Source organism: Corallococcus sp. AB032C (genome assembly GCF_003668935.1).
Classification (GTDB): Bacteria; Myxococcota; Myxococcia; order Myxococcales; family Myxococcaceae; genus Corallococcus; species Corallococcus exiguus.
This window is the reverse complement of record NZ_RAWP01000083.1, coordinates 1-46,750: the sequence shown is the minus strand read 5'-3', so window position 1 is coordinate 46,750 and position 46,750 is coordinate 1. Positions and strand designations below refer to the sequence as shown.

General features: G+C 70.3%; 16 protein-coding genes and 1 pseudogene. 1 reads left to right on the top strand and 16 read right to left on the bottom strand.

All coding sequences use genetic code 11. The features are described from left to right. A partial coding sequence (locus tag D7X99_RS29765) for a non-ribosomal peptide synthase/polyketide synthase (RefSeq protein WP_121780731.1) occupies positions 1 to 31,575 on the top strand: 31,575 nt, incomplete at its 5' end. A gap of 87 nt (positions 31,576 to 31,662) precedes the next feature. Here the strand turns inward: D7X99_RS29765 and D7X99_RS29760 are convergent. The 16 genes and pseudogenes from D7X99_RS29760 to D7X99_RS29685 all read right to left on the bottom strand — a co-directional run. Continuing rightward, positions 31,663 to 32,457, bottom strand: a complete 795-nt coding sequence (locus D7X99_RS29760; protein WP_121780730.1) for a DedA family protein — start codon at positions 32,455 to 32,457, stop codon at positions 31,663 to 31,665. A gap of 306 nt (positions 32,458 to 32,763) precedes the next feature. Beyond that, a complete protein-coding gene (locus D7X99_RS29755) occupies positions 32,764 to 33,234 on the bottom strand; it encodes a cyclic nucleotide-binding domain-containing protein (protein ID WP_120577619.1) in 471 nt (156 codons plus the stop codon). A gap of 32 nt (positions 33,235 to 33,266) precedes the next feature. Further along, the gene (locus tag D7X99_RS29750; protein WP_120563250.1) at positions 33,267 to 33,782 is read right to left on the bottom strand and encodes a gamma carbonic anhydrase family protein; all 516 of its coding nucleotides are present in this window, start codon (positions 33,780 to 33,782) and stop codon (positions 33,267 to 33,269) included. Between the two features lie 36 nt (positions 33,783 to 33,818). Beyond that, positions 33,819 to 35,204, bottom strand: a complete 1,386-nt coding sequence (miaB, locus tag D7X99_RS29745) for a tRNA (N6-isopentenyl adenosine(37)-C2)-methylthiotransferase MiaB (RefSeq protein WP_121780729.1) — start codon at positions 35,202 to 35,204, stop codon at positions 33,819 to 33,821. Between the two features lie 73 nt (positions 35,205 to 35,277). After that, a complete protein-coding gene (locus D7X99_RS29740) occupies positions 35,278 to 35,793 on the bottom strand; it encodes a hypothetical protein (RefSeq protein ID WP_121780728.1) in 516 nt (171 codons plus the stop codon). A gap of 29 nt (positions 35,794 to 35,822) precedes the next feature. Then, positions 35,823 to 37,220 carry a VWA domain-containing protein gene (locus D7X99_RS29735; protein ID WP_120577616.1) on the bottom strand — a complete coding sequence of 466 codons (1,398 nt, stop codon included), beginning with the start codon at positions 37,218 to 37,220 and terminating at the stop codon, positions 35,823 to 35,825. A gap of 6 nt (positions 37,221 to 37,226) precedes the next feature. After that, complete coding sequence (locus tag D7X99_RS29730; RefSeq protein ID WP_121780727.1) at positions 37,227 to 38,522, bottom strand: class I SAM-dependent RNA methyltransferase; 1,296 nt, start codon at positions 38,520 to 38,522, stop codon at positions 37,227 to 37,229. A 39-nt stretch (positions 38,523 to 38,561) separates the two neighbouring features. After that, positions 38,562 to 38,954 (bottom strand): TIGR02266 family protein, encoded by a 393-nt coding sequence (locus D7X99_RS29725; protein WP_121780726.1) that lies wholly within the window; start codon positions 38,952 to 38,954, stop codon positions 38,562 to 38,564. A 75-nt stretch (positions 38,955 to 39,029) separates the two neighbouring features. After that, positions 39,030 to 39,692, bottom strand: a complete 663-nt coding sequence (locus D7X99_RS29720; protein ID WP_120577613.1) for a CoA transferase subunit B — start codon at positions 39,690 to 39,692, stop codon at positions 39,030 to 39,032. A 3-nt stretch (positions 39,693 to 39,695) separates the two neighbouring features. After that, positions 39,696 to 40,397, bottom strand: a complete 702-nt coding sequence (locus D7X99_RS29715; protein ID WP_120563244.1) for a CoA transferase subunit A — start codon at positions 40,395 to 40,397, stop codon at positions 39,696 to 39,698. A 13-nt stretch (positions 40,398 to 40,410) separates the two neighbouring features. Next, positions 40,411 to 41,592: a thiolase family protein gene (locus tag D7X99_RS29710; protein WP_121753108.1), complete on the bottom strand. Its 1,182-nt coding sequence runs from the start codon at positions 41,590 to 41,592 to the stop codon at positions 40,411 to 40,413. A 148-nt stretch (positions 41,593 to 41,740) separates the two neighbouring features. Then, positions 41,741 to 43,447, bottom strand: a complete 1,707-nt coding sequence (locus D7X99_RS29705; RefSeq protein WP_120563302.1) for a 30S ribosomal protein S1 — start codon at positions 43,445 to 43,447, stop codon at positions 41,741 to 41,743. Between the two features lie 271 nt (positions 43,448 to 43,718). Beyond that, positions 43,719 to 44,864: an acyl-CoA dehydrogenase family protein gene (locus D7X99_RS29700; RefSeq protein ID WP_121753109.1), complete on the bottom strand. Its 1,146-nt coding sequence runs from the start codon at positions 44,862 to 44,864 to the stop codon at positions 43,719 to 43,721. A gap of 32 nt (positions 44,865 to 44,896) precedes the next feature. Continuing rightward, complete coding sequence (locus D7X99_RS29695; protein ID WP_121780725.1) at positions 44,897 to 45,358, bottom strand: AgmX/PglI C-terminal domain-containing protein; 462 nt, start codon at positions 45,356 to 45,358, stop codon at positions 44,897 to 44,899. Positions 45,359 to 45,368: 10 nt separating this feature from the next. Further along, entirely contained in the window at positions 45,369 to 46,511 is a 1,143-nt protein-coding gene (locus D7X99_RS29690) for an acyl-CoA dehydrogenase (protein WP_121753111.1), read from the bottom strand. A gap of 35 nt (positions 46,512 to 46,546) precedes the next feature. Further along, a pseudogene (locus tag D7X99_RS29685) lies at positions 46,547 to 46,750 on the bottom strand (hypothetical protein); the annotation flags it as partial.

The following is a 46,750-nucleotide window of genomic DNA, read 5'->3' as shown; positions in this document are numbered from 1 at the left end:
CTGCCCGCCCCCGCGGCCCCCGTCGCCACCGAGGACTCGGGCCCGCTGACGCCGCTCCAGGAGAAGCTGGCCGCGCTGTTCCAGGATCTGCTGCACGTGGAGCGCGTGGGCGCGCACGATGACTTCTTCGCGCTCGGTGGGCATTCGCTGCTGGCCACCCAGCTCGTCACCCGAGTGAGCGCCCGGTTCGGCGTGGACCTGCCCGTGCGCGCGCTGTTCGACGCACCCACCGTGGCAAGGCTCGCGGAGCGCATCGAAGCGCTCCCCTCCCGATACCCCGCCGCCCCCATCCCCACGGTGTCCCGGGATGAAGCGCTGCCGCTGTCGTTCGCGCAGCAGCGCATGTGGTTCCTGGATCGGATGGAGCCCGGCCAGGCCCTCTACAACATCCCCCTGGCCCTGCGGCTCTCCGGCCCCCTGGACGTGGAGGTGCTGCGCCGCACGTTCGCGGAGATCGTCCGCCGACACGAACCGCTGCGCACCACGTTCGAGGAACGTGAAGGCCAGCCGCTCCAGCGCATCCACGCGCCGCCTTCGGACGGGTCCCTGCCGGTGGAGTCCCTCCCCGAAGGCGCCGAGCGCGACGCCACCCTGCGACAGCGCATGCAGGAGGACGCGACCCGGCCGTTCGATCTGGGCACCGGCCCGTTGCTGCGCACGAGGCTGTTCCGGCTGTCCCCGGACGAACACGTGCTGCTCTTGTGCATGCACCACATCGTCACGGATGGCTGGTCCATGGGCGTGCTCGTGCACGAGGTGGCCAGTCTCTACCCGGCGCTCGCGGCGGGACGTCCGTCGCCACTTCCGGCGCTGGAGGTGCAGGCCGCGGACTTCGCCGCATGGCAGCGCCAGCAGGACGATTCCGAGACGGCACAGGCCCGGCTGGACACGCTCAAGGAGTCCTTGAAGGACGTGCCCGTACTCACCCTGCCCGCCGAGCAGGGACAGCCCGGGACCCGGTCGACGCGTGGGGACAGCCATGTCTTCACGCTGCCCGCGTCCCTGGTGCATTCGCTGGAACAGGTGGGCCGCGACCGCGACGCCACACTGTTCATGGTGCTGATGGCCGGGTACCAGGCCGTGCTGTCGCGCTACTCCGGCCAGGACGACTTCGCCGTGGGCACGCCGGTGGCCCACCGCACCCGGCCGGAACTGGAGCCCCTCATCGGCGTGTTCCTCAACACGCTGGTGCTGCGCGCCCAACTGGACGGAGCGCCGCGCTTCTCTGAACTCCTGGGCCGCGTGCGCGAGTCCTCCCTGGCCGCGTACGCGCACCAGGACGTGCCCTACGAACGGCTCGTGGAGGCCGTGGCCCAGGCGCGCGGCGGAGACCGCACCTCGCTGTTCCAGGTGATGTTCGTGCTGCAGAACGCGCCGCTGGCCACGCCGGCCCTGCCCGGCGTCCGCGTGGAGCGGCTGCACACCTCGACTGAGACAGCGCGCTTCGATCTCCTGCTGTCGCTCACCGCGAGCGACGGCGGCCTGGAGGGAACGCTCGAATACAGCCGGGACCTCTTCTCCGAGGACGCGGCGGCGCGCTTCGCCACCCACTTCCAGGTGCTGTTGGAGGCCGTGGCCCGCGATGCGGCGACACCCGTGCACCTGCTGCCGCTGATGGACGACGCGGAGCAGCGGCGGCTGCTGGTGGATTGGAATGCCACCGCGCGCGACTACCCGCTGGAGGGCACGCTGCACGGGCTGGTGGAAGCGCAGGTGACGCGCACGCCGGAAGCCGTCGCGGTGGACTTCAAGGGCGCGCGGCTGACGTACCGCGAGCTGGACGGCCGGGCCAATCAGCTCGCGCGTGCACTGCGGGCGCGCGGCGTGGGACCGGAAGTACGCGTGGGCATCTGCGCGGAGCGGTCGCTGGAGTTGGTGATCGCGCTGCTGGGTGTGCTCAAGGCGGGCGGCGCGTACGTGCCCATCGATCCGTCCTCGCCGGCGGACCGGCGGACGTACCAGGTGGAGGACTCGGCGGTCGCGGTGTTGCTGACGCAGCAGCACCTGCGGCCGGTGCTGTCGGTAGGCAGCACGCCGGTGCTCTGCCTGGACTCGGACTGGCCCCAGGTGGCGACCCTGTCGCCGGAGCCCGTGGAGTCGGGCGTGGGCGCCGAGCACCTGGCGTACGTCATCTACACGTCGGGCAGCACGGGGCGTCCGAAGGGCGCGATGAACACCCACGCGGGCATCCGCAACCGGCTGCTCTGGGGGCAGGACGCCTACGGGTTGGAGCCCCGCGACGTCGTGTTGCAGAAGACGCCCTTCAGCTTCGACGTCTCGGTCTGGGAGTTCTTCTGGCCGCTGATGACGGGCGCGCGGCTGGTGGTGGCGAAGCCGGGTGGGCACCAGGACGCCGCATACCTGGTGGACCTGATGGCTCGCGAAGGCATCACGACGGCGCACTTCGTGCCGTCCATGCTCCAGGTGTTCCTGGAGGAGCCGGGGCTGGAGCGCTGCACGGCGCTTCGCCGGGTCGTGTGCAGCGGAGAAGCGCTGCCGCTGGAGTTGAAGGACCGCTGCTTGGAGCGGCTGGGCGTCCCCCTCCACAACCTCTACGGCCCCACGGAGGCCGCGGTGGAAGTGACGGCCTGGACCTGCGAGCGCCATGACGGACGGCGCTCCGTGCCCATTGGCAGGCCGGTGGCGAACACGCGGATCCACGTCCTGGATGCATCGTCGCAGCCGGTGCCGGTGGGCATCGCGGGAGAGCTCCACATCGGCGGCGTGCAGGTGGGCCGGGGATACCTGGGCCGTCCCGCGCTGACGGCGGAGCGGTTCATCCCGGATCCGTTTGGCCCTCCGGGAGCGAGGCTCTATCGGACGGGAGACCGGGCCCGCGTCCTCGCCGACGGCACCATCGAGTACCTGGGCCGCCTGGACTTCCAGGTGAAGCTGCGCGGGTTCCGAATCGAGCCAGGCGAAGTGGAATCGGCGCTGCGCCAATGCGAAGGCGTGCGCGAAGCAGTGGTGGTGGTGCGCGAGGACGCGCCCGGCGACAAGCGTCTGGTGGCCTACGTGGTGGGCCAGGGCGTGAAGGCGGAAGCCCTGCGCGAGGCGCTGAAGGTGAAGCTGCCGGAGTACATGGTGCCCACGGCCTTCGTGGCACTGAACGCGCTGCCGCTGTCCCCCAACGGCAAGGTGGACCGCAAGGCCCTGCCTGTTCCGGACGCGCGTCCAGCAGCCCTGGCGCCGTCGAAGCCCCAGCGGATGACACCCTTCCAGCAGCGGATCGCGGACCTGTTCCGAGACGTGCTGCGGGTGCCGAAGGTGGGCGTGCACGATGACTTCTTCGCCCTGGGCGGACACTCGCTGCTGGCCACGAGGCTGCTGTCCCGCGTGCGCTCCACGTTCCAGGTGGAGCTGCCCCTGCGAGGCCTCTTCGACGGAGCCACCGTCGCCGAGGTCACCGAACAGGTGGAGGCCCAGCTCCTCTCGCGCACCGGCCTCCCGCGCGTGCCCGCGATCCGCAAGGTGCCTCGCGACGGCGAACGGGTCCTGTCCTTCGCGCAGCAGCGGCTGTGGGTGATGGAACAGCTCCAACCCGGTGCCACGCCCTACGTCCTGCTGGGCGCCGTGCGGCTGGACGGCGTACTGGACGTGGAGGCCCTGCGCCTCGCGCTGGAGCTCCTCGTCGATCGCCACGAAGCACTGCGCACCACGCTCGCGCTGAAGGGCCGCGGCCCCGTCCAGACCCTCCAGCCGACACCGGTCTGGGCGCTGCCCGTGACGGACCTGGGCGACCTGCCGGACCGCGAATCGGTGGTCCAGCAAGTGGCGCGCGAGGAGGCGGGCCGGGCCTTCGACCTGGGCACAGGGCCGCTGCTGCGCACGCGTCTGCTGCGGCTGACGTCCACGCAGCACGTGCTGCTCCTGGGCATGCACCACGTCGTCGCCGACGGCTGGTCCCTGGGCGTGATGGTGCGAGAGGTGGCCACGGCCTACGCGGCCTTCGCTTCCGGTTCGGCCCCGGCCCTGCCGGAGCTGCCCGTGCAGTACGCCGACTTCGCCGCATGGCAGCGCGGCTGGCTCCAGGGCGACGTGCTCGCGGACGAAGTGGCGTGGTGGAAGGAGCAGCTCGCCGGTGCGCCTCGCGTCCTGGAGTTGCCCACCGACAAGCCTCGGCCCACGACGCGTTCACCGCACGGCGCGCTGATGCCCGTGCATGTGCCTCGCGACCTGACGGACCGGATCGCGGGGCTCGCCCGGCGCGAAGGCTCGACGCCGTTCATGGCGCTGCTGGCCGCGTGGCAGGTGCTGCTGTCCCGCTACAGCCGGCAGGAGGATCTGCTCGTCGGCGCTCCCATCGCGGGCCGCACCCACGGTGACGTGGAGGGGCTGGTCGGCTTCTTCGTCAACACGCTGGTGCTGCGTGCACGCGTCCGTCCGGAGACGTCCTTCCGCGCGCTGCTGGGACAGGTGCGGGACACGACGCTCGCGGCCTACGAGCACCAGGACCTTCCGTTCGAGAAGCTGGTGGAGGAGCTCCAGGTGCCTCGCGACCTGGGCCGCACGCCGCTGGTGCAGGCGGTCTTCGCGCTCCAGAACGCTCCGGCCGAGGCGTTCAATGCGCCAGGGCTGAGGATGGAGCCCCTGGAGGTGGACGCGGGCACGGCGCACTTCGACCTGAGCCTGCTGCTCACGGAGACGCCGGACGGACTGCGCGGCTCCATCGAGTACAGCACCGACCTCTTCGAACGCGACACCGTGGCCCGGATCGCCGGCCATCTGCTCGTGCTGCTGGAGGCCGCGGTCGCAGGGCCGGACGTGCCCCTCTCACGGCTGCCGTGGCTCACGCTGGAGGAGCGCCAGCAGGTGCTCGTCGCGTGGAACGACACCGCCCTGCCCTATCCCTCCGACAGCACGCTCGCGGAGCGCTTCGCGCTGCAGGCCTCGCTGCGCCCGGACGCCGTCGCGGTGGAGGACGGGGATGAACGGCTGACGTACGCGCAGCTGGATGCCCGGGCCAATCAGCTCGCGCATGTCCTGCGGGCTCGGGGCGTGGGACCGGATGTGCTGGTGGCGCTGTGCCTGGAGCGCTCCGTGGGCTTCGTCGTCACGGTGCTCGGCATCGTGAAGGCCGGCGGCGCGTATGTGCCGATGGATGCGTCGTATCCCGCGCAGCGGCTGAGCTTCATGCTGGAGGATGCCCGGCCGCACCTGCTCGTCACCACGCGCGAGCTGCGCGGCCGACTGCACCTGCCCGACGCATCCCTGCCGTGCCTGTTCCTGGAGGAACTGGCGCTGGCCGACCAGCCCGTCACCGCGCCGGAGACCGGCGTGGGGCCGCGCAACCTGGCCTACGTCATCTTCACCTCCGGCAGCGGCGGACGGCCCAAGGGCGTGGGCGTCGAGCATCGCGGCCTGCTGCGAGTGCTGCACGCGGCGCCGTACCTGCACTACGGGATGCGCGACACGGTGCTGCTCTTCGCGCCCGTGTCCTTCGACGGCTCCGTGCTGGAGCTGTGGATGCCGCTGGTGCATGGAAACCGGCTCGTCGTCTTCCCGGGCCACGTGCCCGCGGGCGACATGGACACGCTGGCACGACTGGTGGAACGCCACGGCGTCACCTTCATCCACATGCCCGCCGGTCTCTTCTCGCAGTTGATGGAGCACCGGCCGGACATCCTCGGGCGGCTGCGCGAGCTGCACACGGGCGGCGACATCGTCTCCGCGCCGCACGTGCGCCGCGCGGTGGAGTCGCTGGGCATCCCCTTCACCAACGGCTACGGCCCCTCCGAGGGCTCCATTGTCGCCACCGCCTTCACGGTGGAGCGGCCGGAGCAGGTCGGCACGACGGTGTCCATTGGCGCACCGCTCGCCAACACGTCCGTGTACGTGCTGGACGCGAAGCTGGACCCGGTGCCCGTGGGCGTGCCGGGCGAACTGTTCCTCGGCGGTGACGGCGTGGGCCGGGGCTACGTGTCGCGGCCGGACCTCACGGCGGAGCGCTTCGTGCCGGATGCCTACGGGGCAACGCCGGGCGCACGGCTGTACCGCACGGGGGACATGGGCCGCTGGCGTCCGGACGGCACGCTGGAGTTCCTGGGCCGCATCGACACGCAGGTGAAGGTGCGCGGCTTCCGCATCGAACTGGCGGAGGTGGAGGCCGCCCTGCGCGACCTGACCGCGGTGCAGGACGCCGCGGTGGTGGTGCGCGAGGACGTGCCCGGGGACAAGCGGCTCGTGGCCTACGCGATGCCTGGCCCGGGGCAGGTGCTGGACGCGTCCGCGCTGCGAGCGGCGCTGCGGCAGCGGCTGCCGGAGTACATGGTGCCGTCGGTGTTCGTGATGCTGGACACCCTGCCCCTGAACCCCAGCGGCAAGGTGGACCGCAAGGCGCTGCCCGTGCCGGACGCCGCGTCCACCGGACGTCAGGGCCGCTTCGTGGAGCCCACGCACCCGCTGGAGCAGCGCCTGGCGCCCGTCTTCGCCCGCGAGCTGAGCACGGACCGCGTGAGCGCGCAGGACCACTTCTTCGAGGACCTGGGCGCCACGTCGCTGACCGTGGTGCGGCTGGCCGCGCGCCTGCGCGAGGAGCTCCAGCGCGAGGTGCCCGTGGTGTGGCTGTTCGAACACCCCACGCTCGAAGGGTTCGTCCAGCGGCTGGAGCGTGAGTCCCAGCAGGGCCCGGGCACCGTTCAGCCCGTGTCTCAAGCCCCCGGTCACCGTCCGCGCGAGGCCCCGAAGGCCGGCGAGTCCGGCTCCATCGCCATCATCGGCATGGCGGGCCGCTTCCCCGGCGCGATGACGGTGGCGGAGTTCTGGAGCAACCTGCGCGGAGGCGTGGAGTCCATCACGCGCTTCGCGCCGGAGGAACTGGAGCACCTGTCCGTCCTGCCGGAGGGCCTGGAGCTGTGGCACCAGCCGGCCTTCGTCCCAGCCGCGGGCGTCATCGACGGCGCGGACCGGTTCGACCACGCGTTCTTCGACATGTCGATGCGCGAGGCACAGTTCACGGATCCGCAGCAGCGGCTCTTCCTCCAGACGGCATGGGCCGCGCTGGAGGACGCTGGCATCGACCCGGAGCGCTTCCCCGGCGCCATCTCGCTGTACGCGGGGGCCACGGGCTCCGGATACACGGACGCCGTGCGCCAGGCGATGCCGCTGGACGCCGCGTCGTTCATGGAGCTGCACGGCACCGCCACGCACGAGAGCCTGGCGACGAAGGCGTCCTTCAAGCTGGGGCTCACGGGCGAAAGCGTGCTGCTGTACACCGCGTGCTCCACGGGACTGGTGGCGGTGCACCTGGCCTCCCAGAGCCTGCGGACGGGCCAGTCCGACGTGGCGCTCGCGGGCGCGATGCGGCTGTCGCTGCCGCAGCGCACGGGCTACGTGCACGAGGAGGGGCTCATCTTCTCCCCGGACGGCCACTGCCGCGCATTCGACGCGAAGGCGGGGGGCACGCTGTCCGGCAACGGCGTGGGCACGGTGGTGCTCAAGCGCCTGGAGGACGCGCTGCGGGATGGGGACTCCATCTACGCCGTCATCCGGGGCTCGGCGCTGAACAACGACGGCCGCAACAAGTCCGGCTTCACCGCGCCCAGTGTGAAGGGACAGGCAGCGGTCGTGTCCCAGGCGCTGGCCAACGCGGGAGTGGCGCCGGAGGCCGTGGGCTACGTGGAGACCCACGGCACCGCGACGCCCCTGGGTGACCCGATTGAAGTGGCGGCGCTGACCCGCGCGTACGGCCTGGGCGCGGAGCACCGGGGGAGCATCGCGCTGGCGTCGCTGAAGACGAACGTGGGCCACCTGGACACGGTCGCGGGCCTTGCTGGCCTGATGAAGGCCGCGCTGTCGCTGCACCACGGGGAGATTCCCCCCAGCCTCCACTTCGAGAAGGCCAATCCGCAGATCGACTTCGACGCGGGACCGTTCTTCGTCAACACCACCCTGCGGCCGTGGCCTCGCGGTGAGACACCCCGCTTCGCCGCGGTCAGCTCCTTCGGCATTGGCGGCACCAACGCGCACGCGGTCCTCGAGGAAGCCCCACTGCGGCGGAGCGGTCCCACCTCGCGGTCCCACCAACTCGTCCTGCTGTCCGCGCGATCGCTGGAGGCGTTGCAGGCCGCGGTACGGCAGCTGGATGCGCACGTGGCGGAGGGCGTGGATGCGCAGGCGTTGGCGGACCTGGCGTTCACGCACGCCGTGGGCCGCAAGGCGTTCGAATACCGTCACGTGCTGGTGGTGAAGGACACGGCGGACCTGGTGCGCCAGCTGCGCAAGCCGGTGGTCGCGGTGAAGACCGAGAAGCGCGCGCCTCGCGTGGCGTTCGTGTTCTCCGGCCAGGGAGCGCAGCGGGTCGCGATGGGGCGCGAGCTGGCGGAGGCGTCGCCCCGGTTCCGCGAGCACCTGGACGCGTGCCTCGCGTTGTTGGAGGCGCCGCTGCGGGAGCGCGTGTCGCGGCTGCTGTCGCCCGAGGCCGGTGCGGAGGCGGAGTCCACGGAGGCCCTGGCGGATACGCGTGTGGCGCTGCCCGCGCTGTTCAGCGTGCAGGTGTCGCTGGCGCGGCTGTGGCAGGACCTGGGCGTGAAGCCGTACGCGGTGCTGGGGCACAGCTTCGGCGAGTACGCGGCGGCGTGCGTCGCGGGCGTGCTGTCCCTGGAGGACGCGATGCGCCTCACGGTGGCGCGCGGTGAGCTGATGCACCGCATGCCGCCGGGCGCGATGCTGGCGGTGGCGCTGCCCGCGGCTCGGGTCCAGCCGCTGCTGTCGGGCCGGCTGGAGTTGGCGGCGGTGAACACGCCGGACCGCTGCGTGGTGTCCGGACCGGTGGAGGAAGTGGATCGCCTGGAGGCCGCGCTCAAGGCCCAGAAGGTCGGAGCGGTGCGCATGCCGGCGCCGCACGCGTTCCACTCGGTGGACGTGGAGCCGTTGATGCCGGAGCTGGCGTGCGTGGTGGGCACGCTGCGCTGGACAGAGCCGACGGTGCGGTACGTGTCCAGCCTCACGGGGACGGTGGCACAGCCCGGGCAACTGGCGGATCCGCGCTACTGGACCGAGCAGATGCGCAAGCCCGTGCACTTCACCCGCGCGGTGGAGACGCTGCAGGAGGAAGGCTGCGCGGTGATGTTGGAGGTGGGCCCCGGTCAGGACGTGACGCCGCTGGTGCGCGCGAACCTGATGGCGGTGGAGAACGGCGCGCCTCGCGTCCGAGGCCTGCCGTCGCTGCGTCTGAGCAGGACGACGACGGAGCAGATGAGCTGGCTCCAGGCCGTGGGCGAGCTGTGGACCGCGGGCGTGCCCGTGGCCTGGAGCGCGTTCTACTCGCACGAGCAGCGCCTGCGGCTGCACCTGCCCACATACGTCTTCCAGGAGAAGACCGTCTGGGTGGAGCAGAAGGCGCAAGGCCGCATCACGGTGACGGCGCCGTCTCTGGTGGAGGTGTCCACACAGGCCGTGGAGGCCGTTGCCATCCCCGCTTCGAGCGCGAGTCCGGCCCCTGTCGAGGCTGCCCCCCTGCCCTCGCAGCCCGCGCACGACGATGCCCCTCGTGGCGATGTGGAGGAACGCGTGGCCGCGCTGTGGCGCGCGCGACTGGGCCTGGAGTTCGTCGGCCGCCACGACGACTTTCTGGAGATTGGCGGCAACTCGCTGACGGCCGCGCAGCTGCTCAACCAGGTGCGTGATGCATTCGGCGTGAACCTGCCGCTCGCCGCCCTCTTCGAAGCCCCCACGGTCGCGGGCATCGCGGAGCGTCTGGTGCCTCTGCTGCGTCAGTCGCCGCAGGCCCCCGTCTCCGTGGAGCTTCCGCTCGTGCCGCTCGCGCGCACCGGCGAGCTGCCGCTGTCCTTCGTGCAGGAGCGCGTCTGGCGCCTGGAGCAGCACCTGCCCGGTCAGTCCGCGTACAACATCCCGTTCGTCCTGCGGCTCGAAGGCGACCTGAACGCGGACGTGATGGAGCGCGGCATCCAGGAGATCGTCCAGCGCCACGAAGCGCTGCGCACGACCTACGACGCCGTGGACGGCCGCCCCGTGCAGCGCTTCCACGCGAACATGCGAGTCCCGCTCACCCGCGTGGAACTGCGCGGCCCCGCGGAGACCCGTGAACCCGAGGCCCTCCGGCTCGCCCGCGAGGACGCCGCGAAGCCGTACGACCTGGTCCACGGCCCCGTGCTGCGCACCACGCTCGTGCGCGTGGACACGCGGCTGCACCTGCTCCTGTGCGGCATCCACCACATCGTCAGCGACACCCTGTCCATCGCGCTCTTCGTCCAGGAGCTGGGCCAGCTCTACGACGCCTTCCTCCAGGGGCGTCCGTCTCCCCTGCCCCCGCTGCCCGTGCAGTACGCGGACTTCGGCGCATGGCAGCGCGACAGCATCGCGGGCGGCCGGCTGCCCGAACAGGACCAGGGCTGGCGGCAGCGGCTGGCTGGCATGCCGCGCAAGCTGGACCTGCCCACCGACCGACCGCGCCCCACCGAGAGCCCGCTCACCTCCGAGCGCATGACGGTCGAGTTCCCGCCCGCGCTCGCCCGCGAGCTGGTGGCCTTCGCACGCCGAGAGGGTTTCACCGGCTACATGACGGTGCTCGCCGCGTGGCAGACGCTGCTGCACCGGTACAGTGGCCAGACGGACGTCATCGTCGGAACGCCCATCGCCAACCGCACGAGGCCGGAGCTGCTGCCGCTCATCGGCTACGTGGCGCACTCGGCGGCGTTCCGGACGCGCTTCACCGACGGCCTCACGTTCCGCGAGCTGCTGACCCAGGTGCGTGACGAGGTCGCCGACGCACAGACGCGTCCGGACGTGCCCTTCGAGTACCTGGTGGAAGCCCTCATCCCGGGCCACGACATCGGTCGAGGAAGGCTGACGGACTCCGTGTTCGTCTACCACACGGGTGCGGCCGCGGGCGCCGGGACGCTGAACCTGACGGGTCTGCGCGGCTCGCTGGTGGAGGTGTCGGGCACGCCCGTGCAATGGGGCGCCACCCTGGCGGACCTCACGCTCCTGCTCTCCGAAGCTCCCGGTCGCGTCCACGGCGTCCTGGAGTACGCAACGGAGCTGTTCGACGCCGCCACCGTGGAGCGGCTGATGGAGCACTTCCAGGTGTTGCTCGGAGCGGCGCTTGCCCGGCCTGAGACGCCTGTCGCTCAGTTGCCCCTGACCACGGAGGCCGAGCGCCGCGCCTGGCCCGCGCCCCGTGCCTCACCGGGCGTCACCTCCGTGCCGGCCCTCCTGGCGGAGCGGCGCGCACGCCACGCGGATGCCACCGTCGTCTCGCGCGGGGATGCGCATTGGACCTGGGCTGAACTGGGCGCCCGGGCGGATGCCCTGGCCGAGCGGCTGAAGGCCCTGGGCGTGACGGCAGGGACGCCGGTGGCCGTGTGCCTGCGCTCATCGCCGGAGAAGCTGGCAGCGCTGTGGGGCGTGCTGGCCGCGGGTGGCGCGGGCATCGCGCTGGGCCCGGCGGACCTGACGCAGTTGCCCGTCTACGCGCCAGAAGGCACCCGCGTGCCGGTGCTCGTCACCACGCGAGCGCTGGTGGCCTCCGTGCGAGTGGAGGCATCGCGCGTCGTCTACGTGGAGGACGTGGACGCATCGGGTGCTCCCCTCCGCGCAGGAGAGGACGCGCACGCGCTGGCGTGGCTGTTGCCCACGGGCGCCGGACAGCCCGCCTGGGCGCTGGGCCACCGCGAGCTGTCGGAGTTCTTCACCGGCCTGGACGCGCGGCTGTCTCCACCGGACGGCGGCGCGTGGCTGTCCGCGAGCGAGGCGTCCGCGGACCGTCCAGAGCTGGAGGCCCTGTGGGCGCTCACGCGAGGCCTGCGCGTGGTGTACCCGCCGGAGCGCATCACCGCGCGTCTGGTGGGTCTGGGAGGCGGCGGGCCGCGCGCGAAGGCGATGGACCTGAGCCTCATCTACTTCGCCAACGACGAGGACGCGCTCCAGGGCCCCAAGTACGAACTCCTGATGGAGGGAGCGAAGTTCGCGGACGCGAACGGCTTCTCCGCGGTGTGGACGCCGGAGCGGCACTTCCATTCGTTCGGAGGCTTGTACCCGCAGCCCGCGGTGATCTCCGCCGCGGTCGCGGCCGTCACGAAGCACCTGCACGTGCGCTCCGGCAGCGTGGTGCTGCCGCTGCATGATCCGCTCATCATCGCGGAGCAGTGGTCCGTGGTGGACAACGTGTCGCAGGGCCGAGTGGGCCTCTCCGTGGCCACGGGCTGGCACACGCAGGACTTCACCTTCGCGCCAGCCAACTTCGAGAAGCGCCGCGACATCCTGCTGGAGAAGCTGTCCACGTTGCGCTCGCTGTGGCGCGGCGAGCGCTTCAAGCGCCCCGGCGGCGCGGGCACCCTGGTGGAGGGAGCGCTGCGGCCGAAGCCCGTGCAGAAGGAGCTGCCGGTGTGGCTCACCGCCACGTCCAACCCGGAGACCTTCCGGATGGCGGGCGAGCTGGGCGCGGGCGTGCTCACGGGCCTGCTGTCGCACTCGCTGGAGGAGTTGAAGCCGAAGGTGGCGTTGTACCGCGAGGCCTGGCGCCGCAACGGCCACCCCGGCCGAGGACACATCACCTGCATGCTGCACACGTACCTGGGCGACGACGACCAGGAGGTGTTGCGCCTCGTGCGCAAGCCGCTGCTCGCGTACTTCCGCAGCTCGGTGGACATCGTCACGTCGCTGCTGCTCACCCAGGGCTACCAGGGCGACATCCAGAAGCTGTCCCCGGAGGACATCGACGCGCTGCTGGAGCACACCTTCGAGAACCACGCCAAGACGACGGGCCTCGTGGGAACGGTGGACGGCGCCGTGAAGCGTCTGCGCGACGTGCGCGCGGCGGACGTGGATGAAGTGGCGGCGCTCATCGACTTCGGCCTCGACACCCCGGTGGTGCTGGAAGGCCTGCGCCGGCTGGCCGTGGTGCGCGAGCGAATGGCAGCGGAGGCCACCGCCCGTCAGGAGCAGGTCCTGGTGGAGGCCGAGGCGGGCGTGGAAGGACTGCTGGAGCTGGCGCGGCAGTCCGGCGCGGTGCTGGTGCATACGTCGGCCCGGCTCGCGCGTTCACTCAGCGAACTGCCCGGAGCGCGAGAGTCCCTGGCTCATGTTGGCGCGCTGGTGTTGGAAGGCGCGTCGGCGGAGTTGGGCGCGGCGCTGCACAGGGCCGCGGGCGTGGAGGTGTGGCTATCGGGTGACGCCCAGGAAGGCGCGCTGTTGCCGCGCACGCTGGGCGAACGCATCCCCGCGAACCTCCAGGCGTGGGTGTTGGACGCGGCCGGTCAGCCCGTGCCCGCGGGCGTGGTGGGCGAACTGGCCCTCGCGGGCGCGGGGCTTCCCACGGCGCTGTGGCGCGCGGGCGACGAGGACCGCCGCCTGGTGCCGCACCCCCGAGAGGCCGCGGCGAGGCTGTACCGCACCGGCCGCCATGTCCGGTTGCGCGCGGATGGCCGCATGGAGCCCGTGGCGTCACCGTCCCCCCTCCCCCCTCCGCCCGTGGCGCGTCCCGCGGTCGTGGAAGCGCCGCGTCCTGCGGTGGCGCCCGTCTCCGCGCGCCCCGCAACTCCAGTCGTGAACGAGGGCCCGCCGCCCATTCCGCGCGTGGGCCGCGACCGGCCGTTGCCGCTGTCCTTCGCCCAGCATCGCCTCTGGTACCTCCAGCAGATGGCGCCCGGCAGCGGCGCCTACAACAACCCGTCGCTCTTCCGCCTCGTCGGGGAGCTGGACGTGGACGCGCTCCAGGCCACGCTGGACGCGCTGGTGGCGCGGCATGAAGTGCTGCGCACCACGTACGCGCTGGAGGGCGACCGCGCGGTGCAGAACATCCACCCGCCGCGCGGCCTGACGCTCCCGCGCCGCGACGTGGAGGGTGACACGCCCGAAGCCCGCGAAGCGGAGATGCGGCGCTTCTGCAGGGCCTACGCACTGTTGCCCTTCGACCTGGATCAGGCCGTGCTGCGCGCGACGCTGCTGCGCCTGGAGCCCCAGGTGCACGTGCTGGCGATCGTCTTCCACCACGCCGTGTCCGACGCGTGGTGCAACATGGTCGTCGCGCACGAGCTGACGGCGAACTACGCCGCGTTCCACTCGGGCCAGCCGTCGCCCCTGACGGAGCTGCCGGTGCAGTACGCGGACTACGCCGTGTGGCAGCGCGCCTGGCTGGACGGCGGCGTGATGGAGGCGCAGCTCGCCTGGTGGAAGCAGCAACTGGCCGGGGCGCCCACGCTGGAGCTGCCCACGGACCGGCCGCGTCCCGCGGTCCAGTCCTTCGAGGGCGCGCGGTACCGCTTCGCGTTCCCGGCCGACGTGTCCGCGCCGCTGCTGGCGCTGGGCCGCAAGCACGGCGCCACGTCGTTCATGGTGCTGATGGCGCTCTTCCAGACGGTGCTGTCGCGCTACTCCGGCCAGGACGACTTCGTGGTGGGCACGCCCATCGCGGGCCGCATGCGCCCGGAGGTCGAGTGGCTGATGGGGTGCTTCATCAACACCCTGCCCTTCCGCTCGAAGCTGTCCGGCCAGCCGTCCTTCGTGGAGTTGCTGGGCCGCGTGCGCACCCAGGCCCTGGAGGCCTACGCACGCCAGGACGCTCCGTTCGAGCGCGTCCTGGAGACACTCGAGCTTCCTCGCGACCTGAGCCGCACGCCGGTCTTCCAGGCCGTCCTCAACGTGATCAACACGCCGGAGGCCCGGGGCCAGCTGCCGTCGCTGGCACTGAGCCAGGTGGAAGTCCCCAACGACACGGCCAAGTTCGACCTGTCCCTGGAGGTGCTGGAGAGCCGCACGGGCATCGCCTGCCACCTGGAGTACGCCACCGCCCTCTTCGACGCAGCCACCATCGAGCGCATGGCGGAGCACCTGGTGGTACTCGCGAGGGAGATCATCGCGACTCCGGAAGCATCGCTCGCGACGCTGTCGTTGCTCACGCCGGCCGCCCGCGAACAGGTGCTGCGCGGCTGGAACGACACGCGCGTGGACTTCCCCGCTGGGGCCACGCTGCACCACCTCTTCGAGTCCCAGGCCGAACGCACGCCGGAGACCATCGCGCTCCAGTTCGAGGACCAGCGCCTCACGTACGCGCAGCTCGACGCCCGGGCCAACCAACTCGCGCACCACCTGCGTGCGCGCGGCGTCGGCCCGGAGACCCTGGTGGGCGTCTGCATGGAGCGCTCGCTGGAGATGGTCGTCGCCCTCCTGGGCATCCTGAAGGCCGGAGCCGCCTACGTGCCGCTGGATCCGGCCACGCCCGCCGAACGGCTCGCCGGGATGTTCGAGGACACCGCCGCGCCCGTGCTCCTCGTGCAAGAGCGCTTCCGCACCTCGCTGACTCCGCATGCCGCGCACGTCGTCGCGTTGGATGCGCAGGCGGACCTGCTCGCGAATGAGTCCACGGCGCGTCCCGTGCCGTTGGCTGGGGATGACTCCCTGGCGTACGTCATCTTCACGTCTGGCAGCACGGGCCGTCCCAAGGGAGCGATGAACGCGCACGCGGGCATCGTCAATCGCCTGCGCTGGATGCAGGGGCGCTACGGCCTGACGCCGTCGGACACGGTGCTGCAGAAGACGCCGTTCAGCTTCGACGTGTCCGTCTGGGAGTGCTTCTGGCCCCTGATGACGGGCGCGCGTCTGGTGCTCGCACGGCCCGGCGGTCACCAGGAGCCTGACTACCTCGTGGCACTGATGGCGCGCGAGGGCGTGACGACCACGCACTTCGTACCCTCCATGCTGCGAGCCTTCGTGGAGGAGCCCGGCCTGGAGTCCCTGCCGCGTCTGCGCCAGTTGATGTGCAGCGGCGAAGCCTTACCCTCGGACCTGGTGCTCCGTGCCCAGGCGCGACTGCCGCACACCACGCTGCACAACCTCTACGGCCCCACCGAGGCCGCCGTGGACGTGACGTCCTGGGAGTGCCCGCGCGACGAAGCCCTGCGAATCGTGCCCATCGGCCGGCCCGTGGCCAACACGCGCATGCACGTGCTGGATGCCCGCGGCGAGCCGGTGCCCGTGGGCATCCCGGGCGAGCTGTTCATCGGAGGCATGCAGGTGGGCCGAGGCTACTGGCGCCGCCCTTCCCTCACCGCCGAGCGCTTCATCCCCGACGTCTTCAGTGACACGCCGGGCGCGCGCCTGTACCGCACGGGCGACATCGCCCGGTGGCGCACCGACGGCACGCTGGAGTACCTGGGCCGCGCGGACTTCCAGGTGAAGCTGCGAGGCTTCCGCATCGAGCTGGGCGAAATCGAAGCCGCGTTGCTCACCCACCCGGAGGTCCGGGAGGCCGTGGCCGTGGTGCTCGGGGACGCGCCCGGTGCGCGGCGCCTGGTCGCCTATGTCGTCTCGGGCGCGGACCTGGATCTCGCCTCGCTGCGGACCCTCCTGTCGCGGCGGCTGCCCGAGTACATGGTGCCCGCGATCTTCATCCCGTTGCCGGCGCTGCCGTTGACGTCCAGCGGCAAGGTGGATCGCAAGGCCCTGCCCACACCGGAGGTCCTGCGCGCCGCGACGCGCGAGTACATCGCACCCCGCACGGAGATGGAACGGACGCTCGCGGAGGTCCTGGCGCAGGTGCTGCGCGTCGAACGCGTGGGGCTCGATGACAACTTCTTCGAGCTGGGCGGCGACTCCATCATCAGCCTCCAGGCCGTCGCGAGGGCCCGGCAGGCCGGCATCCAGCTGTTCGTCCGCGACCTGTTCCAACACCCGACGCTGGCGGCCCTGGCCTCCGTGGCTCGCGCCAGCGGGATCCGCCTCGCGGAACAGGGACCGGTGGTGGGCGAGGTGCCGCTCACGCCCATCCAGCGCCAGCTGCTGGAGCGCGAACCCACGCATGCCCAGCAGGTGCTGCTGCTTCAGGCGCGCCAGCCGTTGAAGGCGGCGTGGGTGGAAGAAGCGCTCCAGGCATTGGTGGTCCACCACGACGCCCTGCGCATGCGCTTCATGCGTGAGGACGGCGGCGCCTGGCGCCAGCAGGACGCCGCGCCCGCTGAGGCCCAGGTTTCCCTGCTCCAGTTCGACCTGTCCGAACTGCCCGCGGAGATGCGCGCTGCGCGGCTGGAGGAGGAGGCCGAGCGCCTCCAGGCTTCGTTCGACCTGTCCCGTCCGCCCCTGCTGCGCGCCGCCCTCTTCCACTTCGGTGCCGGACAAGAGCAGCGCCTGCTGCTGATCTTCCACCACCTGGTGGTGGACGCCGTGTCCCTGCGGGTGCTCGTCGAGGACCTGGAGACCACCTACCTGCGGCTGCGCGCGGGCCAGTCTCCCGCGCTTCCCACGAAGACGACCTCGTTCCTGGCCTGGGCCCGCAGGATGGAAGTCCACGCCCTGTCCGACGCACTGCATGCGCAGACGCCCCTCTGGCTCGACGAGGCCCGGCGGGACGTAGCGCTGTTGCCCACCGACGGCTCCGGGCCCGGCACCGCGGACTCGCACCGCACTGTGTCCGTGCGGCTGGACGCGGAGGAGACCCGGCTGTTGCTCCAGGAGACGCCGGCGGCCTGGCGGGTGCGGATCAACGAGATCCTGTTGACGGCCCTGGCGCTGGCCCTGCGCGAGTGGACGGGCCAGTCGCGCCTGCTCATCGACCTGGAGGGCCACGGTCGTGAGGAACTCTTCGCGGATGCGGACGTGTCCCGCACCGTGGGGTGTTTCACGTCACTGACGCCGGCCCTGCTCCAGTTGCCGGAGGGAGGCTCGGCCGGGGACTGCCTGCGCGCGGTGCGCGATTCGCTGTCCACAGGGTCCGACCGAGGCATCGGCCAGGGCCTGCTGCGGTTCATGGGGCCCGAGGAGCTCCGCCAGCGGCTCGCGGCCCTGCCGTCCGCGCAGGTGGTCTTCAACGAGTTGAGGCAACTGGACGGTTCCACCAGCACCCTCTTCGCGCCGGGCACGGATCCCACCGGCCTGACCCATCGCGCGCACGCGCTGTCCATCAACGGCTTCGTCGCGGACGGACAGTTGCGGATGGACTTCGGCTTCAGCCATGAGTGGCATCACGCCGCCACCATCGAAGCCCTGGCCCAAGGCTTCACGCGCGCGCTGCGCGAGCTCATCGCCCGACGCCACTCGGAGGACGCGAGCAGGAGGACGCCGATCGACTTCCCCCTTGCGCGCCTGGCCCAGGCCTCACTGGACGCGGTGCTCGCGGCGCAGGGTCCCACGGTAGAGGACCTGTTCCCGCTCTCCGCGCTCCAGGAGGGCATGCTCTTCCACGCGCTGAATGATCCGGAGTCGGGCTTCTACTTCGAGCAGGCCGCGTGGTCGGTCCACTCGGACGTGGACCTCGCGCTGTTCCAGCGGACGTGGCAGACGGCGGTGGACCGCAACCCCATCTTGCGCACGGCCTTCGTGTGGAAGGACCTGGAGACGCCGCTGCAGGCGGTGCATTCGCGTGCGGCGATGCCGTTCGAAGCGCATGACTGGCGCCACCTGCCGGAGCCGGAGCAGCAGGCGGGGCTGGAGCGGCTGCTCGCGGAGGATCGCGCGCGCGGCTTCGACGTGTCGCGCGCGCCCCTGTCGCGCATGGCGGCGGTGCGGCTGGGAGACGCGCGGTGGCGCTTCGTCTGGAGCCACCACCACCTGCTCTTCGACGGATGGAGTCTGGGCCTGTTCTTCCAGGAGGTCTTCGCCATCTACGACGCGCTGACCGCCGAGACGCCACTGCCCGCCGCCGGGCGTCCGCCGTTCCGGGACTACATCGCGTGGCTGGGCCAGCGCGACGTTGCCGAGGACGAACGCTTCTGGCGCAGCCAGTTGAGAGGCCTGTCGTCGCCCACGCCCCTGCCGGCCGCGCGCCCTCCGTCCGCGATCCCGTCCGGCACGGTGAATCAGCCCAACCGGGTGCTGACCCTGCCGGAGGCACGCACCGCGGCGCTGGAAGCCTTCGCGCGGCAACACCGACTCACGGTCAACACGTTGACGCAGGCGGCGTGGTCCCTGGTGCTGGCGCGCCACGCGGACACGCGCGATGTCCTCTTCGGCACCACGTTCGCGGGTCGGCCGCCGGAACTCGCGGGCTCGGAGGCCATGCTCGGCCTGCTCATCAGCACGCTGCCAGTCCGCGTCGCGCTCCCCGACGAGGACGCGCCCGTGCTGCCCTGGCTCCAGTCCCTCCAGGCGAAGCTGCTGGACATCCAGCAGCACCAGCACACGCCGCTGGTCGCCGCGCACGGTTGGAGCGACATCCCCCGGGGCCTGCCACTCTTCCAGTCGCTGCTCGTCTTCGAGAACGCCCCCCTCGACGAATCGGTGCTGCGCCGCTCCACCGCGCTGGATCTGCGCGACCTGGAGCTCGGCGAGAGCACGAACTACCCGCTGTCGGCCACGGTGCACCCGGGCCGCGAGCTCCAACTGCACCTGGCCTACGACGAGAACCGCTTCGACGCGGCCACCGTGCAGCGAGTGCTGGGCCAGTGGAGTCAGGCGCTCGAAACGCTCATCCAGCCCGGAGCCCGGCTGACGGACGTGTCCCTCCTCCCGGCCGAGGACCGTGCCTGGCTGCTACGCACCGGCACCGGCGACGTCGTGGACTTCGAGCGCGACACCACCGTGCACGCGCGCTTCGAACGGCAGGCCGCCGAGACGCCGGATGCGGACGCCGTGGTGTTCGAGGAAACGAAGCTGTCCTTCCGGCAGCTCAACGCGCGGGCCAACCAACTCGCCTGGCACCTGCGGTCGCTGGGAGTGGGCCCGGAGGTGACGGTGGGCCTGTGCCTGGAGCGGTCGGCGGAGGCCATCGTGGCACTGCTGGCCGTGCTCAAGGCCGGCGGAGCCTTCGTGCCGCTGGACCCCAAGGCTCCGGCCGCGCGCAAGTCGTTCGTCCTCAAGGATTGTGGTGCGTCCGTCCTGGTGACGACGCAGGCACTGCAAGAAGCGTGGCACCCAGAGGTGCCCCACCTGGTGCGGCTGGACGCAAAACCTGTCGGACAGTCGGACAGGTTTGGGAAGGTCGCGTCGGGAGAGGCTGAACCTGTCGGACAGTCGGACAGGTTTTCGGAGAACCCGCCGCCGGTGGTGGGCGCCGGGAACCTCGCATACGTCATCTACACGTCCGGCTCCACGGGCACGCCGAAGGGCGTGATGGTGCAGCACCGCTCGGTGATCCACCTGCACCTGGCGATGACGCGGAGCATCTACGAGGAGCTGCCGCCCGCTCAGCGCATCACCGTGAACGCGCCGTTGTACTTCGACGCGTCCATCGAACAGGTGATCCAGCTGCTGGACGGCCACTGCCTGGTCATCGTCCCGGAGGACGTGCGTCTGGATCCAGAGACCCTGCTCGGGTGGGTGGATGGTCAGCGCATCGACGTATTCGACTGCACGCCGTCGCAGCTCAAGCTCCTGCTGTCCGCGGGAATGCTGGAGCGTGCCCACCTCCCCGGGCGCTTCACCATCGGCGGCGAGGCGATGGACGAGGTGACGTGGCGGCAGCTCGCCGAGACGAAGCGCACGCGTGCCTACAACGGCTATGGCCCCACGGAGGTCACCGTGGACGCGACGACCATCGCCATCCAGGGCGCGCCCCAGCCGTTGCCCGTCATCGGCCGGCCGATAACCAACCTGCGCGCCTACGTGCTCGACGCGAACCAGCGTCTGGCGCCCATCGGGACGCCGGGCGAGCTGTGCCTCTCCGGTGAAGGCGTCACGCGAGGCTACCTGGGCCAGCCCGCGCTCACGGCCGAGCGCTTCCTGCCGGACCCTTTCAGCACGGAGCCCGGCGCGCGCCTGTACCGCACGGGCGACAAGGCCCGCTGGCGCGAGGACGGCACGCTCGACTTCATGGGCCGCCTGGACTTCCAGGTGAAGCTGCGCGGCAACCGCATCGAACTGGGAGAGATTGAATCCACGCTGCGCGCGCACCCGAGCATCCGGGACGCGGTGGTGCAGGTGCACGACGACCGGCTCGTGGCGTACGTCGCGCCGCAGGTGGACACATCGCCCCTGCGCGAGCACCTGCTCCGTCACCTGCCGGAGTACATGGTGCCCGCGGTGTTCATCACGCTGGACACCCTGCCGCTGACGTCCAACGGCAAGGTGGATCGCAAGGCGCTGCCGGCACCGGAAGCCGCGCCCGCCACGGAGCGCGTCATCGAACCGCCCGCGACGCCCACCGAGGCGGCGCTGATCCCACTGTGGAGCGAGGTGCTGCGCGTCCCCGCCGTGGGACGCAACGATGGCTTCTTCGAACTGGGCGGTCACTCGCTGCTGGCCACGCAGCTGGTGTCGCGCGTGCGCAAGCACTTCGGCGTGGAGCTGCCCCTGCGCGCCCTGCTGGAAGGGCCCACGGTCGCGGCGCTGGCCGAGCGCATCGACGCCCTCCGGCAACCCGCCTCCGAGGCCCTGGAAGTCCCCGAGTCCGCCCTGCCCGCGCTGGTCCGCGCGGAGCGGCCGGACGTGCTGCCTCTGTCATTCGCGCAGCATCGGCTCTGGTTCATCGAGCAACTCGGCACGGCGGGCAACGCCTACAGCCTCCCGAGCATGCTGGAGCTGGACGGCACGCTGGACATCATCGTGATGCTGGCCGCATTCGACGAACTGGTGCGCCGCCACGAAGCGCTGCGCACGACCTTCAGTTCGTACGAGGGCACGCCGTCGCAGGTCATCCATCCGCCCTTCCCCATGCCCCTGCGGCACGAGGATCTGTCCGCGCTGCCGACGGCCGAGGCGCGCGAGGCGGAGGCATCGCGGCTGGCGCTGGAAGAGGCCCGCGCCCCGTTCGACCTGGAGGAGGGCCCGCTGTTCCGAGGGCTCCTGATGAAGCTGGGGCCCACGAAGCACCGGCTGCTGCTCAACACGCACCACATCATCTCCGACGGCTGGTCCACGGGAGTGCTGGTGCGGGAGATGGGCGCGCTCTACGCGGCGTTCGCCGAGGAGCAGCCGTCGCCGTTGCCGGAGCTGCCGGTGCAGGCCGCCGACCACGCCCTCTGGCAGCGCGGCTGGCTCCAGGGCGACGTGCTGGAGTCGCAGGTGGCGTACTGGCGCGGGCAGCTGGATGGCGCCGCGCCCTACCTGGAGTTGCCCTCGGACCACCCGCGTCCTACGCGGCAGTCCTTCCGGGCCGGCGTGCAGCCCATGACCCTGCCGCGCGAGCTGAGCGAGGCGCTGGAGTCGCTGGCGAAGCAGACCTCCACCACGCCCTTCATGGTGCTGCTCGCGGCCTTCCAGCTGCTGCTGCACCGGTACGCGGGCCAGGATGACGTGCTCGTGGGGTCGCCCATCGCGGGCCGCCGTCACGCGGAGTCCGAGGACCTCATCGGCTACTTCGCGAACACGGTGGTGCTGCGCACGCGGGTCCGCGACACGCTCCGCTTCCGTGAACTGCTGGAGCAGGTGCGCGCCACCACGCTGGGCGCGTACGAGCACCAGGACCTGCCGTTCGAGAAGCTGGTGGAGGTGCTCCACCCGGAGCGCGACCTGGGCCGCACGCCACTGTTCCAGGTGACCTTCACGCTCCAGAACGCGCCCCTGCCGGAGCTGTCCCTGCCGGGGCTGACGCTGCGCCCACTGGAGTCCACCCCGGAGGTCATCCTCTTCGACCTTCAGTGGCTGATGATGCGCACGCCGGATGGCTTCGACGGCGGGCTCGTCTTCAACCAGGACCTCTTCGAACCGGCCACCGCGGCCGGGATGGCGGATCACCTCCGCGTGCTGCTGGAGGCCGTTGTCCGAGCGCCGGACACGCAGCTGGGGCAGCTGCCATGGCTCACGAACGCGGAGCGCCAGCGGTTGCTCATCGAGTGGAACGACACCGCCCGGGACTACTCGCGCGACGCGTCAGTGGGCGCCCTCTTCGCGGAACAGGCCGCGCGCACGCCGGACGCCATCGCGCTGAAGTCCGGCGGGGAGACGATCACGTACGCGGCGCTGGAGCGGGCGTCGAACCAGCTCGCGCACCACCTGCGGCGCCAGGGCGTGCGGCCCGGTCACCGGGTGGGCCTGTGCCTGGAGCGGTCGTTCGACCTCGTCACCGGTCTGCTGGGCATCCTCAAGGCCGGCGCGGCCTACGTGCCGGTGGACGCGAAGGCCCCCGCGGAGCGCATCACCTGGATGCTCCAGGCGGCCAGCGTGAGCGTGCTCGTCACGCAGGAGGCCCTGGCGGATGAGCTGCCCCAGGTGACGGACCTCCAGGTCCTTCTGGACGCGGATGAAGCCCAGATCGCGCGGCAGCCGGAGACGCCACTCGACCTGAATGTCTCCGCCGACGCGCTGGCCTACGTGATGTTCACGTCGGGAAGCACCGGCCGGCCCAAGGGCGTCAGCGTCCCGCACCGGGGCATCACGCGCCTGGTGCGCGGCGCGGACTTCATCCACTTCGGACCCGAGGAGGTCTTCCTCCAACTGGCGCCCATCGCGTTCGACGCGTCCACGCTGGAGATCTGGGGTGCGCTGCTGAATGGCGCGACGCTGGTGCTCGCACCGCCCAAGGCCTTGTCACTGGAGGAGACGGGAGCGCTGCTGCGGCGCGAGGGCATCACCACGCTGTGGCTCACCGCGGCCCTCTTCGAGCAGATGGTGCTGCACCAGGGCGACGCGCTGGCCCGAGTGAAGCAGGTGCTGGCGGGCGGCGACGTGCTGTCCGTGGAGCGAGTGCGTGAACACCTGAAGCGGCTGCCCCCGGGCGCCGTGCTGGTCAACGGCTACGGCCCTACGGAAAACACCACGTTCTCCGCCACGCACACGCTGCGCGCCGGTGACACCGTGGGCCGATCGGTGCCCATTGGCCGGCCGCTGTCGAACTCCACGGTGTGGGTGCTGGACGGTGCACTCCAGCCCGTACCGCCGGGCGTGCCGGGCACGCTGTACGTGGGCGGAGACGGTCTGGCCTGGGGCTACCTCCAGCGCCCAGACCTCACCGCCGAACGCTTCATCCCCCACCCCTTCGCCACCGAACCCGGAGCGCGCCTCTACGACACGGGCGACCGCGTGCGCTGGCAGCGCGACGGGACGTTGGAGTTCCTGGGCCGCGCCGACTTCCAGGTGAAGCTGAGAGGCTTCCGCGTGGAGCCGGGCGAAATCGAAGCCGTGCTGCGCCAGTCGCCGGAGGTCGAGGAGGCGGTGGTCGTGGTGCGCGAGGACGTGCCCGGCGACAAGCGCCTCGTGGCTTATGTGGTGTGCGGTGAAGACGAAGGCCTGGACACGGGCGCGCTGCGAGCGTCCGTGCAGAAGCAGCTGCCGGACTACATGGTGCCGACCGCCATCGTGGTGCTGCAGAAGCTGCCCCTGAGCCCCAACGGCAAGGTGGACCGCAAGGCCCTGCCCGCGCCCCAGACCCGTGTCACGGACGGCGCCATCGCCGCGCCCCGGAACGAGCTGGAGAAGGCGCTCGCGGGCATCTGGGCGGAGGTGCTGCATCTGGACACCGTGGACATCCACGGCGACTTCTTCGATCTGGGTGGGCATTCGCTGCTGGCCACGCAGGTGGTGTCGCGCATCCGTTCGACGCTGGGCGTGGAGCTGCCGCTGGGCGAGCTGTTCCGTGCGCCCACGGTGGCGTCGCTGGCGGAGCGGCTGGTGAGCGCGCGCCGCACCCAGGCGCCGCCGCTGGTCCGTGCCGAGAGGACGTCCGCTCCGCCGTTGTCGTTCGCGCAGCAGCGGCTGTGGTTCGTCGATCAGCTGGAGCCGGGCAGCCCGCTCTACAACATGCCGCTGCCCCTGAGCCTCACCGGCGACCTGGACGTGGACGCGCTGCGCGCCAGCCTGGACGCGCTGATGGCGCGGCATGAATCCCTGCGGACCACCTTCCGCATGGAGATGGGCAAGCCCGTGCAGGAAATCCACCCGGAGGGTCACGTCCCTCTGGAGCTGGTGGACCTGACGGGCCTGGGCAGCCGCGCCGCGAAGCAGGCCGAAGCCCAGCGCCTGGGCCACGCGGAGACGCTCCGCCCGTTCGACCTGACACGCGGGCCGGTGATCCGTGCCCTGCTCATGAAGCTGGATGAACGGGAGCACGTGCTGGTGCTGCACCTGCACCACATCGTGTCCGACGGCTGGTCCCTGGGCATCCTCGTGCAGGAGCTCACGGCCCTCTACGAGGCCCGGCGCGCGGGCCGTTTCGCCGCCCTGCCGGAGCTGCCGGTGCAGTACGCGGACTTCGCGGTCTGGCAGCGCGGCTGGCTCCAGGGCGGCGTGCTGCAAGCGCAGGTCGAGTGGTGGAAGAACCAGTTGTCCGGAGCACCCTTCGTGCTGGACGTGCCCACGGACCGGCCAAGGACCGCCACCTCCACGCAACGGGGCGGCTTGGTCCGGGTGACGCTGCCGCGCGTCCTGAGCGAGCGCGTGGATGCGCTGGCACAGGCCGAAGGCGCCACGCCCTTCATGGCGCTGCTGGCGGCGTTCCAGGCCGTGCTGTCGCGCATGTCCGGACAGGACGACGTGCTGGTGGGCTCGCCCATCGCGAACCGCAGGCACGCGGAGACGGAGGGCCTCATCGGCTTCTTCGTGAACATGCTGGTGCTGCGCGGCCGCTTCGGTGCGAAGACGACCTTCCGCGAGCTGCTGTCGCAGGTGCGCGCCACCACGCTGGGCGCGTACGAGCACCAGGACATCCCGTTCGAGCACCTGGTGGAGGCGCTCCAGCCCGAGCGAGACCTGGGCCGCACGCCGCTGTTCCAGGCGATGTTCGCGCTCCAGAACGCGCCCGTGCCGGAGCTCGCGGTGCCCGGCCTCACCGTGGGGCCGGCCTCCTTCGACGGCGGCACACCTACGCAGTTCGAGCTGGCGCTGGACCTGAACCGGACCCGCGACGGCTACGAGGGCCGCTTCCACTACGCCGCGGAGTGGTACGACGCGGGCACCATCGAGCGGTTCGCCGCGCACCTGCGCCGCCTGCTGGAGGCCGTGTGCGACGCGCCGGACCTGCCGCTGGCGGACGTGTCGCTCGTGTCGCCGGAGGAGCTGGTGCGGCTGGTGCGCATGGGCGGCGGTGAGCTGCTCGACTTCGAGCGCGACGCCACGCTGCACGGCCTCATCGAGCGGCAGGTGGCGCGCACCCCGGATGTCCCAGCCGTGGTGTTCGGGGAGACGGCGTTGACGTACCGGCAGCTCGAAACGCGGGCGAACCAGCTCGCGTGGCGGCTGCGCTCGCTGGGGGTGGGCCCGGAGGTGCGGGTGGCGCTGTGCCTGGAGCGCTCGGTGGAGTCCATCGTCGCGCTCCTCGCGGTGCTCAAGGCGGGCGGGGCCTTCGTCCCGCTGGACCCCGGAGCCCCACCAGCGCGCAGGGACTTCGTGCTGAAGGACAGCGCCGCGGCCGTGCTCGTCACGACGGAGACCGCGTGCGGGGACTGGAGCCCCTACGGCGTCCAGGAGGTCTGGCTGGACGTGGAGCAACCCGGATTGGGTGCCCTCTCCCACGACCCCCTGCCCGCCCTGACAGGCCCGGAGCACCTGGCGTACGTGCTGTACACGTCCGGATCCACGGGCACGCCCAAGGGCGTGATGGTGCAGCACCGCTCCGTGCTCAACATGCACCGGGCCATGGGCCGCGCGTTCTACGCGGGCCAGCCGCGTGGACAGCGCATCAGCGTCAACGCGCCGCTGTACTTCGACGCGGTGATTGAGCGCGTGGTCCACCTCATCGACGGGCACTGCCTCCACGTCGTTCCGGACGCGCTGCGCCTGGACCCGCAGGCGATGCTCACCTGGCTGGAGCAGCACCGCGTCGACGCGCTGGACTGCACGCCCGCGCAGCTCAAGCCGCTCCTCGCTGCCGGACTGCTGGAGCGGGCCTGGGTGCCGCCGGTCATCGTGACGGGCGGCGACGCGCTGGACGTGGAGACATGGCGGCGGCTCGCGGCGACAGACCGCACGCGCGCCTTCAACGGCTACGGCCCCACGGAGTGCACGGTCGGCACGACGGGAGCCTCCATCCAGGGCAGTCCCCGGACGGAGCCCGTCATCGGGCGGCCGCTGGCGAACCTGAACGCGTACGTGCTCGACGCACGGCAGCGCCTGGTGCCCTTCGGCATGCCGGGCGAGCTGTGCTTCTCCGGCGAAAGCGTCACGCGCGGCTACCTGGGCCGTCCGGACCTGACGGCCGAGCGCTTCGTCCCGGATCCCTTCAGCGCGGAGCCCGGAGCCCGCCTCTACCGCACGGGAGACAAGGGCCGCTGGCGGCCGGACGGGACGTTGGAGTTCATGGGCCGCCTGGACTTCCAGGTGAAGCTGCGCGGCTACCGCATCGAGCTGGGCGAAATCGAAGCCACGCTGCGCACGCATGCCGGAGTGAGGGACGCGTTGGCCCTGGTCCGGGAAGACACGCCGGGCGATGCGCGGCTCGTGGCCTACGTGGTGACGGACGGCGACACAGAGGTGCTGCGAGAGCACCTGCGCAAGCACCTGCCGGAGTACATGGTGCCGTCGGCCTTCGTCACCCTGCCCGCCCTGCCGCTGACTCCCAACGGCAAGGTGGACCGCAAGGCCCTGCCGTCACCGGAGGCGCAGTGGCGCGCCGCGCGCTCGTACGAGGCTCCGGCGACGCCCGCGGAGGTGGCCCTGGCCTCGCTGTGGGAGGAGCTGTTGAACGTGCCCGTCGTGGGCCGCAACGACCACTTCTTTGAGCTGGGCGGCCACTCGCTGTTGGCCACACAGCTGGTCTCCCGCATCCGCGCCCGCTTCGGCGTGGACGTGGGCGTCCGCGCGTTGTTCGAGTCCCCCACCGTGGCGGCGCTCGCCCAGCGGCTGCCGGATGCACCGGAGGCCAACGCCCTGCCACCGCTGCGTCCCGCCGCGACGCCCGGTCCGCACCCGCTGTCGTTCGCGCAGCAGCGGCTGTGGTTCATCGATCAGCTCGACCCGGGCAGCGCGCTCTACAACATGCCCACCGCGCTGCGCCTCTCCGGCGCGGTGGACGTGCCCGCGCTACAGCAGGCCTTCGACGCCCTGGTGCAGCGTCACGAAGCGCTGCGCACGACGTTCGAGGCCCACGACGGCGAACCCCGCCAGCACGTGCACCCCGCCCCCACCGGAGTCCTGTCGGTGGTGGACCTGACGGGCCTGCCCGACGATGAGAGAGAAGCGGAGGCCGTGCGGCTCGCGAGCGAGGACGCGCTGCGGCCCTTCGACCTCGCCATGGGTCCGCTCACGCGGCTCACGCTGTTGAAGCTGGGCGAGCAGGAACATGTGCTGCTGTTGTGCCTGCACCACGCCATCGGCGACGGCTGGTCCATGGGCATCCTGGTGCGCGAAGTCACCGCGCTCTACGAGGCCTTCCGGCAGGGTCAGCCCTCGCCGCTGGCCCCATTGCCGGTGCAGTACCCGGACTTCGCCGTGTGGCAGCGAGGCTGGCTCCAGGGCGAAGTGCTGGACGCGCAGCTCGCGTGGTGGACGCAGCAGTTGGCCGGAGCTCCGCAGGCCCTGGCCCTGCCCACCGACAAGCCGCGTCCGCCCCAGCGTTCCGCCCGGGGCGCTACGTTCCCTGTGCGCCTGCCGCTGTCGTTGAGTGAGGCGGTGGAAGCGCTGGCCCAGGCGGAAGGCGCCACGCCCTTCATGGTGCTGCTCGCGGCCTTCCAGACGCTGCTGCACCGGTACTCCGGCCAGGAGGATCTGCTGGTGGGCACGTCCATCGCGGGCCGCCGTCACGCGGAGACGGAGGGCCTCATCGGCTTCTTCGTCAACACGCTGGTGCTGCGCGCCAGGTTCGACGGCCGCCCGTCGTTCCGGAAGCTGCTCTCGCAGGTGCGCACCACCACGCTGGGCGCGTACGAGCACCAGGACATCCCCTTCGAGCGCCTGGTGGAAGCCGTGCAGCCCACGCGCGACCTGTCGCGCACGCCGCTCATCCAGGCCCTCTTCGCGCTCCAGAACATGCCGGAAGCGGAGGTGCGTCTGCCGGAGCTGACGCTGCGCCCGGTGGAGGTGGACCTGCCCACGACGAAGTTCGACCTGGACCTGACGCTGAGCCGCACGGAGCGAGGCTTCGAGGGCGACCTCTCCTACGCCACGGACCTCTTCGAGTCCGCCACGGCCCGCAGGCTGTCCGAGCACCTGGTCCAACTGCTGGAAGGCGCGGTCGCGAAGCCCGATGCCGCGCTGGACACCCTGCCCCTGCTGACGGCGGAGGAGCGCCAGTGGGTGCTGGAGGAGTGGAGCGGCGAGACGATCCGCTTCGAGTCCGACCTGCCCTTCCACGCACGCTTCGAACAGCAGGTGACGCGCACGCCCAAGGCGCCCGCCGTGGTGATGGGCGACACGACGGTGTCGTTCCACCAGCTCAACGTGCGCGCGAACCAACTGGCGCACTACCTGCGCTCACTGGGCGTGGGCCCCGATGTGCCGGTGGCCTTCTGCCTGGAGCGCTCGCCGGAGGCCATCGTCGCGCTCCTGGGCATCCTCAAGGCGGGCGGCGCGTACGTGCCGCTAGACCCCGCGGCACCTGAAGCGCGAAGGGCCTTCATCCTGGAGAACAGCGGCGCGGCCGTGCTGCTGACCACGCAGTCCCTGGTGGAGTCGTGGCAGCCGGCGGTGCGGCACGTGGTGCGGCTGGACGTGGACGCGAGGCGCATCGAAGCGTCCTCGCCGGGAAACCCGCGCACGGCCACACGGCCAGAGCACCTGGCCTACGTCATCTACACGTCGGGCTCCACGGGCATGCCCAAGGGCGTGATGATCCAGCACCGCTCGCTGGCGCACCTGCATCGCTCGCTGACGGAGGCCTGCTACACGCAGGCGCCCAAGGTGATGCGGGTGAGCCTCAACGGGCCGCTCTACTTCGACGCGTCCGTGACGCAGCTGCTGTTGATGGCGGACGGCCACTGCCTGTGCATCGTCCCGGAGGCCGTGCGGCAGGATCCGGAGGCGATGCTCACGTGGTTGGAGCAGCGGCGCATCGACGCGCTGGACTGCACGCCGTCGCTGTTCAAGCTGCTGCTGGAGGCAGGCGTCCTGGATCAGTCCCACGTGCCGGGCATCTGCTTCATCGGCGGTGAGGCGATGGACGAGGTGACGTGGCGCACGCTCGCGGCCACGAATCACACGAAGGCCTACAACGCCTACGGCCCCACCGAGGGCACCGTGGCGTCCACCATCGAGTGCATCCAGGGCACGGCGCAGCCCACGCCCGTCATCGGCCGGCCCATGCTCAACGTGGGCGTGTACGTGCTGGACGCGAACCTGAACCCCGTGTCCGTGGGAGTGCCGGGCGAGCTGTTCATCTCGGGCGAAGGACTGGCGCGCGGCTACCGCAACAGGCCGGACCTCACGGCGGAGCGCTTCCTCCCCCACCCGTTCAGCACGGAGCGCGGAGCCCGCCTGTACCGCACGGGCGACCGGGTCCGCTGGAAGCAGGACGGCACGCTGGACTTCATGGGTCGCGTGGACTTCCAGGTGAAGCTGCGCGGCTACCGCATCGAGCCGGGCGAAATCGAAGCCGCGCTGCGCACGCATCCGGGCATCCGTGACGCGATGGTGCTGGTGCGCGAGGACGTGCCGGGCATGCAGCGACTGGTGGCGTACGTGGCGCCGGAGGTGGACACCGCTCCGCTCCGAAGCCACCTCCAGCGCTCGCTGCCGGACTACATGGTCCCGGCGGCCTACGTCGCCCTGCCCGTCCTGCCTCTGACGCCCAACGGCAAGGTGGACCGAGCGGCATTGCCGGCACCGGTGGACCAGGCCACGAACCCCGAAGCGACGGTCGGCCCCAGGGACGAGCATGAAGCGATGCTCGAGCGTCTCTGGGCCGAAGCCCTGGGCGTGGCCGCGGTGGACGTGCGCTCCAGCTTCTTCGAACTGGGCGGACACTCGCTGCTCGCGGTGCGGCTGATGGCGGCGGTGCACCGGGAGACGGGCCGGAAGCTCCCGCTGTCGACGCTCTTCCAGGCCCCCAGCGTGGAGCGGTTCGCGGTCCTGCTGGCAGAGGCCGAGCCGGAGGCGCCGAAGCCCTTCACGCCGTTGGTGCCCTTCACGAAGGAAGGCCCGGGCACCGCACCGCCGTTCTTCTGCGTGCACCCGGTGGGAGGCAACGTGCTGGCCTACGCGGAGCTGGCGCGGGGGCTGGGACCGGATCAGCCCTTCTACGGCATCCAGGCTCGAGGCCTCGACGGCACGGATCAGCCGCTGGACACCGTGGAGGCCCTGGCCGCCAGCTACGTGCGCGTGGTGCGAGGCGTCCAACCCCACGGCCCGTACCACCTGGGTGGCTGGTCCCTGGGTGGCGTCATCGCCTACGAGATGGCGTACCAGCTCCGCGAGGCAGGTGAAGCGGTGGAGTTGGTGGCGATGATCGACTCGTACGTGCCGGAGACGGTGCCGGACTCGGAGCCGGACCTGGACCGCACGCTGGCGGTGGGCCTGTTCGCGCAGGACCTGATGGGCGTGTCGCTGACGGACCTGGATGTGGACACGGTGCTGGAGTCCGCGGCCCTGGCCGGAGCCCTGCCGCCCGGAATGGACGCCACGGCCCTCTTCCAGGTCTTCGCGGCGAACCTCGAAGCGGCCCGGCGCTACCACCCGCCCGCGATGTCTCAGCGCGTGCTGCGCATCCACGCGGAGGAGCGGGACGAGACCCGCACGCCCGACGGCGGCTGGGCGGCGCTGGTGGGCGAACAGCTCGAATCGCACGAGCTGCCGGGCACCCACCACACGCTGCTGCGCGAGCCCACCGTGCAATCCGTGGCGGAGCTGCTGACGAAGGCACTCCACGACGCGGGCCAGGAGTGAGGTAACCCCCGCGGGCCCGCAACGAAGAACCCCGCTCCCTCCTGCGAGGGGGCGGGGTCCGTGAACCACGTCACCGCTGCACGGTGACTACTTGTGCGCGTTCAGGTCCGGCTCGGACGCGGGCGCCTTGTCGGCGGGCACGTCGAAGAAGGCGTTGGGGCTGGCCGCGCGCGTCGGCGACATGCTGTTCTCCAGCGTCTCCGGCACGGGCGGCAGGGCCACCGGCGTCAGCTGCTCCTTGGCGGCGGCCTCGGCCTTGAGCTTCGCGTTCTTGCGGCGGCGGTAGACGAAGTAGCCCACCGCCAGCACCGCCAGCGACCCCATCACCACGACCTGGCCGTCCTTCAGCTTGCGGATGACCATGTCCAGCTCGCCACCGAAGTGGAACCCGAGCCACACGAACACCGGCGCGGACAGCAGCGCCGCCAGCCCGTCCCAGAAGATGAAGCGCCAGTACGACATGTGCACGGAGCCCGCGGTGAAGTACGTCACCGCGCGCACGCCCGGCATGAAGCGGGCAATCATCACGATCTTCTGGCCGTGCGTGACGAAGAGCGACTCCACCTTCGCCCGCTTCTCCGGCGTGACGATCTTGGAGAAGAACCCTCCGCCCTTCGCCCCCGGGTCGCGCCCCAGCCGCGTGCCCAGCCGGCGCCCCGCCAGGTAGATGAGGCTGTCACCCACCAGGATGCCGAAGAACCCCACCGCCATCATCACCGGCAGGTGGGCCGCGCCCTTGTGCGCCAGGAACCCACCGAGGATGAGCGAGATGTCCTCCGGCAGCGGCACACCCAGCCCGCACGCCACCAGGATGGCGAACACGGTCAGGTAGGCGAAGAGGCCCTGGGAGTTACCGAGCAGGTTGGTGAGCAGTTCTTCCACGCGTCGTTCCGTCCAATCACTTCCCGAAGGGCCGCTCGGCAACCACCCGGGCCAGCCCATCCATCACCCAGCCATCAACCGGGTGCGGCAGTTGAAAACTCCGGCCGCCCAGCTTCCCACCTCAAGCGTCCGCGCCACATCACGAAAGCCGTCGGCCGTATGTCTACCCACACCCACGGTGTGCGACAGTCTGGGAGCCTGGAGGGCCTCCTGGCGAGCACAGTAACCACCTCGGGGGCGAGTGGCAGGACCGTTCGCCTTTCCGGCCTCCCGGCATGAGCCCGGCGCCACCTGTCCGACAGGCGTTCAGGTTCCCGGGGCCCGCGCCACCAGCGTGCGCAGCATGTCCCGGTTGTCCCGGGCCTTCGCGCCGAAGTGGCTGACGATGCCCATCAGCAGCTTGATGCAGGCCTGCGGCTTCTGCGCGAGCAGCTTCTGGAAATCCGCTGAGCGGATCTCCAGCGCCATCACGTCCGTCTGCGCCGTGGCCGAGCACAGCCGCTCGCCCTTCTGCACGAGCGCCAGCTCGCCCAGGGGCTCTCCGACGGTCACTTCGCCCAGGGGCACGTCCTCTCCCGAGGGGCTCCGGGCGCTCAGCCGCACCGTGCCCTCACCGACAATCAGCAGCGAGTCCCCCGCCTTGCCCTCGGTGAACAAGGCCGTCCCCTTGGGGAAGGCGCGCGACACGGCCGCCGCCGCGAAGATGGAGATGCCGGTGTCGGTGAAGCCCTTGAAGAGCGGACAGGCCTTCAGGGTCGTCTCGGGGGCGAGCGCCATGGGGTGTTCCTAACACGCACAACGCGGCCACGTCAGCGGCTGGCGCGGTGTTCGGCGGCGGTGTGCACGTAGTGGAGGGCGGACTGCACCAGGAACTCGCGCTCGCCGTCGTGGATGGGGCGCTTCACCTTGCCGGGCGAGCCCACCACCAGCGACCCCGGGGGAATCTTCGTCCCGGGCGTCAGCAGCGTGCCCGCGCCGATGATGCAGTCGTCCCCCACCTCCACGCCGTCCATCAGGATGGCGCCCATGCCCACCAGCACCCGGTGGCCCACGACGCACCCGTGGAGGATGACCCGGTGGCCCACCGTGCAGTCATCGCCCACCGTCGTCGAGTCACCCTGGCTGGTGACGTGGATCATGGTGAGGTCCTGGATGTTGGTGCGCTTGCCAATGCGGATGGAGTTCACGTCCCCGCGCAGCACGGAGTTGAACCAGATGGACGAGTCCTCGCCCAGCTCCACATCGCCCACCACCTGGGCGGAGTCCTCGATGAAGCAGCTCGGATGGACGCGGGGGGACACCCCGCGAAACGGCTTCAACGGCATGGGGCTACCTCCGACGGCGGGACAGCGGCGGAAGCGTCAGGCCTCCGCCGGGACATGCAGCGGCACGGGCAGCTCCACGGCGGGCGGCGCCATGGTGGGGGCCTGGAGCACCACCAACTGCTTGCCCCCGAGCTGGTTGGGCGTCGCGCGCTCCACGTGCACCTTCACGATGGCGCCCGCGGGGGCATCGCCCTCGAAGTTCACCGTGCGGTTCTCCGGCGTGCGGCCGAAGCGCTTGGTGGCGTCGTAGCGCGAGCGCCCTTCCACCAGCACCTCCACGTCCAGGCCCACTTGCGCCTGGGTGTACTCGCCGCTGATGCGCCGCTGCAGCTTCTGCAGCCGCTCCAGCCGGGCCACCTTCACCTCGTGCGGGATGGGGCCCCAGTCCTTCTCGCGCAGCGCGGCGCCCGTCTTGGGGCGCGGGCTGTACACGAAGGAGAACTGGTTGTCGTACTTCACCCGCTCGGTGAGCTGCATCGTCATCTCGAACTCTTCCTCGGTCTCACCGGGGAAGCCCACGATGATGTCCGTGGTGATGGCGATGCCGGGCCGCGCGGCGCGCAGCTTCTCCAGCCGCTCCATGTACTGCTCGACGGTGTAGTCGCGGCGCATCATCTTCAGGATGCGGTCGCTGCCGCACTGCACCGGCAGGTGGAAGTGCGGGGCGATCTTCGGCTGCACCCGGAACGCTTCGATCAGCTCGTCCGACAGGTCATGCGGGTGGCTGGTGGTGAAGCGCACGCGCTCGATGCCCGGCACCTCCGCGGTGCGCAGCAGCAGCTGCGCGAAGCTGATGCCGCCCAGGTACGAGTTGACGTTCTGGCCAATGAGCGTGACTTCGCGAAGGCCCACGCCGGCCAGGTCCGCCACCTCGTTGAGCACCTCCGGGAAGTTGCGGCTCACCTCGCGGCCACGGGTGTGCGGGACGATGCAGAACGAGCAGACGTTGTCGCAGCCCTTCATCACGGTGACGAACTCGGTCACCTTGCCGCGGGACGTCTCCGCGTCGGCGCGCGGGAAGACGTACTCCTCGGAGTCCACGAAGGCCGTCTCCACCACGCGCTCGCGGGCGTCCTGCACGCGGGCGATGACCTCCGGCAGCTTCGCGATGTTGTCCGGGCCGAAGACGAAGTCCAGGTACGGGACCTTCTTGAGCAGCTTGTCCTTCTCCTGCTGGGCCACGCAGCCGCCCACGCCCAGGATGGCGCCCCGGCTGGCCTTCACGGCGCGGTAGCGCCCCAGCGCGGACAGCATCTTGTCCTCGGCCTTCTCCCGGATGGAGCAGGTGTTGAGAATGATGAGGTCCGCGTTGTCCGGCTCCGGCGTGGGGACGTAGGACATCTTCGACAACGCTTCGCTCATGCGGAGCGAGTCGTTGACGTTCATCTGGCAGCCGAAGGTGTGGATGAAGTAGCGCTTCATGGGTGGGCCTTGAAGGAAAACGGGCCGTTATGGAACGCCCGGACGCGGAATGCAACCGGGCGGACACGCCGGGTCATCCCCGGCTGAGCACCTTCGTGAGCCGGGTGTGCAGGGCCACCAGCTCCGCCTCGCGCTCCCGGAGCAGGGCCACCGTCTCCACGCCGTACCGCCGGCCCAGGGCGTCCGTCTCCCGCTCCTGCTTCACCAGCTCGCCCTGGACGCGCTTCTTCACCTCGTCCACCTCCGGCCCGGAGCGGGACTCCAGCTCCGTCAGCTTCGAGCGCAGCCGCTGCACGGTCCACCGCCGCCCGCCAAAGGCCCGGAGGACGGCGCTCCCCCACTCCGCTGCCTTCACGTCCAGGCCGCTGGTCTCCAGCGCCGCCTTCGCCGCGCCGGCCATGGCCTCCGGACCGGCGTCCACCTCCACGTGCGCCAGGAAGGTCTCCTGGTAGCGGACCAGCTGGTCGAGCAGCGCCTTGTCCACCGGCCGGGACGCCATGCGCAGCGTGCGGTCGTCGGCGGCGTCGAAGTCCGGACCGGTCTCCACGTTGGGGACGTCCTGGTAGTCGTCGAAGAAGGACGGGGCCATGGGGGCGCTCCTCGGGTGCGAAAGGGTTTTCAGACGGGGACGAGCTGTTCCGCGATGCGGGCCAGGTCCGTCACGGAGGTGACGACCACGGCCTGGGTGCAGTGCTTCTCGTAGGTGAGCATCTCGCTGTCGCCGATGCCCCAGTTGCCCCGGTCCTCGGGGCAGATCCACAGCACGCGCTTGGCCTTGCGCTTCAGGTCCTTCAGGGCCCAGGCGTTGCTCGCGTTGTAGTTGTTGCGGCCGTCGCCAATGATCATCACGGTCGTGCGGCGCGTGATGCTGCCCAGGTGGTCGCGCGTGAAGTCCGCCAGCGCACGGCCGTAGTTGGAGTTGGAGCTCATGGACACGGTGCGCCCTGCGGTCGCCGCGTCGATGGCCTCGCTCACGTCCAGGTCCTTGAAGAACTGGGTCACTTCGCCCACGTCGGACACGAAGACGAACGAGCGCACGCGCACGAACAGCGACTGCATCGTGTGCATGAACAGCAGCATCATGCGGGACGCATTGCGCACGGAGTCGGACACGTCGCAGAGCACCACCAACTCCGGGCGCTCGGGCCTGCGGGTGCGGAACACGGGCACCATGGGGATGCCATCCCACGGCATGTTCCGGCGCAGCGTGCGCTGGGCGTGGAGCGACCCGCGACGGTGCGAGCGCTGCTTGCGGATCATCCGGCTCTTGAGCTTCTCCGCCATCGTGCGGACGGCGGCCTCCATCTGGTCCACCTCCGCCTGCGTGAGCAGGTGCAGCGGCTTCTCCGTGACGTTGTCCGTGCGGCGCCGGATGCGAGCCTCGGACTGACGCTTCACCTCCGCGCGAGCGGCGTCCTCAATCTTGCGCATCGCCGCGGCCACGTGGCGTGAGACGATCTCCACGCCCTCGGCATGGAGCCCGCGAGCCTTCAGCTCGTCCTCCATCGACTTGAGGTCGGAGCGCGCCCGCTCCATGCCCGCGCCCGCGAGCATCCGCCGCGTGAAGAACCCCGTCTGAAGCGGGCTCTCCAACTGCCCCAGATCCAGCTGGAGCGACGCCTGACGGAAGATCTGCGCCAGCCGCGCGCGGTCACCCGCGAGGATGGCCTGCGCGAGCGGGGACATCTCCGGCGCCAGCAGGTTCATCTGGTAGATGACCATCTTCAGCAGGTCGCCTTCCAGGTAGCCCTCTTCCTCCAGCTGCTTCGCCAGCGACTTGTCGATGGCCTCGAACGTGCGGGCCGCGCCGGAGAAGTAGAAGTCGAACGCGCGGCGGAACGTCTCCACGTCCAGCTCGCGCTTCACCAGCGTGGCGCGCAGCACGGAGCGGAACAGGCTCCGGTCCTGGACGCCCACTTCCGCCGTGGCGCGCAGGGCGTCCTGCACCTCGGACGTGCTGACGCGCACGCCGTTCTGGCGGAGGACCTCGGCGAACTCGACGATGCGGGCGTCCATGGCGCGTCAGGCTCCCCGTTCGAAGGACATCACCGCTTCCACGTGGTGCGTCTGCGGGAACATGTCCACCACCTGGAGCGCCACCGGCTTGTAACCGGCCTCCACCAGCCCCGCCGCGTCGCGCGCCAGCGAAGCCGGGTCGCACGCCACGTAGACGACCCGGCGCACGTTCAGCGCGCGCATCCACTTCGCCAGGCCCGGCGCCCCGGCCCGCGGCGGATCCGCGAGGCACAGGTCGAACGAACGCCCCTCCGCCACCAGCCCGTCGCACACCTTGCGCGCGTCGCCCTGGATGAAGCGCACGTTGGCCACCCCACCCTCGCGAGCACTCCGCTGCGCCAGCTCCACGCCCACCGGCGACGACTCCACGCCCAGCACCGACCCGGCCGTGCCCGCCAGCGGGAAGGTGAAGTTGCCGTTGCCGGAGTACAGCTCCAGCACGGAGTCCGTCTCCTTCGCGCCCAGCTCGTACAGGGCCGTGGTGACGAGCCCCACGTTGGCCTCCGCGTGCGCCTGCGCGAACGCATCCGGCCGCAGGTACACCGGCACCTCGGGGCGCAGAGGAGACAGCGAGCGCAGCACCGGCCGGCCGATGAGCCGCGCCGACCCCTCCTTGGGCACCAGCACCGCGCCCTCCAGCCGCAGCGCGCGCACCGCCGCCTCCGCCGCCTCCAGGTGCCGCGCCGTCACCCGGCCGCTGAGGTTCACCGCGAACGCGGCCTTGTCGCCCTCGGCGAGCAGCAGCACCTCCTCGGTGTCCTTGGCCAGCGGCTTGAGCAGCGGGGCCAGCTTCCCGGGCAGCGCCGTGAGCACCGGTGTCAGCGCCGGGCAGACGTCCACGGGGATGCGCTCGTGCGTGCGCCGGCCGAAGTAGCCGAGCGCCCCCTTCCCCGCCCCGTGCAGCACCGCGCGGCGGCGGTAGCCCCAGTCCCGAGGCGCCACCATCAACGGCCGCACCGTGAAGGCCGTGCGCTTCAGGCGGCCCAGGTGCTCCAGGGTGGAGAGGACGATCTCCTGCTTCGCGGACCGCTGCGCCGGGACGGACAGCTCCAGCCAGTCACAGCCGCCGCACGCGTCGGACAGGACGCAGCGCGACGACACGCGCTCCGCACCGTCCGTCAGCACCTGGCCCAACAGGCCGCGCAGGACCTTGCCCTGGGACTCCAGGCGCACGCGCACGGTGTCGCCGGGGAAGGCGCCGGGCACGAAGACGGTGCGCCCCTCCCACTGGGCCACGCCTTCACCCAGCTGGCCCAGCCGTTCAATCGTCAGTTCAATGGGGGATTCGGGCAGCGTCGTCATCGCAGGCGCACTCGAGGGGGCCGCCTGGGTGGGGCCGCCCTACTTCCGGGTCGCACTGCCACGCTCGTCCGCCGGCAGGGCTTCCCGCAGGCGCTCCACGAACGCTTCGATGCGCGACCGCTTCTCATCGTCAACGTCCAGGAACTCCACCGCCATCCCCGGCACCTCGGAGCCCGGCGTCCCCTGGGGGTTCGTGCGGGTCACCGTCCCGGACAGGTCCACCGGGAAGCTGGCTCCCGGCAGCGACACCAACAGCCGCACCACCGTGCCCACCGGCAACGGCTGCTGCGTGTTGATGTAGAGCCCGCCGCGCGACAGGTTCACCGCCCAGTCCGTCACGAAGCCCGCCACCGTGCGGTACGCCACGGGCAGCTCATGGTCGATGCGGTGCGCGCGAGGCGCGGGGACGGGCTTCTCCGAAGTGTCGGCCATGACGTACTCCGCTCTCCGGGGGATGGTGGCTTCCGTCCCACTCGGAGAGACGGAAGCGCACCCTAGCACTCCAGGTCAGGCCTGGAACTTCATCTCGCGCAGGTCGGGCGCGATCTTCAGCTTCGGCTCGGTGAGCTGCTGCACCCGTTCCACCGTCAGTCCGGGTGCCAGCTCGCGGAGGACCAGTCCCTCCGGCGTCACGTCCATGAACGCATGGTCCGTGACGATGTGGTGCACGCACTTGAGGCCGGTCAGCGGCAGCGAGCACTTCTTCAGGATCTTGGGCTGCCCGTCCTTGTTGGCGTGCTCCATGGCCACGTAGATGCGCTTGGCACCCACGGCCAGGTCCATGGCGCCGCCCATGCCCTTCACCATCTTGCCGGGGATCATCCAGTTGGCCAGGTCACCCTCTTCGCTGACCTCCATGGCGCCCAGCACGGCCAGGTCGATGTGGCCGCCGCGGATCATCCCGAAGGACAGCGCGGAGTCGAAGAAGGCGGAGCCCTTCACCTCCGTCACCGTCTCCTTGCCCGCGTTGATGAGATCCGGGTCCTCGCTCCCCTCTTCGGGGTAAGGCCCGATGCCGAGCAGGCCGTTCTCCGACTGGAGCACCACCTCCACCCCGTGGGGGATGTAGTTGGGCACGAGCGTGGGGATGCCGATGCCCAGGTTCACGTAGAAGCCGTCCTTCAGCTCCTGGGCGATGCGCTGCGCGATCTGTTCACGAGTCAGGGGCATGGCTCAGGACGCCTTCTTGCGGACGGTCCGCCGCTCGATCCACTTCTGGAGGTTCTGCGCCTGCACGATGCGGTGCACGAAGATGCTCGGGATGTGCACCAGGTCCGGGTCCAGCTCGCCCGGCTGCACGATGTGCTCCGCCTCCACGATGGTGACCTTGGCGGCCATGCACATCATGGGAGTGAAGTTCCGAGCCGTCTTGTGGAACACCAGGTTGCCCCAGGTATCCGCCTTCCATGCATGGACGATGGCGAAGTCCGCCTTCAGCGGCGTCTCCAGGACGTGGAGCCGCCCGTCGATCATGCGCGACTCCTTGCCCTCCGCCACCTGGGTGCCCGCGCCCGTCGGCGTGAAGAACCCGCCGATGCCGCAGCCACCCGCGCGGATGCGCTCCGCGAGCGTGCCCTGCGGGTTCAGCTCCACCTCCAGCTCACCAGAGAGGAACTGCCGCTCGAACTCCTTGTTCTCCCCCACGTAGCTGGCGACCATCTTCTTCACCTGCTTGTTCTGCAGGAGGATGCCCAGCCCCAGCTCCGTGGTGCCGCAGTTGTTGGAGATGATGGTGAGGCCCTTCACGTTCTTCTTGTGCAGGGCCGTGATGAGGTTCTCGGGGTTGCCGCACAGCCCGAACCCACCACTCATGAGAGTGATGTTGTCCGGGATGTCGGCGACCGCTTCATCCGCGCTCGCGTAGACCTTGTTCATGCGGTCGGTGTCCTCAGCGCTCGACCATCAGCGCGATGCCTTCGCCGCCGCCGATGCAGAGCGACGCCACGCCACGCTTCTTGTCCTGGTCCTTCATCGTCTGGAGCAGCGTGACGAGCACGCGAGCGCCGGACGCGCCAATCGGGTGGCCCAGCACCACCGCGCCGCCGCGTACGTTCACCTTGGCCGGATCCAGGCCGAGGATGCGGTTGTTGGCGATGGCCACCACGGAGAAGGCCTCGTTGATCTCCCAGAGGTCCACGTCCTTGGCCGTCACGTTCTGCTTCGTGAGCAGCGTGTTGATGGCGTCCGCCGGCGCGATGGTGAACTCCACCGGCTTGCGGGCGGCCTGCGCGTAGCCCTTGATGCGGCCCAGGATGGTGCGGCCTTCGGCCTTCGCCTTCTCCTCGCTCATCAGCACCAGCGCCGCGGCGCCGTCGTTGATGGAGGACGCGTTGGCGGCCGTCACGGTGCCGTCCTTCTTGAACACCGGCTTCAGGCCCGGGATCTTGTCCGGCTTGGCGTTCTTGGGGCCCTCGTCCTCGGAGACGGTGGTGAACTCATCCGGCTTCTTGCCGGGAATCTGCACGGGGACGATCTCCGCCGCGAACAGGCCTTCCTTCTGGGCCTGGATGGCGCGGCGCGTGGACTCCAGCGCGAACTCGTCCTGCTGCGCGCGGCTGATGCCCTGCGAGGTGGAGCACTCCTCGGCACAGTTGCCCATGTGGACGTTGCCGTACACGTCCCAGAGGCCGTCGGAGATCATCGCGTCCTTGAACTCCACGTTGCCCATGCGGGAACCGCCGCGCATCGTGTGGCTGATGTAGGGCGCGTTGGACATGGACTCCATGCCGCCCGCGACGACGACGTCCGCGTCACCCAGGGCGATGGACTGCGCCGCGGCGATGACGGCCTTGAGGCCGGAGCCACAGACCTTGTTCAGCGTGACGGCCGGGACGGTGTCCGGGAGGCCCGCGAAGATGGTGGCCTGACGCGCGGGGGCCTGGCCCACGCCCGCCTGCAGGACGCAGCCCATGATGACCTCCTGCACGGCCTCCGGCTTCACGCCCGCGCGCTCCAGCGCCGCCTTGATGGCGATGGCGCCCAGCTGGGGAGCGGTGAGCTTGGACAGCGCTCCCTGGAAGGAGCCGATGGGGGTACGGGCCGCGCCCACGATGACGACTTCACGAGCCATGGAATTGCCTCCTGGAGAGGGAACCGTCTGTAAAAGAGAAAAGCGCCGGAAAGGCACTTATCACGGGCGCTTTCCGCCGAATCAAATGGAAACGGCCGGGCTCCCACTGGGGAACCCGGCCGCTATTCACGTCAAGACGTTGGGCTGATTACTTCTTCAGCTTGGAGGCCATGACGTCGCCCAGGCGGGCCTTGGAACCCTCGGCCTGCTTGCGCAGGTACTCGCGGTAGTCCTCGCCCTCGCCGATGAGCGCCTTGATGGACAGCGCCACCTTGCGGTCCGGGGTGTTGATGTCGATGAGCTTCACCTCGACATCCTGGCCCTCGCTCACCACGTCGCGGGGGTTCTCCACGCGCTCTTCCTTCAGCTCGGAGACGTGGACGAGGCCCTCGATGCCCGGCTCGATCTCCACGAACGCGCCGAAGTCGGTGACCTTGGTGACCTTGCCCTTCACGCGGCTGCCCACGGGCAGGCGCTCGGACAGCGTCTCCCAGGGGTCCGGCTGGAGCTGCTTGATGCCCAGGCTGAAGCGCTCGTTCTCGACGTCGATGTTGAGGACCACCGCCTCGACCTCGTCGCCCTTCTTGAACATCTCGCCCGGGTGCTTGATGCGCTGGGTCCAGGAGATGTCGGACACGTGCACCAGGCCGTCCACACCCTCCTCGACGCCGACGAACACGCCGAAGTCGGTGACGTTGCGGATCTGGCCCTTGATGACGGAGCCGATCGGGTACTTGTCCTCGAGCAGCGTCCAGGGGTTCTGCTCGATCTGCTTCATGCCCAGCGCGATGCGCTTGGCCTTCGGATCGATGTCGAGGACGACGGCCTCCACCGTCTGGCCGACCTCCAGGATCTTGGACGGGTGCTTGAGGCGCTTGGTCCAGGACATCTCGGACACGTGCACCAGGCCCTCCACGCCCTGCTCGATCTCGATGAACGCGCCGTAGTCGGTGATCGACACGACCTTGCCGGCGACGCGGGTACCGACGGGGTACTTCTCGTCGGCGCGGTGCCACGGGTCCTCCTGGATCTGCTTGAGGCCCAGGCTGACGCGCTCCTGCGCGGGGTCGAACTTGAGGACGACGACGCGCACTTCGTCACCGACGTTGAACATCTCGCTGGGGTGACCGATGCGGCCCCAGGACATGTCGGTGATGTGCAGCAGGCCGTCGATGCCGCCGAGGTCGATGAAGGCGCCGTAGTCCGTGAGGTTCTTGACCACGCCCTTGAGGACCGCACCCTCCTTGAGGTTCTTGAGGGTCTCCTTCTTCATCTCCTCGCGCTGCTTCTCCAGCAGCACGCGGCGAGAGAGGACGATGTTGCCGCGCTTCTTGTTGAACTTGATGACCTTGAACTCGAATTCCTTCGAGATGTACTGATCAAGGTTGCGCACAGGGCGGATGTCGACCTGGGAGCCAGGCAGGAACGCCTTCACGCCGATGTCGACGGAGAGGCCACCCTTCACGCGACCGACGATGGTGCCCTTGACGATCTCATCACGCTCGCAAGCGGCGGAGATCTCGTCCCAGATGCGCATCTTGTCGGCCTTCTCCTTGGAGAGGACGACCATGCCGGTGTCGTTCTCGCGGCTCTCCAGGAGGACCTCGACGGGGTCACCGGCCTTCACGGTGACTTCGCCGCGGGGGTTGGTGAACTCGGAGATCGGGACCTGACCCTCGGACTTGTAGCCGATGTCCACGATCGCGAAATCCTTCGTCACCTGCACGACCGTGCCCTTGACGATCTCGCCTTCCTTCAGGATTCCGTCGCCGCCACGCTCCTTGAGCGAGGCCTCGAACATCGCCGCGAAGTCTTCGTCACCGCCGTCGATCTGCTGGTTCACGTTCTGCTGCATGAATGGGAAGTCCTTGGAACGGTACAACTGCCCCCTGTTTGAATGGGTGCGCGGCCGCCTGCGGGGAGCGACGGGAGACCGCGGGTGTCCCCTGAATGGGAACGCAAGGCTGGTTGGAAGCCGCGCACCCTAGACACCTGGGTTTACAGGAGTCAAGCGGTGCACCGCCCCAAGTCGTGATCCGTGTTCTATGAACGCCCGGCCGCGTCCGCATCTGTCCTACCCGGCCGGTGCCCCCTGCCCGCTCGCCCCAGGTGGGACAAGCGGAGCGTTACCCCTCGCGCCGGAATGTTTCCCGGGCGATGACCATCCGCTGCACCTCGCTGGTGCCCTCGTAGATGGTCTGCACGCGCGCGTCCCGGAAGTAACGCTCGACCGGGAACTCGTCGATGTAACCGTAACCCCCGTGCAACTGCACGGCCTTGTCCGCGACCTTGTTGCTCATCTCGCTGGCGAAGAGCTTCGCCATGGAGGCCTCGCGGGTGAACGGCTGGCCGGCCTCCTTGAGGGCGGCGGCGCGCAGGGTGAGCAGCTCGGCGGCGTCCAGCTGGGTGCGCATGTCCGCCATCATGAAGCGCGGGCCCTGCAGGTCCGCCACGGCCTGGCCAAAAGCCTTGCGGTCCTTGGTGTAGGAGACGGTCGCTTCCAGCGCCGCGCGGCCCGTGCCGCACGCCTGCGCCGCGATGCCAATGCGCCCGCCGTCCAGCGCCATCATGGCCAGGCGGAACCCGTCGCCCTCCTTGCCCAGGAGGTTCTCCGCGGGGACTTCGCAGTCCTCGAAGGTGAGACCCACGGTGTTGGACGCGCGCAGGCCCATCTTGTCCTCGTGCTTGCCCACGTGGAGGCCCTTGGCGCCGCCCTCCACGATGAAGCAGGACAGGCCCTTGTTGCCGGACTGACCCGTGCGGGCCCACACGACGATGACGCCCGCGTAGGCGCCAGAGGTGATCCACTGCTTGCTGCCGTTGAGCACGTACTTGTCGCCGCGCTTCACGGCGGTGGTGAGCATGGCGCCGGGGTCGGAGCCCGCGTGCGGCTCGCTCAGCGCGAACGCGCCCACGACGGCCTCACCGGAGGTGATGCGCGTGACGAACTTCTCCCGCTGCGCGTCGGTGCCCACCGCGTGGATGAGCTCGCCGCACATGTTGGTGACGGCCATGGCCACGGACACGGAGGCGTCCGCGGCGGCCATCTCCATCATGGCCAGCGCGTAGGACACGACGCCGGCCTCCGCGCCGCCGTACTTCCCCGGCAGGTTCACGCCCAGCAGGCCCACTTCGGCCAGGGCCTTGAAGACTTCCGGGTCGAAGCGCTCTTCGCGGTCGGACGCGCGGGCGTGCGGGGCCACGCGCTCGCGGGCGAACTTGCGAGCGGTGTCACGGATGAGCGTCTGGGTCTCGGTGAGGTCGAAGTTCACGGGCGCGGGCGTCCTTGGGGGGCTCGGAAGCCCTACTCGATGGCCTTGAGGTTGAACGGGTACTCGATGGGGTGGTCGCGGCCGTCCGGGGGCTTGGGGAAGTCCAGGGACGACAGCACCGCCACCACGCAATCGTTGAGGCCCGCATCCTTCAGCGTGCTGCCGTGCTTGTCGATCTTCGCGCTGCGCACGGCGCCTTCCGCGGTGATGGTGAAGGTGGTGCGGAGCAGGCCCTCCACCTTCTTGTCCTTCTCCACCATGTGGTCCTCGTAGCACTCCTGGATCCGAGGCATGTGGTAGGCGATCACCTGGCGGATGGAGTCCGGGGTGAAGGGCAGCTTGCTGACGTCCAGCCCGTCGTCCTTCTTGGGCGCGGACGTCGTGGCCGGAGCCGGCGTGGCCGCGGCCTTCTTCTTCGACGTGCCCTGGGCGAGCGCCAGCGGAGACGCCAGGCCCAGGGACAGGAACAGCACGGGGAGGAGCGCGCGATTCATGGCCGGGTGACTACTCCTTCAGCAGGTTGGCGGAGATGACGATGCGCTGGATCTCGCTCGTCCCCTCGTAGATTTCGGTGATGCGCGCGTCGCGCACGTGGCGCTCGGCGTCCATCTCCTTGCTGTAGCCCATGCCGCCGTGGATCTGCAGGGCCTTGTTGGCCACGCGGCTGGCCATCTCGCTGGCGTAGAGCTTGGCCATGGCGCTCTCCGGGCTGTGGCGCACGCCCTTGTCCTTCATCAGCGCCGCGCGCCACACGAGCAGGCGGGCCGCGTCGATCTCCATGGCCATGTCCGCGATCATGAACTGGATGGCCTGGTGCTCGCGGATGGCCTTGCCGAACGTCTTGCGCTCACCGGAGTAGCGCACCGCCTCCTCGAAGGCCGCGCGCGCGATGCCCAGCGCCTGGGACGCGATGCCGATGCGGCCGCCGTCCAGGGTGGACATGGCGACCTTGAAGCCCTCGCCCTCCTTGCCCAGGCGGTACTTCTCCGGGACGCGCATGTCCTCGAAGAACATGGAGCAGGACCAGGCGGCGCTGATGCCCATCTTCTTGTCGGGCTCCGCGCGGGTGAAGCCGGGGGTGTTGGTGGGCACCAGGAACGCGGTGATGCCCCTGTTGCCCGCTTCCCGGTTCGTCATCGTGATGAGGACGATGGCGTCGGCCTTGGGGCCGTTGGTGATCCAGTTCTTGGAGCCGTTGATGATGTACTCGTCGCCCCGCTTCACGGCGACGGTCTTCTGGGCGGCGGCGTCGCTGCCGGCCTCGGGCTCCGTGAGGCCGAAGCAGCCGAGCTTCTCACCGCTGGCGAAGGGCTTGAGGAACTGCTCCTTCTGCTCGGGGGTGCCGAACTTGGACACCGGGTCGCAGTAGAGCGAGTTGTTCACGCTCATGATCACGCCGGTGGAGGCGCAGCCGCGCGAAATCTCCTCCATGGCGATGGCGTAGCAGACGTTGTCCAGGCCCGCGCCGCCCCACTCCTCCGGCACCGCGATGCCCAGCAGGGACAGCTCCGCCAGCTTCTTCACCGCGTCCGTGGGCCACGCGTGCTGCTCGTCCCACTTGCGGGCGTTGGGGATGAGCTCCTTGGCGGCGAACTCGCGGCACAGCCGCTGGATCTCGCGCTGGATGTCGGTCAGCTCGAAGTTCATGGTGGACCTCCCATAGTACGGGGTCCGCCCCGGGGCTACTCCGAAGACGCCCCTCCATCCTCGGGGGCGGGGATCCGGGTCCCAAAGAACATCGCCAGTGGCACCGTCACGTCGAAGGACACGTCCGTGCGAGCCCCCGAGTCCGTCCAGGTCCTGCGCACCACCACCGACACCGTCCAGGGTTGGGTGTCCCGGTGCCGTTCAATCAAGTCGTAGGTGAGCCCCACCCCGGCCACCCC

Coding starts and splice junctions, on each gene's coding strand:
- D7X99_RS29755 (WP_120577619.1), bottom strand. CDS start 33,234: ATGGCGCTCGCCCCCGAGACGACCCTGAAGGCCTGTCCGCTCTTCAAG.
- D7X99_RS29750 (WP_120563250.1), bottom strand. CDS start 33,782: ATGCCGTTGAAGCCGTTTCGCGGGGTGTCCCCCCGCGTCCATCCGAGC.
- miaB (WP_121780729.1), bottom strand. CDS start 35,204: ATGAAGCGCTACTTCATCCACACCTTCGGCTGCCAGATGAACGTCAAC.
- D7X99_RS29740 (WP_121780728.1), bottom strand. CDS start 35,793: ATGGCCCCGTCCTTCTTCGACGACTACCAGGACGTCCCCAACGTGGAG.
- D7X99_RS29735 (WP_120577616.1), bottom strand. CDS start 37,220: ATGGACGCCCGCATCGTCGAGTTCGCCGAGGTCCTCCGCCAGAACGGC.
- D7X99_RS29730 (WP_121780727.1), bottom strand. CDS start 38,522: ATGACGACGCTGCCCGAATCCCCCATTGAACTGACGATTGAACGGCTG.
- D7X99_RS29725 (WP_121780726.1), bottom strand. CDS start 38,954: ATGGCCGACACTTCGGAGAAGCCCGTCCCCGCGCCTCGCGCGCACCGC.
- D7X99_RS29720 (WP_120577613.1), bottom strand. CDS start 39,692: ATGCCCCTGACTCGTGAACAGATCGCGCAGCGCATCGCCCAGGAGCTG.
- D7X99_RS29715 (WP_120563244.1), bottom strand. CDS start 40,397: ATGAACAAGGTCTACGCGAGCGCGGATGAAGCGGTCGCCGACATCCCG.
- D7X99_RS29710 (WP_121753108.1), bottom strand. CDS start 41,592: ATGGCTCGTGAAGTCGTCATCGTGGGCGCGGCCCGTACCCCCATCGGC.
- D7X99_RS29705 (WP_120563302.1), bottom strand. CDS start 43,447: ATGCAGCAGAACGTGAACCAGCAGATCGACGGCGGTGACGAAGACTTC.
- D7X99_RS29695 (WP_121780725.1), bottom strand. CDS start 45,358: ATGAATCGCGCGCTCCTCCCCGTGCTGTTCCTGTCCCTGGGCCTGGCG.
- D7X99_RS29690 (WP_121753111.1), bottom strand. CDS start 46,511: ATGAACTTCGAGCTGACCGACATCCAGCGCGAGATCCAGCGGCTGTGC.